The sequence below is a fragment of the Desulfotomaculum sp. OF05-3 genome (genome assembly GCF_003435535.1).
In the GTDB taxonomy this organism is placed as follows: domain Bacteria; phylum Bacillota; class Clostridia; order Lachnospirales; family Lachnospiraceae; genus Pilosibacter; species Pilosibacter fragilis.
This window is the reverse complement of record NZ_QWGO01000009.1, coordinates 1-57,671: the sequence shown is the minus strand read 5'-3', so window position 1 is coordinate 57,671 and position 57,671 is coordinate 1. Positions and strand designations below refer to the sequence as shown.

49 protein-coding genes and 1 riboswitch (1 of these 50 running past the window's edge) are annotated in these 57,671 nt (G+C 50.1%); of the genes, 36 read left to right on the top strand and 13 right to left on the bottom strand.

Annotated elements, in window-relative coordinates; all coding sequences use genetic code 11:
* Positions 1-802, top strand: partial view of a bifunctional 3,4-dihydroxy-2-butanone-4-phosphate synthase/GTP cyclohydrolase II gene (locus DXA87_RS06820; RefSeq protein WP_021904510.1) — the 3' portion only. The gene continues 410 nt to the left of window position 1, outside the view; 802 of the gene's 1,212 nt are visible here — the last part of the coding sequence; its start codon lies off the left edge, out of view; its stop codon occupies positions 800-802.
* A 51-nt stretch (positions 803-853) separates the two neighbouring features.
* On the top strand, positions 854-1,327 hold the full coding sequence (gene ribE / locus DXA87_RS06815) for a 6,7-dimethyl-8-ribityllumazine synthase (protein WP_015553223.1): 474 nt from the start codon (positions 854-856) through the stop codon (positions 1,325-1,327).
* A 266-nt stretch (positions 1,328-1,593) separates the two neighbouring features.
* Here the strand turns inward: ribE and DXA87_RS06810 are convergent, their stop codons facing one another.
* Together DXA87_RS06810 and DXA87_RS06805 are read right to left on the bottom strand one after the other, a co-directional pair.
* Positions 1,594-2,019 carry a MarR family transcriptional regulator gene (locus DXA87_RS06810; protein WP_158553038.1) on the bottom strand — a complete coding sequence of 142 codons (426 nt, stop codon included), beginning with the start codon at positions 2,017-2,019 and terminating at the stop codon, positions 1,594-1,596.
* A 72-nt stretch (positions 2,020-2,091) separates the two neighbouring features.
* Positions 2,092-3,423: an MATE family efflux transporter gene (locus DXA87_RS06805; RefSeq protein WP_117503634.1), complete on the bottom strand. Its 1,332-nt coding sequence runs from the start codon at positions 3,421-3,423 to the stop codon at positions 2,092-2,094.
* A gap of 415 nt (positions 3,424-3,838) precedes the next feature.
* Here DXA87_RS06805 and DXA87_RS06800 point away from each other — a divergent pair, with 415 nt between their 5' ends.
* The 12 genes from DXA87_RS06800 (at position 3,839) to DXA87_RS06745 (ending at position 19,491) form a co-directional block, all read left to right on the top strand.
* Positions 3,839-4,495 carry an HD domain-containing protein gene (locus DXA87_RS06800; protein WP_117503633.1) on the top strand — a complete coding sequence of 219 codons (657 nt, stop codon included), beginning with the start codon at positions 3,839-3,841 and terminating at the stop codon, positions 4,493-4,495.
* Between the two features lie 164 nt (positions 4,496-4,659).
* Complete coding sequence (locus DXA87_RS06795) at positions 4,660-5,304, top strand: chloramphenicol acetyltransferase (RefSeq protein WP_117503632.1); 645 nt, start codon at positions 4,660-4,662, stop codon at positions 5,302-5,304.
* 236 nt (positions 5,305-5,540) lie between these two features.
* The gene (locus DXA87_RS06790) at positions 5,541-6,461 is read left to right on the top strand and encodes a sugar phosphate nucleotidyltransferase (RefSeq protein WP_117503631.1); all 921 of its coding nucleotides are present in this window, start codon (positions 5,541-5,543) and stop codon (positions 6,459-6,461) included.
* A gap of 274 nt (positions 6,462-6,735) precedes the next feature.
* The gene (locus tag DXA87_RS06785; RefSeq protein ID WP_133304035.1) at positions 6,736-7,080 is read left to right on the top strand and encodes a hypothetical protein; all 345 of its coding nucleotides are present in this window, start codon (positions 6,736-6,738) and stop codon (positions 7,078-7,080) included.
* A gap of 20 nt (positions 7,081-7,100) precedes the next feature.
* Positions 7,101-9,578, top strand: coding sequence for a hypothetical protein (locus tag DXA87_RS06780; protein WP_117503630.1), 2,478 nt, complete (start codon positions 7,101-7,103; stop codon positions 9,576-9,578).
* A 121-nt stretch (positions 9,579-9,699) separates the two neighbouring features.
* Positions 9,700-10,992, top strand: coding sequence for a UDP-N-acetylglucosamine 1-carboxyvinyltransferase (locus DXA87_RS06775; RefSeq protein ID WP_117503629.1), 1,293 nt, complete (start codon positions 9,700-9,702; stop codon positions 10,990-10,992).
* A 193-nt stretch (positions 10,993-11,185) separates the two neighbouring features.
* Positions 11,186-11,303: riboswitch (SAM riboswitch) on the top strand.
* A 108-nt stretch (positions 11,304-11,411) separates the two neighbouring features.
* Positions 11,412-12,599 carry a methionine adenosyltransferase gene (gene metK, locus DXA87_RS06770; RefSeq protein ID WP_015553232.1) on the top strand — a complete coding sequence of 396 codons (1,188 nt, stop codon included), beginning with the start codon at positions 11,412-11,414 and terminating at the stop codon, positions 12,597-12,599.
* Positions 12,600-13,049: 450 nt separating this feature from the next.
* Positions 13,050-14,537: a HAMP domain-containing sensor histidine kinase gene (locus tag DXA87_RS06765; protein ID WP_117483743.1), complete on the top strand. Its 1,488-nt coding sequence runs from the start codon at positions 13,050-13,052 to the stop codon at positions 14,535-14,537.
* Between the two features lie 30 nt (positions 14,538-14,567).
* A complete protein-coding gene (locus DXA87_RS06760) occupies positions 14,568-15,257 on the top strand; it encodes a response regulator transcription factor (RefSeq protein WP_015553243.1) in 690 nt (229 codons plus the stop codon).
* A gap of 18 nt (positions 15,258-15,275) precedes the next feature.
* Positions 15,276-16,082, top strand: a complete 807-nt coding sequence (locus DXA87_RS06755; RefSeq protein WP_117469140.1) for an HAD-IIA family hydrolase — start codon at positions 15,276-15,278, stop codon at positions 16,080-16,082.
* A gap of 259 nt (positions 16,083-16,341) precedes the next feature.
* Complete coding sequence (locus tag DXA87_RS06750; RefSeq protein WP_015553245.1) at positions 16,342-17,535, top strand: MFS transporter; 1,194 nt, start codon at positions 16,342-16,344, stop codon at positions 17,533-17,535.
* Positions 17,536-17,808: 273 nt separating this feature from the next.
* Positions 17,809-19,491, top strand: coding sequence for a DEAD/DEAH box helicase (locus DXA87_RS06745; RefSeq protein ID WP_015553246.1), 1,683 nt, complete (start codon positions 17,809-17,811; stop codon positions 19,489-19,491).
* A 93-nt stretch (positions 19,492-19,584) separates the two neighbouring features.
* On the opposite strand, the gene DXA87_RS06740 is transcribed toward DXA87_RS06745, so the two are convergent.
* From DXA87_RS06740 to DXA87_RS06730, 3 genes are read right to left on the bottom strand one after another with little or no spacing between them, the layout of a single operon-like run.
* Complete coding sequence (locus DXA87_RS06740) at positions 19,585-21,525, bottom strand: extracellular solute-binding protein (protein WP_117471624.1); 1,941 nt, start codon at positions 21,523-21,525, stop codon at positions 19,585-19,587.
* Positions 21,525-22,346: an ABC transporter permease gene (locus DXA87_RS06735; protein ID WP_117503628.1), complete on the bottom strand. Its 822-nt coding sequence runs from the start codon at positions 22,344-22,346 to the stop codon at positions 21,525-21,527. Before DXA87_RS06735 ends, DXA87_RS06740 begins: the two co-directional genes overlap by 1 nt.
* Positions 22,339-23,415, bottom strand: coding sequence for an ABC transporter ATP-binding protein (locus DXA87_RS06730; RefSeq protein WP_117469143.1), 1,077 nt, complete (start codon positions 23,413-23,415; stop codon positions 22,339-22,341). Before DXA87_RS06730 ends, DXA87_RS06735 begins: the two co-directional genes overlap by 8 nt.
* Positions 23,416-23,730: 315 nt before the next feature.
* On the opposite strand from DXA87_RS06730, the gene DXA87_RS06725 reads away from it, so the two are divergent.
* The 7 genes from DXA87_RS06725 to DXA87_RS06695 all read left to right on the top strand — a co-directional run bounded on the left by DXA87_RS06725 (position 23,731) and on the right by DXA87_RS06695 (position 31,421).
* Entirely contained in the window at positions 23,731-24,783 is a 1,053-nt protein-coding gene (locus tag DXA87_RS06725) for a beta-propeller fold lactonase family protein (RefSeq protein WP_117469173.1), read from the top strand.
* A 6-nt stretch (positions 24,784-24,789) separates the two neighbouring features.
* The gene (gene aroC, locus DXA87_RS06720) at positions 24,790-25,917 is read left to right on the top strand and encodes a chorismate synthase (RefSeq protein ID WP_117503627.1); all 1,128 of its coding nucleotides are present in this window, start codon (positions 24,790-24,792) and stop codon (positions 25,915-25,917) included.
* Between the two features lie 314 nt (positions 25,918-26,231).
* Complete coding sequence (gene rpiB, locus DXA87_RS06715; RefSeq protein ID WP_015553253.1) at positions 26,232-26,672, top strand: ribose 5-phosphate isomerase B; 441 nt, start codon at positions 26,232-26,234, stop codon at positions 26,670-26,672.
* A 255-nt stretch (positions 26,673-26,927) separates the two neighbouring features.
* A complete protein-coding gene (locus DXA87_RS06710; RefSeq protein WP_117469175.1) occupies positions 26,928-27,848 on the top strand; it encodes a PfkB family carbohydrate kinase in 921 nt (306 codons plus the stop codon).
* A 5-nt stretch (positions 27,849-27,853) separates the two neighbouring features.
* The gene (gene udk / locus DXA87_RS06705; protein WP_117503626.1) at positions 27,854-28,480 is read left to right on the top strand and encodes a uridine kinase; all 627 of its coding nucleotides are present in this window, start codon (positions 27,854-27,856) and stop codon (positions 28,478-28,480) included.
* A 231-nt stretch (positions 28,481-28,711) separates the two neighbouring features.
* Entirely contained in the window at positions 28,712-29,740 is a 1,029-nt protein-coding gene (locus DXA87_RS06700) for a transglutaminase domain-containing protein (protein ID WP_117483748.1), read from the top strand.
* Positions 29,741-30,023: 283 nt separating this feature from the next.
* Positions 30,024-31,421 (top strand): nucleobase:cation symporter-2 family protein, encoded by a 1,398-nt coding sequence (locus tag DXA87_RS06695; protein ID WP_117469178.1) that lies wholly within the window; start codon positions 30,024-30,026, stop codon positions 31,419-31,421.
* A 141-nt stretch (positions 31,422-31,562) separates the two neighbouring features.
* On the opposite strand, the gene DXA87_RS06690 is transcribed toward DXA87_RS06695, so the two are convergent.
* The 5 genes from DXA87_RS06690 to DXA87_RS06670 form a co-directional block, all read right to left on the bottom strand.
* Positions 31,563-32,435 (bottom strand): NTP transferase domain-containing protein, encoded by an 873-nt coding sequence (locus tag DXA87_RS06690; protein WP_158553037.1) that lies wholly within the window; start codon positions 32,433-32,435, stop codon positions 31,563-31,565.
* A gap of 334 nt (positions 32,436-32,769) precedes the next feature.
* Complete coding sequence (locus tag DXA87_RS06685; RefSeq protein ID WP_117469180.1) at positions 32,770-33,132, bottom strand: LysR family transcriptional regulator; 363 nt, start codon at positions 33,130-33,132, stop codon at positions 32,770-32,772.
* Between the two features lie 142 nt (positions 33,133-33,274).
* Entirely contained in the window at positions 33,275-34,078 is an 804-nt protein-coding gene (locus tag DXA87_RS06680; protein ID WP_117503624.1) for an ABC transporter ATP-binding protein, read from the bottom strand.
* A 6-nt stretch (positions 34,079-34,084) separates the two neighbouring features.
* Positions 34,085-35,095: an iron ABC transporter permease gene (locus DXA87_RS06675; protein ID WP_117503623.1), complete on the bottom strand. Its 1,011-nt coding sequence runs from the start codon at positions 35,093-35,095 to the stop codon at positions 34,085-34,087.
* Positions 35,055-36,161: an ABC transporter substrate-binding protein gene (locus DXA87_RS06670; RefSeq protein WP_117469182.1), complete on the bottom strand. Its 1,107-nt coding sequence runs from the start codon at positions 36,159-36,161 to the stop codon at positions 35,055-35,057. The genes DXA87_RS06675 and DXA87_RS06670 overlap by 41 nt, the downstream gene beginning before the upstream one ends.
* Before the next feature lie 194 nt (positions 36,162-36,355).
* Between DXA87_RS06670 and DXA87_RS06665 the strand changes: the two genes are divergently transcribed.
* From DXA87_RS06665 to DXA87_RS06650, 4 genes are all read left to right on the top strand, one after another.
* Positions 36,356-37,144 carry an FAD binding domain-containing protein gene (locus tag DXA87_RS06665; protein ID WP_117469183.1) on the top strand — a complete coding sequence of 263 codons (789 nt, stop codon included), beginning with the start codon at positions 36,356-36,358 and terminating at the stop codon, positions 37,142-37,144.
* Positions 37,145-37,205: 61 nt separating this feature from the next.
* The gene (locus DXA87_RS06660) at positions 37,206-37,688 is read left to right on the top strand and encodes a 2Fe-2S iron-sulfur cluster-binding protein (RefSeq protein WP_015553264.1); all 483 of its coding nucleotides are present in this window, start codon (positions 37,206-37,208) and stop codon (positions 37,686-37,688) included.
* Positions 37,685-39,994, top strand: coding sequence for a molybdopterin cofactor-binding domain-containing protein (locus DXA87_RS06655; protein ID WP_117503622.1), 2,310 nt, complete (start codon positions 37,685-37,687; stop codon positions 39,992-39,994). Before DXA87_RS06660 ends, DXA87_RS06655 begins: the two co-directional genes overlap by 4 nt.
* Before the next feature lie 181 nt (positions 39,995-40,175).
* A complete protein-coding gene (locus DXA87_RS06650) occupies positions 40,176-40,631 on the top strand; it encodes a prepilin-type N-terminal cleavage/methylation domain-containing protein (RefSeq protein WP_199537909.1) in 456 nt (151 codons plus the stop codon).
* Positions 40,632-40,804: 173 nt separating this feature from the next.
* Here DXA87_RS06650 and citX read toward each other — a convergent pair whose 3' ends face one another.
* Both citX and citC read right to left on the bottom strand, forming a co-directional pair.
* Positions 40,805-42,310 carry a citrate lyase holo-[acyl-carrier protein] synthase gene (gene citX / locus DXA87_RS06645; RefSeq protein ID WP_158553036.1) on the bottom strand — a complete coding sequence of 502 codons (1,506 nt, stop codon included), beginning with the start codon at positions 42,308-42,310 and terminating at the stop codon, positions 40,805-40,807.
* A gap of 297 nt (positions 42,311-42,607) precedes the next feature.
* Positions 42,608-43,624 carry a [citrate (pro-3S)-lyase] ligase gene (citC, locus tag DXA87_RS06640; RefSeq protein ID WP_117503620.1) on the bottom strand — a complete coding sequence of 339 codons (1,017 nt, stop codon included), beginning with the start codon at positions 43,622-43,624 and terminating at the stop codon, positions 42,608-42,610.
* A gap of 529 nt (positions 43,625-44,153) precedes the next feature.
* Between citC and DXA87_RS06630 the strand changes: the two genes are divergently transcribed.
* The 7 genes from DXA87_RS06630 to DXA87_RS06600 all read left to right on the top strand — a co-directional run bounded on the left by DXA87_RS06630 (position 44,154) and on the right by DXA87_RS06600 (position 50,618).
* A complete protein-coding gene (locus DXA87_RS06630; RefSeq protein ID WP_242990494.1) occupies positions 44,154-45,215 on the top strand; it encodes a tRNA-dihydrouridine synthase family protein in 1,062 nt (353 codons plus the stop codon).
* A 14-nt stretch (positions 45,216-45,229) separates the two neighbouring features.
* Positions 45,230-45,700, top strand: a complete 471-nt coding sequence (locus DXA87_RS06625; protein ID WP_117469300.1) for a hypothetical protein — start codon at positions 45,230-45,232, stop codon at positions 45,698-45,700.
* Positions 45,701-45,768: 68 nt separating this feature from the next.
* On the top strand, positions 45,769-46,185 hold the full coding sequence (locus DXA87_RS06620) for a PaaI family thioesterase (protein WP_015553277.1): 417 nt from the start codon (positions 45,769-45,771) through the stop codon (positions 46,183-46,185).
* Between the two features lie 168 nt (positions 46,186-46,353).
* A complete protein-coding gene (locus tag DXA87_RS06615) occupies positions 46,354-46,722 on the top strand; it encodes a hypothetical protein (RefSeq protein ID WP_117471638.1) in 369 nt (122 codons plus the stop codon).
* A 229-nt stretch (positions 46,723-46,951) separates the two neighbouring features.
* Entirely contained in the window at positions 46,952-47,761 is an 810-nt protein-coding gene (locus DXA87_RS06610) for a carbon-nitrogen hydrolase family protein (RefSeq protein WP_117469189.1), read from the top strand.
* A gap of 120 nt (positions 47,762-47,881) precedes the next feature.
* Positions 47,882-48,841, top strand: coding sequence for a threonine/serine dehydratase (locus DXA87_RS06605; protein WP_015553313.1), 960 nt, complete (start codon positions 47,882-47,884; stop codon positions 48,839-48,841).
* A 178-nt stretch (positions 48,842-49,019) separates the two neighbouring features.
* The gene (locus DXA87_RS06600) at positions 49,020-50,618 is read left to right on the top strand and encodes an AAA family ATPase (protein WP_117503619.1); all 1,599 of its coding nucleotides are present in this window, start codon (positions 49,020-49,022) and stop codon (positions 50,616-50,618) included.
* 112 nt (positions 50,619-50,730) lie between these two features.
* Here the strand turns inward: DXA87_RS06600 and DXA87_RS06595 are convergent, their stop codons facing one another.
* The gene (locus DXA87_RS06595; RefSeq protein WP_015553315.1) at positions 50,731-51,414 is read right to left on the bottom strand and encodes a helix-turn-helix transcriptional regulator; all 684 of its coding nucleotides are present in this window, start codon (positions 51,412-51,414) and stop codon (positions 50,731-50,733) included.
* A gap of 870 nt (positions 51,415-52,284) precedes the next feature.
* Between DXA87_RS06595 and DXA87_RS06590 the strand changes: the two genes are divergently transcribed.
* The 4 genes from DXA87_RS06590 to DXA87_RS06575 all read left to right on the top strand — a co-directional run bounded on the left by DXA87_RS06590 (position 52,285) and on the right by DXA87_RS06575 (position 57,596).
* Positions 52,285-53,094: a polysaccharide deacetylase family protein gene (locus DXA87_RS06590; RefSeq protein WP_117469190.1), complete on the top strand. Its 810-nt coding sequence runs from the start codon at positions 52,285-52,287 to the stop codon at positions 53,092-53,094.
* Between the two features lie 92 nt (positions 53,095-53,186).
* The gene (locus DXA87_RS06585) at positions 53,187-54,521 is read left to right on the top strand and encodes a replication-associated recombination protein A (protein WP_117469301.1); all 1,335 of its coding nucleotides are present in this window, start codon (positions 53,187-53,189) and stop codon (positions 54,519-54,521) included.
* A 334-nt stretch (positions 54,522-54,855) separates the two neighbouring features.
* On the top strand, positions 54,856-56,679 hold the full coding sequence (gene rho / locus DXA87_RS06580; protein ID WP_015553319.1) for a transcription termination factor Rho: 1,824 nt from the start codon (positions 54,856-54,858) through the stop codon (positions 56,677-56,679).
* A 140-nt stretch (positions 56,680-56,819) separates the two neighbouring features.
* Complete coding sequence (locus DXA87_RS06575) at positions 56,820-57,596, top strand: IclR family transcriptional regulator (protein WP_117469192.1); 777 nt, start codon at positions 56,820-56,822, stop codon at positions 57,594-57,596.
* Positions 57,597-57,671: the final 75 nt, after the last annotated feature.

Below are 57,671 nucleotides of genomic sequence, written 5' to 3'. Positions count from 1 at the left end.
TGTCCTTGTGAGAAACGGCCACACCGAGGCAACTGTGGACCTCATGCGTCTGGCGGGACTTTCCGAGTGCGGCGTGTGCTGTGAGATCATGGAGGAAGACGGAACCATGATGCGGACCACAAACCTGTGGAAGCTGGCGAAGGAGTACGGACTGAAATTCATCACGATCAAGGAGCTGCAGGATTACTGCCGTGTCCATGAAAAACATGTGGTGCAGGAGGCCTGCGCGGACATGCCGACCCAGTATGGACACTTTAAGATCTACGGCTATGTGAACGATATTACCGGCGAGCACCATGTTGCTCTTGTAAAAGGTGATATCGGGGACGGCGAGGATGTGCTCTGCCGCGTGCATTCCGAGTGCCTGACCGGAGATGTGTTCGGTTCCATGCGCTGTGACTGCGGAAAACAGCTCCAGACCGCGATGCGCCAGGTGGAGGCGGAAGGCCGTGGCATCATCCTCTACATGCGCCAGGAAGGCCGCGGCATCGGTCTGATCAACAAACTAAAGACGTATGTGCTTCAGGAGCAGGGCTTTGACACGGTGGAGGCCAATATCAAGCTTGGTTTTGCTCCGGATCTCAGGGAATACTGGATCGGGGCACAGATCTTAAGGGATCTCGGCGTGAAGTCCTTAAGACTTCTCACGAACAATCCGGAGAAGATCTACGGACTTTCCGGCTTCGGACTTGAGATCCATGAGCGCGTGCCGATCGAGATCGATCCGCAGCAGTACGACAGCTTCTATCTGAAGACGAAGCAGGACAAGATGGGACATATCTTTACAAAAATTAAAGTGTGATAGAATGGAAAGTTCATTGCAGAAAACATAAGAAAGAAAAGGAGAATCATCATGAAAGAGATCAAGGTATTAGAAGGAAAAGTTGTAGCACCGGAAGGCATGAAAGTGGGGATCGTAGCTTCCCGTTTTAACGAGATCATCGTAAATAAGCTCTTAGGCGGAGCGGTTGACGGACTTGTCCGCCACGGTGTGGAGGAAGAAAATATCACGGCGGCCTGGGTTCCGGGCGCATTCGAGATCCCGGTTGCGGCATCTGCCATGGCAAAGTCCGGCAAGTATGACGCGATCATCTGTGTCGGCGCTGTGATCCGCGGTGATACCACACACTATGATTATGTGTGCAGTGAAGTTTCCAAGGGAATCGCTCAGGTGGGACTGGCAGAGAAGATGCCGGTACTCTTCGGCGTCCTGACAACAGAGAACATCGAGCAGGCTATCGCCCGTGCCGGAAGCAAAGGCGGAAATAAAGGATATGACTGTGCACTTTCCGCAATCGAGATGGTAAATCTTATGAGACAGTTTTAATTGATCAGTAGGTCTGCGCATTTACTGCGCTGACCGTAAGAAAACTTAGACTAGAAGGAAAAAATCCTATCGGCACAGCCGATTTGGAATGGATTTTTGCGTGTAACTGTGAGGTACTGAACAGTTACAGACAGTTTTGAGTAAGATGATATAGACATAAAAGATCAGCGCTCCTGAGAATATTTTTCAGAGGCGCTGATTTTTGCGTAATAAGGCTTCCTCGGAAGCTCCTATGACACAAAAGGTACATTATGTTTTATCACAGCCTATATGGTTTTCGTCTCCTCCGTGAATTTGACCGCGAAATCCCGGTTCAGTTTTATGAAGATCTGCTGCTCCTCGGCAGACCAGCTCTCGAAAATCGCATTTTCAATGGCGATCAGGCGATGGGCGGTATTTTTCATGAGTTCCTCTCCTTTTTCCGTGAGAAAAACGCAGGTGTTCCGCCCTGTTCCGGGTTTCAGGTACAGATAACCGGCCTGTTCCATCCTGCGTACTGCAGAGTTGATCGTGGATTTTGTGGTGCCGGTCTCTTTGTAAAAAATACTTTGATTGCAGCCGGAGCTGTGTTCGTTGAGGGAGTAGAGAATATCAAGCTCGCTGTCCGTGAGACCGAGCTTTAATGCAGCGTCATGGTAGACACTGTCGACTTGGCTGAGCAGGTTGTAAAATTCTTTAAATGCAGAGTACATGGCAGATCTCCTGAAAATATAAGTGTATGGGGGCAGTGCAGGGCTTTGCATCCGCCGGCCCGGACTGTCAGTCTATGTGTATCCGTACTTCTTTGCCTTCCGGATCAGGAAGAAGAGCGACAGGCATACCGCCATAAATTCCGCCGCGATGATGGAATACCAGATCCCGGAGACACCGAGGAAAAACGGCAGGATGATCACAGCCCCTGTTTCAAAGATCATGGTACGGCAGAAGGAGATCGCAGCGGAGACGCCCCCGTCGTTGAGTGCCGTAAAGAAGGACGATGCGTAGATGCTGAAGCCCATGAACAGGAAAGAGATCGAGTATGAGCGGAATGCATGGACCGTCATGTCTAAGAGGTGCGTGTTATAGCGGACGAAAATTCCCGCAAGAAAGGGGGCACCTGCTTCTGCCGCGATCGTCAGGATGATCTGGAAGGTCAGGATCAGCCGGAAGCTTTTTCCGAGCAGATTCTTTAACTCACTCTTATTTCCCGCACCGCAGTGATAGCCCACGATCGGGGCACTTCCCATAGAGTAGCCGATAAAGAGCGCCGCGAAGATAAAGCTCACATACATGATGACGCCGTATACGGCAACACCGTCGGAACCGGAAAGGCGCATGAGCTGCCAGTTGTAGAGCATGTTTACGATGGACATGGAGATGTTCGTCATAAACTCGGAAGCGCCGTTTGTACAGGACTTCAACAGGGCACTAAAGTCCATATGGGTCCTTCCGAGGCGGAGCCGGCTCCTGTTTGGAAAGATAAAGTAGAGCAGGGGGATCAGTCCGCCGATGGACTGACTGATCGCTGTTGCGGCGGCAGCTCCCACAACGCCGAGACGCAGAACAGCGATAAAATAAGCATCGAGGATCATATTTGTAAGTCCTGACGCGATGGTGATCAGGAGTCCGAGCTGCGGGCGTTCCGCAACAACTAAAAAGCTCTGGAATACATTCTGCAGCATAAAGGGGATCAGAGCCAGCAGGATGATCCGGCCGTAACGGACGCAGTAGGGGAGGAGTATCTCATCAGCGCCTAAGAGTTTTGCCATCGGGGCTAAAAGGATCTCGCCGCCTACCGTAAAGAGGAAGCCCACCGCGATCAGAACGTAGACGAGGAGGGAAAAGATCTCCTTTGCCTTTTTTTCATTCCCGGTTCCGAAGGTCAGAGCCACCAGGGCACTGCCGCCGCTGCCGGTCATAAAGCCGATGGCACCGAGGATCATGAGAAACGGCATAATGATATTGATGGAGGCGAAGGCCTCGGAACCCACAAAGTTCGAGACGAAAACACCGTCCACAACACCGTAGATGGACGTTAAAATCATCATGACGATAGACGGAAACGTGAACCGCAGGAGTTTTTTATAGGTAAAGTGGTCGGAAAGTGAAATATTCATTGTGTACCCTTTCAGTTTTTTTACTGTGTCTGCCCGAGGGAAAATTCATGTTTTTCCTATCGACAGTTTTGCAGCTGTTGATGTACGAAATCGTACGTAGAATCATAGTACGATTTCGTACATATGTCAAGAAGAACTTTGCAGTTGCTGTTCGCGCCTTGCACAAACAGTAACTGATTTTGCCGATGCTTCGCATTCCAAATCGGCAAAATCCACTACTACCACTGTATTGTACGGGATTTTCAGTTTAGAAAATTCCTACTCGTGTACAGCAACACTTTACACAGATTTTACATTCTTTTACCGGAGCGTGATTGTTCGTTTCTTTTTTCTGCTATATGATATAGAAGTGAAAATGAGAGAAAAAAGAAAGAGCAGTCACGAGCTGGGTCGACTGCGGCAGAGGAAAAAGAATATGACATATAAGGAAATCAAGAAAAACGCGGAAGTTTTAGCTTACCTGAAAAAAGGAAACGACAATCTGGGGACTATGGGATTTACAGATCATTCGGACGCGCACTGCGCGATGGTTGCGGAGCGGGCAGCAATGATCTTAAAGAAATTCGGTTACTCAGATCACGATATCGAGCTGGTGAAGATCGCCGGTTTCATGCATGATATGGGAAATGCGATCAACCGGCATGCCCATGCGGAGTATGGTGCCCTTCTGGCATCCCAGATCCTGGAAAAGACGGATCTTCCGATCACAGACCGCGCGATCATCGTCTCCGCGATCGGAAACCATGATGAGTCAACGGGCGGAGCCGTAGATCCGATCTCCGCGGCGCTTATCATCGCCGACAAGACGGATGTACGCAGAAATCGCGTCCGCCAGAAGGAGATGGCCTCCTTTGATATCCACGACCGCGTAAACTATGCGGTTACAGAGGCAAAATTAAAGGTAAATGAGGAAAAGAAAGTGATCACCCTGAACTTAAAGATCGACGAAAACATCTGCTCCATGCTGGAGTACTTCGAGATCTTCTTAAAGCGCATGCTCATGTGCCGCCGTGCGTGTGAAATGCTCGGAGCGAAATTCAAGATGACGGCGAACGGAAGCAAGATCGTGTAAAATAAAATATGGAATATGCATAAGAGACACTCTTGGAACAGACCGTAATTGGCCTGTTTGGAGAGTGTTTTTGTGTATGTGGGAAATAATAGTGGTGGTAGTTGTTTCAACTTGCATGTGTAAATGTCAGATGGTAAAATTAAGAAAAAAGGAGACCCATCCGCATGAAATTTACACCGATCGACCGAACCATCTGGGAGAGAAACTCCCATTATGATTATTATACAAACCTGTTAAAATGCGGCTACAGTGTGACTGTGTCCTTAGATATCACGAAGCTGCACCAGCAGGTAAAAGAAAAAGGACTGAAGTTTTATCCTGCCTTTGTCTACTGTGTCTCAAAACAGATCGCAGTGACAAAAGAATTCCGCATGGGACGGGACAAGGAAGGAAATCCGGGATACTACGATATCCTTCATCCGAATTATACGATCTTCCATGAGGATGACCATACCTTCTCCGATGTCTGGACCGGATACACGGAAGACTTTAAAACCTTCTATAAAAATATGAGAGATGACATGGAGACCTACAAAGACGTAAAAGCCGTAAAGGCAAAACCGGGACAGCCACAGAACTTTTACTGTATCTCCATGGTGCCGTGGTTAAACTTTACTGGTTATTCCGCCTACACAGAGAGCGGAACCCCGATGCTGTTTCCAATTATTACCTGCGGTAAGTTCACAGAGCATGACGGGATACTTACAATGCCATTCTGCGTCAACATCGCCCACGCAGCCGCTGACGGATATCACACATCCATGTTTATCAACGAACTTCAGAAACTGATCGACATGATCGAACTTTAAAGCGCAGCTTTCAAGCTTCCTGCCACACAGAAAAAGCTGTTTTACAGAATCCGGTATTACAAAGAAGAAGTTCGCAGATTATGAATAAAAATTCGAGAATATATAAGTAAAATAACAGTTACGATTTTCTTAAAAAACGCGGGGAAGCACTTGTCTGATTGAAAACCCACGGGGTTTGTGTTATGATGTCTTCAAGTGAGTGTGAGAAGAATCATCAGATAAAGGAGGACTGTTACATGAAAAAGACATCTCTTGTCATCATGGCAGCAGGAATTGGAAGCCGTTTTGGCGGCGGGATCAAGCAGCTTGCCCCGGTTGGACCGAGCGGTGAGATCATTATGGACTATTCGATCCATGACGCCCTGGAAGCAGGATTTGATAAAATTATCTTTATTATAAGAAAAGATTTGGAAAAGGATTTCAAGGAGATCATCGGAAACCGTATCGAGAGGATCGCTCCGGTAGAGTATGCGTACCAGGAAATGGACGATCTCCCGGAGGGATTTTCTGTTCCGGAAGGAAGAAAGAAGCCGTGGGGAACCGGTCAGGCGATCCTTGCGGCGAGAAATTTAATTAAGGAGCCGTTCCTTGTCATCAATGCAGATGACTATTACGGAAAAGAAGGTTTCAGGATCGTCCATGATTACATGGTAAATGAGATGGATGATACGAAGGACACCTTCGATATGTGTATGGCAGGATTTATCCTCTCCAACACCTTAAGCGAAAACGGTCCTGTAACCCGCGGCGTGTGCACTGTGGACAATAATGGATACCTCTCCAAGGTCACAGAGACATATGATGTATATAAGGCCGAGGACGGCATGCACGCGGCAGACCACGACGGGAATCCGGTTATCGTGTCAGAAGATCAGCATGTCTCCATGAACATGTTCGGTCTCCCGGCATCCTTCGTAAAGGAACTGGAAAAGGGATTCCCGGAGTTCCTTTCTAATGTGAAAGAGGGAGATCTGAAGGCGGAGTATCTTCTTCCGGCAGTGATCGACGAGTGCATCCACAGTGGAAAAGGAACTGTCCGTGTGCTTGAGACAAAGGATAAATGGTTTGGAGTTACTTATAAGGAAGACAAACCGGCAGTTGTCGCATCAATCCAGAAGCTGGTAGATGCAGGCGTTTACCCGAAGAAACTGTTCTAAGAGCATTGCGCTGAGAGGATGTACGTTTACAATATTGTCTGCAAACAGATAAGAACAGCCTGATCAGCCGATCATGGTACGATCATAGTAAAGTGAAATGGTAGCTTTCCCGCTCTTTTTGCATATGATAATCCTGTATAGGGATCAGCAAAGGAGCGGGAACGTTTTTATGGAGAAGATTTACCGGGGATATCCCCTGGAAGTAAAAAAGGGTTACGGAATTTTTAACCCAGAAAGGACCTGTTCGTCCGAAGGGCCAAAGAAAGTCCCCTGGATGCTTTACCGTAGAGAGGAGCAGAGCGGAAAAACGGAGCTGACCGGAAATGAATCCCGGTCAGAGATAGATTATCTTCGAGGTCTCTATCCGGCATCGGCAAAGCAGAACCAGATCCTGGCGGAGGAGGCATGCGATCTTCTGGAATACCCTGGAAGTCCCATGTATGACGAATACCCGGACCGGGAATTCTTATACCGGGAGCTTTCAAAAGTGAGACAGCGCCATCCGGAGGAGACCGCAGGTGGTAAAGAAGGACAGGATCTTTTACAGGTACTGTTTATAAATGAGATCTACAGGAGACGGATCTTAAACAGAATGGAAAATCAGAGCAGTGACAGATAGACAGAGCGAGGAACAGTAAGATGAAGACCGGCAAGAAAGTCATGATCCTGCTGCTTATTTTTGTGGCGGCAGTGATCGTTTATTTTATACACCCAGTTGGGAAGAAAGAAGAGCATGGAATCACGGAGTACACGGCGATGGAGAAAGCGAAATTTCCGGTACTCTATGCGACGATGGGAGACCGGGAGATGGCGCCGGTGTTCGGCCAGACGGAGGAGCGCGGTGTGACCGCAGACCGCGGCAGCCTGATCGTACTTCCGGAAGACCGGAAACTCAAGGTACGGTTTGCCGGTACGACAAAGATCCAGGGACTGCGCTATGAGATCCGCAGCCTCGACACAGAAAATCTGATCGAGCGCACCCAGGTCACATCTCTTGATGCAGCCATAAATGGAGACAGCGAAAATGCCGTAAGTGCAGAGCTTCTGATCCAGAATCTTCTTGAGACAGGAAAAGAGTATCTTCTCGGCGTCTGCGCGAGTCTTCCCGACGGATCCGAGGCCTGGTATTACATGCGGATCGTGGAGCAGGACCAGGGCCATGTGAACGAGATGCTGGCACTGGCGGAGGAGTTTTCCTCAAAGACATACAAGTACAGCGATGCCCAGAGCCTGGCCATGTATATGGAGACATCCCCCAGCGCAAACAGTTCGGCACTGGGAACTGTGACGTTAAAAGACACTTTCACCCAGCTCACATGGGGCTCTCTGGGCGTGGAGCGGACCGGTGAGGCATACACGAAATTAAAGGAACTGTCCGGAAATCTCGCCAATGTGGAGATCGCGACCCATGTGACGGCGAAGGATGGCGAGAAGACGGAAACCTACGAGGTGACAGAAAACTTTACAATGAAGTGGGCATCCCAGCGAATCTACATGATGGATTACGAGAGGACCATGACGGAGCTCTTCACAGGAGATTCCGATCTGTTCTCTGGAAAACGGATCATTCTGGGAATCGGAAACGGTGACGGAGTCCATGCCGTAAAGAGTGCTGGGGGCCAGTACACAGCGTTTGTGACAGGCCGGGAGCTGTGGGCATACGACAGTGGCGAGAATGTTGGAGCCAGAGTGTTCGCCTTCGGCGGCGCGGCATCCGATGATATCCGTGACAACGTGCCGGAACATGGCGTCGAGATCCTTTCTGTGGATGAGGACGGCGGAATCGATTTTATCGTCTACGGAAGAATGAACCGCGGAACCCATGAGGGCAGCACGGGAATCGCCTACTATCACTATGCGATGGACCAGAATGCCCTGGAGGAGAAATTTTTTATTCCATCCACGGAACCTTTTGAGGAGCTGAAGGACGATCTCTCCGTCCTCGCACACCGCGGAACGAACGGAATCTTCTATTTCTATATGGACCATGGAATCTACGGGATCGATCTGAAGAGCCTGGAGTATGTGGCGCTTGCTTCCGGTCTCACAAAGAACCAGTTTGCGGTCAGCGCGGATCACTCCCGGGCGGCATGGCAGGAAAATACAGGAATCTGGGATTCCCAGACGATCCAGATCATGGATCTCGACACCGGGGACAAGACCCAGCTCGGCGGACAGGCGGGGTCCGTATCAAGAATTTTCGGCTTTGTCGGAAATGACTGCATCTACGGAACCGGAGACAGCGGGGATTACCTGATGTCCAACGGCCGTGTAATGGGAGTCTATTTAAAGAGCATCGATATCGTGGACAGGGAGATGAAGTCCGTGATGCACTATGAGAAGCCAGGTTCCTGGATCCGCGAGGTGTCTGTGAATGACAGCCGGATCCATATGAAGACTGTGACAAGCAAGGACGGATTCTTCGGGACATATTCCGCGGACACGCTGGTCTGCAACGCGGAGATCCTTCCGGGAAAGGCCGACGATATCGGCTGGTACGCGTCGGATCAGAAAGGACAGGTCCTGTTTGTCCAGCTCGACAGGGATATCGAGACGGCAAAGAAGATCCGCCAGGCATCCCCGAAGCTTGCGGAGAGCAGAGAGACTGTAAAGCCGATCGCGACAGCAGCCTGCAGGGAAACAGAGTTTTACGCCTACGGACGGGGCAGATTCCTCGGACGGTTTGTGGAGTTCTCGGACGCGGCGGAGACGGCGTACAACAGTATGGGATTCGTGACAGCGGGACGTGACCGGATCATCTGGGTGCGCGGAAACAGGGCGAGCGCTTCCTATATCAGGGATATCACATCGGCGTCAAGGCTGATGGAGCGCTACCTCGATTCCTTTGAGATAAACCAGACGATGGAGGATGGAACCTTCCTTCTGGACGCCTCCGGCAGCACGATCATCCAGGTGTTATACTTTGTGGGACAGAACATTCCGGTGTTAGCCTACACTGGAGAGGGAACGTCCATGTACCTGACCGGCTATGACCAGACACATGTCCGTGTGTATCATCCAGAGAGCGGGGCAACAGAAGTGCTGTCCATGGAGACGGCGAACCAGATGCTTGGGGCAGCGGGGTATGATTTCATATGCTGCGTGCCAACCCTATAGGTTTCGTTCCTTAAGAAAAACTTTACATTTTTCCCAGATATGTTATAATCATAACGAAAACAAGCTGGGACGAATGCGGGATAGCTCTGTCCCTTTTTAGATATATAGATAGAGGTGCGTAATGGAACAGTACATCATGAAGGGCGGAAATCCGCTTGTAGGAGAAGTAACTATAAGCGGCGCAAAAAATGCGGCTCTGGGAATTTTAGCGGCGGCGATCATGACCGATGATGACGTTGTGATCGATAATCTCCCGGATGTCAGCGATATCAATGCTCTTTTAGAGGCAATCAGCCATCTTGGAGCGAAGGTTGAGCGTATTGACCGCCATACTGTAAAGATCAATGCGGAAAATATCCACGCGGTGACCGTGGAAGATGAGCATATGAGAAAAATCCGCGCGTCATATTATTTTATCGGCGCGCTTCTTGGAAAATATAAGAGTGCGGAGGTTCCGCTTCCCGGCGGATGTACGATCGGAAGCCGTCCGATCGACCAGCACTTAAAGGGATTCCGTGCACTGGGATCTGATGTGAAGATCGTCCGCGGTGCTGTTGTGGCCCACGCGATCGATCTTGTGGCAAGCCATATCTATCTGGATGTGGTTTCTGTCGGCGCTACCATCAATATCATGATGGCCGCAACGATGGCGGAAGGCGAGACGATCCTTGAGAACGTGGCAAAAGAGCCGCATGTTGTTGATGTCGCAAACTTCTTAAACAGTATGGGCGCAAACATTAAAGGCGCAGGTACGGATGTGATCCGTATCAAAGGTGTAAGACGTCTTCACGGAACAAACTATTCGATCATCCCGGATCAGATCGAGGCCGGAACATTTATGTGTGCCGCAGCGATCACCCGCGGTGATATTACCGTAAAAAATGTGATCCCGAAGCATCTGGAGGCGATCTCCGCAAAGCTCACCGAGATGGGCTGTGAGGTCGTTGAGTTCGACGAGGAGATCCGCGTAGTCGGAAAACCGAGACAGCGTCACATGAACTTTAAGACACTCCCGTATCCGGGCTTCCCGACCGATATGCAGCCTCAGATGACGGTGGCACTTGCCCTGGCAGATGGAACAAGCGTGGTGACGGAGAGCATCTTCGAGAATCGCTTCAAATATGTGGATGAGCTTTCCCGCATGGGAGCAAACATCAAAGTGGAAGGCAGCGTTGCCATCGTCGACGGTGTCGGAAACTTCACAGGTGCCCAGGTCGTAGCACCGGACCTCCGCGCAGGCGCAGCCCTTGTCCTTGCGGGACTGGCCGCTGACGGCTACACCACTGTCGATGAGATTGGCTATGTAGAGCGCGGATACGAGAACTTCGAGGAAAAACTCCGCTCCCTCGGCGCAGTGATCGAGCGTGTGGATTCCGAGAAGGAAGCACAGAAATTCAGACTGAGAGTCGGCTGATAAGAATTCGAACCACCAAGCTTCTTGTTTTCATGAATATGAAAACAAGAAGATGTAATGGCTGAACTGTAACGGATTTTCGAGTTTTTTTGTGATTGCCGCTTGACATTCCCGTATGAATCGTATAAGATACCATCCGTAGGTCATTTTTCAGGTGGCTTACGGAACAATAAATTTAAAAAGTTCGCAATATCCCTTATTCAGAGTGATGGAGGTACATAGGACCGGTGAAGTCACGGCAACCCCTGTTAATCGCGTTTGCGAGAGGGCAGGAAGGTGCCAACCTGAGCGAGTAAATCGAGCAATAAGAGGATTTGACCAGTGTAAAGTCGTCAAGTCCGCTTAGCATTGAGCGGACTTTTGTTTTGCCGTAACTGCGGGTGCAGGTGCGGCCTGCCTATAACTTGAAAGGAGTTACAATGGAAAAGAGATTATTTACTTCCGAGTCCGTAACTGAAGGACATCCGGACAAAATGTGCGACGCGATCTCCGACGCGATCCTCGACGCGTTAATGGAACAGGATCCGATGAGCCGTGTTGCATGTGAGACATGCACAACAACAGGTCTTGTTATGGTAATGGGCGAGATCACAACAAAGGCATATGTGGATATCCAGAAGATCGTCCGCGAGACCGTCCGTGAGATCGGCTATGACCGTGCAAAATATGGTTTCGACTGTGATACCTGCGGTGTTCTCACTGCAATCGACGAGCAGTCCAGCGATATCGCTATGGGTGTTGACAAGGCGCTTGAAGCGAAAGAGAACAACATGACAGACGATGAGCTGGATGCGATCGGTGCTGGTGATCAGGGTATGATGTTCGGTTTCGCTACAAACGAGACCCCGGAGTACATGCCGTATCCGATCGCTCTTGCGCATAAGCTTGCAAGACGTCTCACCGAGGTCAGAAAGAACGGAACTCTTCCGTACCTGAGACCGGACGGAAAGACCCAGGTTACAGTTGAGTACGATGAGAACGGAAAGCCGTTCCGCCTTGACGCAGTCGTTCTTTCCACACAGCATGATGAGAATGTGACTCAGGAGCAGATCCATGAGGACATCAAGAAATATGTATTTGATGAGATCCTTCCGCAGGAGATGGTAGACGCAGATACAAAGTTCTTCATCAACCCGACCGGACGCTTCGTGATCGGTGGACCGCATGGAGACAGCGGACTGACCGGAAGAAAGATCATCGTTGACACCTACGGCGGGTATGCCCGTCACGGCGGCGGAGCTTTCTCGGGAAAGGACTGCACAAAGGTAGACCGTTCCGCAGCATACGCAGCGCGTTACGTTGCAAAGAACATCGTAGCGGCAGGCCTTGCTGACCAGTGCGAGATCCAGCTCTCCTACGCGATTGGTGTGGCTCATCCGACCTCCATCATGGTTGAGACAGAGGGAACCGGAAAGGTATCCGACGAGAAGTTAGTCGAGATCATCCGTGAGAACTTCGATCTCCGCCCGGCAGGGATCATCAAGATGCTTGATCTCCGCCGTCCGATCTACAAGCAGACCGCAGCATACGGTCACTTCGGAAGAACAGATATCGATCTTCCGTGGGAGAAGCTTGACAAGGTTGAGGATTTAAAGAAGTATCTGTAATAGAGAAAAAGAATAGAACGATCATGAATGTTCAGGGACAGAAATGATCGAAAAGCTGCGGCGCAGTTTCCGGAAAGGTCAGGAAACTGCGCCGCTTTTTTATGTAACAGGAAATTCCGAGGAATTCCCTGTTACATAAAAAGGCACTGACGTGCCCAAAATGCGCACTCGCGCGAAGATGTAGACTGTCGCAAGCGACCGCGCGAGGCGCGAGAATGTGCCAAGGCACATTCTTTTTTAGAATACTTTTATAAATTACCCACAAGAGTTGTGTTATACTTATCATATGCTGTTGGGGTCAAAGGATCCTTTGCCCCATCGGATACCGGATCGCTTTGCACTGGCCGGTGCGGGGCACAGACGTAGGAGCACGTAGTGCGGAGCAATCAGAAAGCCGGTATGTCCTCTCAGACTGGCGGACAAAAATAAGAAGGGAGCGCGCAGCCGCTCATGAAAATACGTACAAAATTACTTATCACATTTCTGACGATCACGGTGGTACCGATCTTTTTGATCTATATCTCGATTTTAGGACTCAGTTCCTATCAGAACCGGGTGTTCCGGGAGACCTACGACGTTGGCCAGGTGGATCTCTCTGCCGGCGCGTCGATCCGGGTATTCAGCCACCTGACTGAGAGCATTCAGAAGGAGATCGAAGAAAAGATCGCGAAGGATCCGGAGATTTTCACGGACCAGTCGTATCTGGGCGACTTGAACGCCCGGATGACTGAAAAACACTCCTTTCTGATGGTGACGAAGGATGGAAAACTGATCTATATAGGAAACGACGAGACAGCATCGAGCCTGGAGAGAGAGATATCGGACTATGCGGAGATCAATGACTCTGATTCCTGGGGCAATTATCTGGATAAAAATACGGAACATCTGATCAAACAGAGAGAATTTGAACTGGCAGATGGGAGCCGGATCGCGGTCTACCTTGTGACAAACGTTGTGGATGTGATCCCGGAGGTAAAATCCATGATCACAGAGATGTTCTTCAGCAGTGTGCTGATCCTTTTTATCACTGGCGGTATGTTGACAGCCTGGGTCTACCGGTCGATCTTATGGCCGATCGGAAAGCTTCAGGAGGCAACGAAACAGATCCGCGACGGAAATCTGGACTTCACTCTCGATGTGGAGGACGATGATGAAATCGGGCAGCTCTGCCAGAACTTCGAGGAAATGAGGATCCGTCTGAAAGAATCGACGGAAGAAAAGATCCAGTATGATAAGGAGAGCAAGGAGCTGATCAGCAACATCTCCCACGATTTAAAGACCCCGATCACAGCCATCAAGGGCTACGCGGAAGGTCTTATGGAAGGTGTTGCGTCCTCGCCGGAGAAGCGGGATAAATATATCCGGACGATCTACAACAAGGCGAACGATATGGACCGTCTGATCAACGAGCTGACATTCTACTCAAAGATCGACACAAATAAGATCCCGTATACCTTCTCGAAGATCAATGTGGCAAACTACTTCCGCGACTGTGTGGAGGAAGTAGGACTGGAACTCGAGGCGAGAGGAATCGAGCTTGGCTATTTTAACTTTGTAGATGAGGACGTGATGGTGATCGCCGACGCGGAGCAGATGAAGCGCGTCATCAACAACATCATCGGAAATTCCTTAAAATACATGGATAAAAAGAATGGGATCATCAATATCCGGATCCTGGATGTGGGTGACTTTGTCCAGGTGGAGATCGAGGACAACGGAAAGGGCATCGGACAGAAAGAGCTTCCGTATATTTTCGACCGCTTCTACCGGACGGATTCCTCGAGAAATTCCAGCAAGGGCGGCAGCGGCATCGGTCTTTCCATCGTAAAGAAGATCATCGAGGACCATGGCGGAAAGATCTGGGTCACCAGCAAGTTGGGAATCGGAACAGAGATCCACTTTGTGCTCAGAAAGATCGCGGGGGACACGCAGCAGTAAAATATAATACCCATAACAGGAGGAACTTATATGAGCAAAATTCTGATCGTAGAAGATGAGGAGAGTATTGCAGAACTCGAAAAGGATTATCTGGAACTGTCCGGTTTCGAGGTTGAGATAGAAAATGACGGAGAAGCCGGTTTAAAGCGGGCGATTTCGGAGGAGTTCGACCTCTTTATCCTGGATCTTATGCTGCCGGGAGTGGACGGATTTGAGATCTGTAAGAAGATCCGAGAGACGAAAAACACACCGGTGATCATGATCTCCGCAAAGAAAGACGATATCGATAAGATCCGCGGCCTTGGTCTCGGTGCTGACGACTATATTACAAAGCCGTTCAGCCCGAGCGAGATGGTGGCGAGAGTCAAGGCCCACCTGTCCCGCTACGAGAGACTCATCGGAAGCGGAACCCCGGTGAACGATATCATCGAGATCCGCGGTTTAAAAATCGATAAGACAGCCCGCCGCGTCTATGTAAACGGCGAGGAGAAGAACTTTACGACAAAAGAATTTGACCTTTTGGCGTTCTTAGCCCAGAACCCGAACCACGTCTTCACGAAGGAAGAGCTGTTTTCCAAGATCTGGGACATGGAATCCATCGGTGATATTGCGACCGTTACAGTCCACATCAAGAAGATCCGCGAGAAGATCGAGATGAATACCGCGAAACCCCAGTATATCGAGACGATCTGGGGTGTCGGATACCGGTTCAAGGTATAAGGCAGGGAGAAAGGGAAGATGGACAGAAAAAAACTTTTGGAGGAGACAGAGCTTTTCGTCCTGGACATGGACGGAACCTTCTATCTGGACACGCAGATCCTGGACGGATCCCTGGAATTTTTAAGACAGGTGGAACGTCTCGGAAAGCGGTATGTATTTTTTACAAATAATTCCTCGAAATCTCCGAGGACCTATATTGATAAGCTGGCGAAAATGGACTGCCATATCCGCCGGGATCAGATCATTACATCCGGCGATGTGATGATCGAATATCTGAAAATGTATTATCCGGGAAAAAGGGTTTACTTAGTTGGAACCCCGGACCTGGAGGAAAATTTCCGGGAGAACGGCATTCTCCTCACAAAGGATATGCCGGATGTTGTGGTCATCGGATTTGATATGACTCTGACCTACGAGAAGTTAGAGAGGGCCTGTACCTACATCCGGAGCGGGGCAGTATTCCTGGCAACACATCTGGATATCAACTGTCCGACGCGGGATGGATTTATCCCGGATTGTGGTGCTATGTGTGCGGCAATCTCACTGTCTACGGGAAGGCAGCCGAAGTATGTGGGAAAACCATTTAAGGAAACTGTGGATATGGTGCTGACACTCACGGGAAGCGAGCGGGAGAAGATATCCTTTGTGGGAGACCGTCTCTATACTGATGTGAAGACCGGCGTGGCAAATGGAGCCCACGGGATTCTGGTGCTCTCCGGGGAGACGAAGGCCGGTGATCTGGAGAACGCTGACACGGTGCCGGATGCTGTGTTTACAGGATTAAAAGAGATGGCGGAAATTATGGCAGAGATGCCGGGAAAATAGAAACCGAAAGCTAAGAGTAATAGGCACATCCTGATGTTTGGGGTGTGCCTTTGCTGCGGGGAGAAAAATCCTGATAAAGTGTTACAGAGAACATACGGTTGTTTGCGCTTGACATTCAGCGGATATAAGTTTAAACTTGAATTATGTGAATTTTCTGCAAAAATAAAGCAAAATGCGAAAAAAACGAAACAGTTTCAGTGGGACGTGAAGAATGACAGAAGTCTGGAACTGAAAATTAAGACAAAGGAAGACAACGCTTATGAAGTACAAATTGAGATTTGCTGCCTTTTTCACTGCCATGATCGTATTTAACCTGGCAGCCAACTTTGCCCACCCGGTCACACCGACGGTAATTCAGGAGCTGCAGCTCCACGACTACATGTTTGGAGTGGCGTTAGCAGTTATGCTGATCACAAACTTCCTGTTATCTCCGTTCTGGGGTAAGATCAATAACTATATTTCTTCAAGGCTTTCCTTATTGATCTGTTGTCTGGGATACGGTGTGGCCCAGGTATGGTTTGCCTACGCTACGACGGAACTCATGATCATTCTCGCGAGAATGTTCGCGGGACTCTTCACCGGCGGTATCTTTGTAAGCTTTCTGACCTATATCGTAAACAAGTCAGACCCGGAAGACCAGGGGAAATACCTGACATACAGTGCAACGATCAAGAGCGTGGCCAGCGCTTTCGGCTACATGATAGGCGGATTTTTAGGCGAGTTTTCCGTGCGTCTGGCGTTCTTAGTCCAGGCGGGAACCCTGATCGCGGTGGCAATTGCTTTCTTCCTTATCTGTGAACCGGACAGCACGGCGAATTTAAAGGATATTCCGGCAAAGCAGCTCATGAAGGAAGCGAACCCATTCCAGGCGTTCATCGACAGCAGGAATTTCATGTGCATGGCTTTCGTGTTCCTGTTTGCGATCAACATCTTTATCAACTTCGGAAATACCGGTTTCGACCAGGCTTTTAACTACTACTTAAAGGCACAGCTGGGCCTGACTTCCTCCTACAACGGAATCATCAAGGCGGGCGTCGGTTTCGTATCCTTTATCGCGAACATGAGCCTCTGTATCTGGATCATCAAGAAGACGAACGTCAAAAAGTCTATGGTGGTTCTCACAGCGTTCTGTGCGCTGGCTTCCATCGGAACATTGATATCCGTGAAGATCGGAATCTTCATCCTGTTCAGTATCCTTGTTTACGCTGGCTATTCCGTCAGCGTCCCGGTTCTCCAGAACATGGTGGCAGACCAGGCATCGCCGGAGCAGAAGAACCTCGTCATGGGATTCTTCAACGCGACCCAGTCATTGGGAAGTATTGCGGGTTCCCTGACAGCGGGATTTATCTACTCTGTGAATGCGAAGCTTCCGTTTGCCTGCACCTTCGTGATCTACTCGGTGGGCGTTGCGGCGGCGTTTGGATATCTGTGCTACCACAAAAAAGAGGCTTGATACTGGTTTAAATTAACATACACCCCGGAAGGGCGTGGTACTTAAAAAAGTACCTGCCCTTCCGTTTTTTTAGACATCGTCGCTTGACTTTTTCCTCCCTATGTTATAAGATATTTTACATTTGCACCCTGTATGGCTTGAAATATTAACGAGCCGTCAGTATTGTATATAGAATTCTGTGACCGGTATAGAGATCTGGGAGTCCGTAGGAGTCGTCGAATGAATGTATCCTGGCATGGAATTGTTATGCAGACAACATAGAAAGGATATTGAATGGAAACAATCAGATTTGACGAACTTAATTTAGACCCGCGGATCCTCCGCGCAGTTACAGATATGGGATTTGAGGCGGCGTCCCCGATCCAGGCCCAGGCGATCCCGGTTGAGATGGAAGGCCATGACATGATCGGCCAGGCGCAGACCGGAACCGGTAAGACCGCAGCTTTTGGAATTCCGCTTCTCATGAAGATGGACCCGGAAAACAGAAAGACACAGGCAATGATCCTCTGCCCGACGAGAGAACTTGCGATCCAGGTAGCGGAAGAGCTTCGCCGCCTTGCGAAATACATGTCCGGGATCAAGATCCTCCCGGTCTACGGCGGACAGGAGATCGTAAAACAGATCCGCTCCTTAAAGGGCGGTGTCCAGATCATCGTTGGAACCCCGGGACGTGTGATGGATCATATGAGAAGAAAGACGATCCGCACCGACGCGATCCACACGGTGGTTCTCGATGAGGCGGACGAGATGCTGAACATGGGATTCCTCGAGGACATGGAGACGATCCTAGGTGAGCTTCCTGAGGAGCGCCAGACCGTAATGTTCTCCGCGACAATGCCTCACGCGATCGCCCAGATTGCCCAGAAGTTCCAGAAGGACCCGAAGATGGTTCAGGTCGTAAAGAAGGAACTGACGGTTCCGAAGGTGACCCAGTATTATTATGAAGTAAAACCGAGAAATAAAGTGGAAGTTATGTGCCGTCTGCTGGATCTCTATTCCCCGAAGCTCTCCGTTGCGTTCTGTAACACGAAAAAGCAGGTGGATGAGCTGGTGCAGGCACTCCAGGGCCGCGGATACTTTGCGGAAGGTCTTCACGGAGACTTAAAGCAGGAGCAGCGTGACCGTGTAATGGGAAGCTTCCGAAATGGCGCTACCGAGATCCTTGTTGCGACGGACGTTGCGGCGAGAGGTATCGACGTTGACGATGTGGAAGCCGTATTTAACTACGATATTCCGCAGGATGACGAGTACTATGTACACCGTATCGGACGTACCGGACGTGCCGGAAGAGAAGGACGCGCATTCAGCCTTGCGGTGGGAAGCGAGGTCTACAAGCTCCGCGACATCCAGAGATTCTGCAAGACAAAAATCGTTCCGCAGCCGATCCCGTCCTTAGATGATGTGACTGCGATCAAGGCAGAGAAGATCTTAGATGATGTTCAGCAGCATATCGGTGACGACAGCAATTTAGAGCGCATGACAGATATTATCGAGAAGCGTCTTCTTGCTGAGGATTACACTTCCTTAGAGCTTGCGGCAGCGTTCCTGAAGATGGCCATGGGCGACGATTACGAGGACATCGCGGATGAGGGAAGACCGCTCCGTGACCTTGACGATCTCGACCGACGCGGCGGAAGAAATGACCGCGGAAGAAACGGACGCAGACGCCAGAGAGGCGATGACGAGGAGTACATGGACAGAAAGAACGCCAGAGGCGGCATGACAAGACTGTTCATCAACCTCGGAAAGAACCAGAACGTGAAGCCGGGCGATATCTTAGGAGCCATCGCCGGTGAATCCGGAATTCCGGGCCGTCTCGTTGGAAGTATCGATATGTATGACAAATATACCTTCGTGGAAGTTCCGAAGGAGCAGGCCGATATCGTTATGGACGCAATGAACCATGTGAAGATCAAAGGTAAGAGCGTGCATGTGGAGAAGGCGAACCGGAGATAAGGGCAGTATTGATGTAAAATGTGGAACTATAGAAATCAAAAACGGGAACCCGGCAGAGTTTGTTTCTGCCGGATTCCCGTTTCCTTTCCTATATTACTGTGATTTAACTTCCTTCCAGAGTGCATTATAGAGATCATCCGCCTCGGTTCCAAGATAACTGTAGACCTCAGAATTCTCCAGCTCATCTGTATCCGGGAATACAGATTTATTTTCCTGATATTCCGGATCCAGGATCTCGAACGCTGCCTTGTTCGGGGTTGCGTAGGTGATGTACTCGAAGTTCTTCACCGCGATATCCGGGCGGCAGAGGAAGTTGATCCACTTCTCCGCGTTCTCCTTATTCTTCGCGTTGTCCGGGATGACCCAGGAATCGATCCACAAGTTTGTCCCCTCTTTAGGAAGAACGTACTCAAGATCATAATCGAGATCCAGTGTCTCCGCCTCTTCCTGGAGGTATAACAGCTCACCGGAGTAGATAACACCTACCGCCGCCTCGCCGTTTAACATCTTATCGCGGACCTGGTCCACAACATATGCCTGTACTAACGGCTTCTGCGCCAGGAGAAGCTTCTTCGCCTCCTCCAGCTCTCCTACGTCTGTGGTGTTCATGGAATATCCAAGTTCCTTTAATGCAACCATAAACGCGTCGCGGACGCTGTCCTGCATCAGGATCTCGCCCTTTAATCTTTCATCCCAGAGATCCGACCACTTTGTCGGCGCAGGGACTCCAAGCTCTTCCAGCTTCTGGACATTGTAGATAATTCCGACCGTTCCCCATGTATACGGGACAGAATAGCGGTTCTCCGGATCAAACGCCTTTGATTTTTCAAGGTAGACCGGATCGATATTCGCAATATTCGGTACATTCTCAAAGTTGATCTCGGCGAGAAGTCCGTTCTCCACCATCTTCTGGATCATGTAATCCGACGGACATACCGCGTCGTAGCTGACTGCTCCTGCCTCGATGACCGGATACATCTCCTCGTTTGTCTCAAAGAGGTCATACGTCACATGAATTCCGGTCTCTGCCTCAAACTCATCGATAACACTCTCATCAATATACTCCCCCCAGTTGTAAACATAGAGTTCGTTGGAGTGGGATGACGTAAAGTGAAGATAGCTTGTATAGCAGACGCTTCCCACGATCAGGAAGGACGCCAGCACGATGGCTGTCTTTCCGTTCCACAACGGCTTCTTTTCCTTATCCGGTACCGCGTTCGGACCGAAGCTTCCGGCTCCCGCCTTCGCCTGCGGTTTTGCCGGGGCAAAGTTCGTGATGAGAAGCAGCGCGAGGATCGTCACGAAGATCACGGTGGACAGGGCGTACATGGACGGCTTGATGCCGCGGCGCACCTCACTGTAGATCAGGGTGGAAAGTGTATTGATCCCGGCGCCCCTCGTAAAGTGGGTGATGATAAAGTCGTCGAGAGACATCGTAAACGCCATCAAAAAGCCCGATAACACACCAGGCATAATATCCGGGAACACTACCTTGAAAAATGCCTGTAACGGACCGGCGCCCAGGTCCATGGCCGCCTCGTAGGTGTTCCGGCTCGTCTGCTTAAGCTTCGGCATGACGCTCAGCATCACATAGGGCACGTTGAAGGTGATATGGGCGAACAGGATCGTCTTGAAGCCCAGGGAGATCCCGAAGGCGATGAACATCAGCATCAGGGAGATCCCTGTCACGATATCGGAGTTTAGCATCGGGATATTGTTGAGTCCCATGCAGATCGTCCGCGGAAGCTTCTTCATCGCGGAGAGACCGATGGCCGCCGCTGTTCCGAGGATCGTTGCGATAAGCGCCGACAGGAACGCGATCAGTAACGTATTATAGAGGGCATCCATGATCGTGGCGCTCTCAAACATCTGTGTGTACCATTTTAAGGTGAATCCGCCCCACTGGGATCTCGATTTCGAGCTGTTGAAGGACAGGACCATCATGACGAGGATCGGCGCGTACAGAAAGACCAGTACCAGCACCAGATAGAAATCCTCAATAAATTTCTTAAATCTTTCTCTTGCGGTTTTCATCAGAATGCAGATCCCTCCCCATCCTTATCGTATTTTGCGATCATGGTCATGCTGAGAAGGATGAATACCATGAGCACGATGGAAAGTCCGGCGCCGAGGTTCCAGTTGCTTCCCTTTGTAAATTCCTGCTCGATGACGTTTCCGATGAGCAGGATCTTGCTGCCGCCCAGGAGGTTCGAGATCACGAAGGTGGTGAGCGCGGGCACGAATACCATCGTGATTCCGCTGACGATTCCAGGAACGCTTAGTGGAAGCAGGATCTTTGTGAGCGTCTGGTAATTGTCCGCCCCCAGGTCCCTGGCCGCGTTGATCACGTTGTCATCGATCTTCGCAAGGGTATTGTAGATCGGCAGTACCATAAACGGCAGGAAGTTGTAGACCATGCCGAGGATGATGGCCGCCGGTGTGTTGATGATCGCAATGTTCGGCAGATGCAGGATCGTGAGGAAGGTGTTGATCACGCCGTTCTTCTCGAGGAGTGTCTGCCATGCCATGGTTCTTAAGAGAAAGTTCATCCACATCGGGAGAATGAAGATGAATACCACGAAGCTGCCTTTTCCGATATGGCGTTTTCTTAAGATCAGCGCCAGCGGATACGCCAGAAGGAGGCAGATCACGGTGCTGACTCCCGCGAGCGCCAGGGAGAGCCAGAGAGCCTTCAGATGCTCAGAGGAACTGATGGCCAGGATGTTTGCCAGGGTGAATGCCCCGCTGCGGTCCGTCAATCCATAGCAGAATACCATGAGCAGAGGGATCACCGTAAATCCTGTCATCCATATCATATAAGGATAAGCCAGAAATCTGGATGCTTTTCTATTCATTGACTCCAACGGCCTCCTCGTCCTCGGACTCCGGCTTGTTCATGATTTGGATATCGAAGGGATCCACATGAATGCCGACCTTCTGTCCGACCGGGAACATGTCCGTGCTGTGGACCAGCCACTCGTAGCCGTCCGGGGTCGTAACCTCCATCTCGTAGTGGACGCCCTTGAAGATCAGGTGCGTGACAACGCCTTGAAGCGTGCCGTCCTCCGGCTTCACAAGGTCGATGTCCTCCGGTCGGATCACAACGTCCACGGGTTTATTGTTTCCGAATCCCTTATCCACGCAGGCAAACTTCGCGCCGAAGATTTCAACAAGCTCGTCGTGGATCATCGTACCGCCCACGATATTGCTCTCGCCGATAAAGTCCGCGACGAAGGCGTTCTCCGGCTCGTTGTAGATCTGCTCCGGGGTTCCCATCTGCTGGATATAGCCCTGATTCATGACGATGATGGTGTCAGACATGGTCAGTGCCTCTTCCTGGTCATGGGTGACGTATATAAAGGTGATTCCCAGCTCATTCTTCAGCCGGATCAGCTCGTACTGCATGTCCTGGCGGAGCTTTAAGTCGAGGGCTCCGAGCGGCTCATCGAGAAGAAGAAGCTTCGGTTCGTTTACGATGGCGCGGGCAATGGCGATCCGCTGCTGCTGGCCGCCGCTCAGGGAATCCACGCTGCGGTTCTCGAAACCGTCCAGGTTTACGAGCTTCAGCGCATACTTGATCTTATCGTCAATATAGCTCTTTGATTTGCCTTTGATCTTCAGACCGAACGCGATGTTCTCCGCAATGCTCATGTGGGTGAATAGGGCGTACTTCTGGAAAACTGTATTTAACTGGCGTTTATTCGGCGGTGTGTTTGTGATATCTTCGCCGTCAAAGATCACCTGGCCTTTGTCAGGTTTTTCGAATCCACCGATGATCCTTAAAGTTGTGGTCTTTCCACAGCCGCTCGGACCGAGCAGTGTCACAAAGGAATTTTCCTTTACAGAAAGGCTCAGATCATCAAGGATCAGATCGCCGTCATAGCTCTTCCAAATATGGGACAAATCAATGAGCGGATGCTCCATTCTTTTTTCCTCCTGAATGTAAAAATATTCAAACGTCCTGCTGTCTTTCGACGCAGAACAGCACAAAAAATGACTGTGCGACAAGAATTTCATCTTGTATATTTACTCATGATTTCCATGTTCTGTCAATAGATTTCCGACCCCGTTTCGAAATAAAATCTGAGGTATGTTTTTTCTTTCATACGATTCCCGGAGTTTTTCAGATTTCGATTAACAAACGTGGCAGATTATGATAAAATGAGCATATCTATGAAATTCCGAAACGCTGCCGGACGAGGCATTTTCGGAGAATTGAAAGTAAAGGGGAAATTACCTATGACTGGAAAATACATGGCCTATGTGGGGTCTTATTCCTACACGGGAAAGGCAAAGGGAATCACTGTATATGATGTGGATGTTGAGGCTGGAAAATTCATCTACCGCTGCGAAGTGGAGGTCGATAATTCTTCCTATCTGAAAGCGTCCCAGAACGGACAGATCCTCTACTCCATCGCCGATGAGGGTGTTGTGGCGTTCCGCGTTCTTTCGAACGGAAGCCTTGCCCGCTTAAACAGCGCAAATATCAGGGGCATGCGCGGATGCCATCTCTCAACAAGCAAAGCCGACGACTATATCTTTATCTCCGGTTTCCATGACGGAAAGATCACGGTCCTCAACCTGAATAAGGACGGCGCCGTGGGCCAGATCGCCGACGGCGTTTTCCACAAGGGTCTCGGATCCGTTGCGGAGCGCAGCTTCCGCCCGCATGTGAGCTGCAGCCGCCTGACTCCGGACGAGCGTTTCTTAATGGTGGCGGACCTTGGAATCGACCAGATCAAGGTCTACCGTTTCGACCACAAGGACGGAAAGATCACTCTCGTGGACACGATCCGCTGCGAGCTGGAATCCGCTCCGAAATACTTTATGTTCAGCTCCGACGGACGTTTCTTCTATGTTCTCTATGAGCTGAAAAATATGATCGAGGTTTATTCTTATAAGGAGGGTGAGCGCGTTCCGATCGTGGAGAAGATCCAGACGATTCCTTCTACAGGAAGCAAGCCGAACCAGCTGACCGCAGCCTGCGCGATGCACCTCTCCCCGGATGAGAAGCACTTATTCTGCAGCAACGCCGGAGACAATACGGTATCCATGTACGACCGCGATGATGAGACCGGCATGCTGACAATGCGCTTCTGTCTCCCGATCAGCGGTGATTACCCGAAGGACATCGCGATCTTCCCGGACGGAAAGCATCTGGCATCCATCAACCACGAGGGAAGTATTTCCTTCTTTAAGATCGACTATGAAAAAGGTCTTCTCGTCATGAGCGACCGCAGCATTACGGTCAATGAGCCAAACTGCTGTGAAATTGTAAAGATTGGAGATTAACATAACATGGCAGCAGGTTCTACCATCGGCACAATATTTAAAGTAACGACCTGGGGAGAATCCCACGGGAAGGCCATCGGAGTTGTCGTCGACGGCTGCCCGGCGGGTCTTCCACTGGACGAATCCGATATCCAGAAGCTCTTAGACCGCAGAAAACCTGGCCAGAGCCGCTTTACGACCCAGAGAAAAGAGGGCGATGAGGTCGAGATCCTCTCCGGTGTCTTCGAGGGAAAGACTACAGGAACACCGATCTCCATGATCGTCCGGAACACGGACCAGAGATCCAGGGATTACTCCAATATCGCTTCCTGTTTCCGCCCGGGTCATGCGGATTATACCTTTGAGGAAAAATACGGGTTCCGCGACTACCGCGGCGGCGGACGTTCCTCCGCCCGGGAGACCATCGGCCGCGTCGCAGCAGGTGCCATCGCAGAGAAGTTCTTAAAACAGTTGAATATCTCCGTGACCGCATACGCGAAGTCTATCGGACCGGTGGAAGTCTCCCCGGAGCGGATGGATCTCGCTGAGATCCAGAATAACCGCTTCTGTCTTCCGGATGCGGAGGCAGCAAAGGCAGCAGAGGATTATCTTGACCAGAAGATCGCGGAATGCGACTCCGTCGGCGGTGTCGTCGAGTGCGTGATCTCCGGTCTTCCGGCAGGCCTCGGCGAGCCGGTATTTGAGAAGCTGGACGCGAACCTCGCAAAGGCAATCCTCTCCATCGGTGCCGTCAAGGGCTTTGAGATCGGTGACGGTTTTGCCGCAACAAAGGCATGCGGATCTGAGAATAACGATGAGTTCCGAATGGACGGGGACAAGATCGTAAAGGAGACGAACCATGCTGGCGGCGTTCTCGGAGGAATCAGCGACGGGAGCGATGTGGTATTCCGGGCGGCCTTCAAACCGACCCCGTCTATCGCAAAGTCCCAGGAGACCGTCACAAAGGACGGCGCGAATATCGATCTCGTGATCCACGGGCGCCACGACCCGGTGGTTGTTCCGAGAGCTGTCGTTGTGGTGGAATCCATGGCCGCTATCACCGCTATGGACATGCTCTTAGTGTCCATGACATCCAGACTCGACCTGATCCAGATATTCTTTCAGGTTGAGAATGCGGATGACGGCGATAATTAAATATTCGCATGAAGCCGGACAGTTTTCTGGACGGATTCAAAATATTATGATACCAGGGTCAAAAGGTCAGAAGTTCGACGCAAGCTTGCTTGCAGGAGAATTTTTGACCTTGGGACCCGCCAAAAACATGAATAAGTAGCCATTTTTCGCAGAAAAATGAGCGAATTATGAATGTTTTTGATGATTGCGGGAGTACGAAGTACGGAGCAATCCGGTATCATAGGGGTCAAAATACCTTTTGACCCCAACATCATATTATAAAACTGGCAAAATAATTTCCGGTTACACTATCACAATCATAGGAGAAGAAAGAAATGAAAATCGCAATCGCAAATGACCATTCTGCAGTAGAGCTGAAGAACATCATCAAAGAGCATCTTGAGAGCAAAGGCTACGAAGTATTAAACCTCGGCACCGACTCCACAGAGAGCTGTGACTATCCGGTATATGGTGAGAAAGTCGGCCGTGCTGTCGCTGACGGAGAGGCAGACCTCGGAATCGCTATCTGCGGAACAGGCGTTGGTATCTCCCTGGCAGCAAACAAGGTAAAAGGCATCCGCGCATGCGTCTGCAGCGAGCCGTACACAGCAAAGCTTTCCAGAATGCACAACAACTCCAACATCCTCGCGTTTGGGGCACGCGTCGTTGGAAGCGAACTGGCAAAGATGATCGTTGACGAGTGGCTTGGCGCAAGCTTCGAGGGCGGACGTCATCAGAGACGTGTTGATATGATCATGGATATTGAGAACAAGTAACTGAATCGTAACTGTGAGGGTACTGAACAGTTACACGGAATCTTATTTTATATAGAAGAAAGATCCTGTCTGGAAGCAGCAATGCCTCCGGTCAGGATCTTTTTTGGATATGACCTCAAGAGAGAAGATCATGACAGAACTGACTCTTGCCACGCATTTTAACATGTGTTAAGATTACACCACAAAGGATCATATCCCAAATGACCCAACAGGATAAAGGTCAGAGATAAAGGACATAGATAAAGGAGAATTACGATGGGAATTGTAGTAATCGGAGATGTGTTTATAGATATTAAGGGGTATTCCCTGTCCCCTTATATTCCGCAGGGAAGAAATGCCGGAACTGTGATCCAGATCCACGGCGGCGTTGCGAGAAACGTGGCGGAGAACATCGCAAATATCGAGCTGAAACCGACATTTATCAGTGCGGTGGATGACAACGCCATGGGAGACGATGTGATCCAGAAGCTGAAACGCCATAAAGTCGAAACGAAGTATATGAAGAAGGTCAAGGACGGCATGGGAACCTGGCTGGCCGTCTTTGATCATGAGGGAGACGTGGTGGCATCCATCTCAAAGAGACCGGACCACAAGCCCATCGAGCAGATCTTAGATGAGCATGGGGACGAGATCTTTAAGGATGCGGACAGCATTGCGATCGAGATCGATACAGACAAGGAGATCGTGAAAAAGACCTTCATGTATGCGGAAAAGTATCACAAAGAGGTCTATGCGCTTGTATCCAATATGACGATCGCTGTGGAGAGAAGAGATTTTATCCGCAGAACTGCATGTTTTGTGTGCAATCAGCAGGAGGCGGGAATCCTGTTCTCGGAAGACTATGACCATATGACTCCGGCAGAGTTAGCGGCAATTCTTCCGGACCGGATCCGTTCCGCCAAGATCTCCCGCATGGTGGTCACCATGGGAGGAGACGGATCTGTCTTTGTTGATTCGGACGGGCACACCGGAATTTATCCGGGACGTAAGGTAGATATCGTGGACACGACGGGAGCCGGGGATGCGTTCTTTTCCGGCGTCTGCATCGGACTTACCTACGGCAAGACGCTGCAGGAGGCATGCAGAATCGGCACAAGACTTGCGGCAACGGTGATCTGCACGACAGAGAATATCTGTCCGAGATTCATGCCGGAAGAATTTGGACTTACGAGGTAATCGATATGGAACCTATTATTATCGGAATTGCCGGGGGGGCTGGCTCAGGAAAATCGACATTTACGAACAGGCTCAGGCAGTACTTCGGGGATGATGTTGTCGTGATCTACCACGACAACTATTACCGCAGACAGGACGGGATCCCGTTTGAGCAGCGTGTGAAGGTCAACTATGACCATCCGGATTCCCTGGAGACAGATCTTTTGGTGGAGCACCTAAAGGAGCTGAAAGCCGGAAAGACCATCGAGTGTCCGGTCTACGACTACAGCCAGCACAACCGATCCAGCGAGATCATCAAGATCGAGCCGAGACCGATCATCCTCGTTGAGGGCATCCTGCTTCTCGCCGACGAGCGGATCCGCAGCCTCCTGGACATCAAAGTCTATGTGGAAGCCGACGCTGACGAGCGGATCCTCCGCCGCATCGTCCGCGACGTAGAGGAGCGCGGCCGCGACCTGAAAGGAATCATCACTCAGTACTTAACAACCGTAAAACCCATGCACTACATGTATGTAGAGCCCACGAGGGCTCTCGCCGATATCGTTATCAACAGCGGAAAGAACGATGTTGCGTTCGATCTGTTTGTTTCGAAGATCGGGCAGCTGCTGGAGAGTGCGGGGAATAAAATATGAATATGTGAAGACCGCCTGTTGTCAGTGTTGTGCTGGTGATGGGCGGTCTTCTTTCGCTTTGCGCGGACGCACGAGCCAATTCTGCGTTGACGCACTGGCGCACAAAAATATTAAACCTTACAACGATTGTACAGTTAATGTTTTTCCGCAGAATTTAACTGGAAAAGCATTTACAAATACGTTATACTGAGTCGGGTAAATTTTTAGAGATTTGAAAGGATCACAACTATCATGGAACCATTTTATTATAATCACATGGACAAAGAGCGACAGGCTGTTTACCGTGCCATGCAGCAGGGACTGTTAAGCCTTGCTGACTCTTTCCAGATCCCCCGGATCGACGGTCACGCCTTAAGCGATATTTTTTTTGAGCTCCGCCTTGACCACCCGGAGATTTTCTGGGTGTCCAGCTTTAAATACCGGTATTTCGCGGATTCCCCGAATCTGATCTTCATCCCGGAATACCTTTTTGAGAAGAGCAAAATCAAAGACCACCAGAAAGCCATGAATGCCCGGGTGGAAAAGCTCGCAAGACCGGCGGCAAAGCTCCCGGAGCTGGAAAAGGAAAAGTATATCCACGATTTTATCTGTGAGAATATCCACTACGATAAACTGAAAAAGCCCTATTCCCATGAAATTATCGGACCGTTGGGTCATGGTGTCGGCGTCTGCGAGGGGATCGCAAAGTCGGTCAAGATCCTCTGCGACGCGCTTGGAATCTGGTGTATGATCGCCTTATGCGGAAACAATCCGGAAAAAGGGATCAAGTACCGCCATACATGGAATATCGTGAAGATCGGTAAGACTTGCTATCACCTGGATGCCACCTTCGACAACAGCCTTGGAAAATGCGTTGAGACCGGCGGTGAGATCCGCTACGACTACTTCAATCTGGACGATAAGGCGGTCTTCCGCGACCATGAGCCGTTGATCGCCCCCGCCCCGGCCTGTACGGACGGTGATCACTTTTACTATAAAGAGAAAAAACTTTCCTTCACAAAGACGGAGGAAGTTTACAAGCGCTCCCTGCAGACTGCAAAGAAGAATAAAACACTTACATTCCACTGGCGCGGCGGCTACCTGACCCGTGAGGTTCTGAAAGAACTCATTGAACTTATCGAAAAAGCCGGAGCCGAGCAGAACAAGACCGCTCATATCCAGCTCAACTGGCCTCAGGCAGTTCTGCGGATCCATTATACGGATGAAAGATCCCAGGCTGTCGTCACCATGGAAGAAGCCAATGAGGGGGAAGAGTCCTGATCTCGTTACTCCACATAGATAAGGATTTCCGAACTGAAAAGCCTGCATGCTGCAGCGGAGGCATCCGGCACTGACGATCCAGAACGAAAAAAGAACATATAAATTTTCGACAGCATATTTACATGCTGTCTTTTTTTGCTTATAATGACGGTACAAAAAATAATCACTGTTAATAAGTGAACCTGTCGATGGCAATCGTGCCGGAATTCAGATGGGACAGTGGAAAATTACGGCTGTACATACACAGGCAGCTGAAAAAATTTACATCAGGGGAGAAAAACGTATGGGAAAAGAAAAGATAACGGATCAGGCGATGTATGATTTCTATGGAAAAATGCCGTTGAAACGTGCGATTCCACTTGGACTCCAGCATGTATTGGCGATGTTTGTCGGAAACCTGACCCCGCTTCTTATTATCTGCGGCGCATGCGGAATCAGTGGAAGCGAGGAGTTCGCCCATCTTCAGGTCTGTCTTTTACAGAACGCGATGTTTGTAGCGGGAGTTGTGACTCTGGTCCAGCTCTATGCGATCGGTCCGATCGGAGGTAAAGTTCCGATCATCATGGGAACCAGCTCCGGTTTTATCGGAGTTTTCAAGAGTGTGGCGGACACTATGGGCGGCGGACTCGCCACCTATGGCGCGATCATGGGAGCGTCAATTCTCGGCGGTCTTTTTGAGAGTGTTCTCGGATTCTTTATCAAGCCGCTGCGTAAATTTTTCCCGGCAGTTGTAACGGGAACGGTTGTATTGTCCATCGGACTGTCCCTGATCTCCGTAGGGATCAATTCTTTCGGCGGCGGAAGCGGCGCGAAGGACTTTGGCTCTATGGAGAACCTTCTCCTGGCGATCTTTGTCCTTGTGGTGATCCTTACTGTGAAACACTGGACCAACGGAATGGCAAGCAACTCCGCAATTCTCATCGGAATCATTGCGGGATATATTGCGGCATTTGTTATGAGCCTGGTTCTTCCGACAACGGGAATCACGGCAGACGGAGCCGAGTACACGAAAGCATGGGTACTGAACTGGGATAAAGTCGCCCAGGCAAGCTGGATCAGCATTCCGGAATTTCTTCCGGTGAAGCCGGTGTTTGATGCCCGTGCCATCGCGCCGATCCTCATCATGTTTATCGTAACGGCTGTTGAGACGGTCGGAGATATCTCCGGTGTTATTGAAGGCGGAATGAACCGTGAGGCGACAGACAAGGAGCTTTCCGGCGGCGTGATCTGCGACGGTATCGGATCTTCTTTCGCGGCACTGTTTGGAATTCTTCCGAATACCTCCTTCAGCCAGAACGTCGGACTGGTTACGATGACAAAAGTAGTGAACCGTACCGCTCTCGCGACAGGCGCAGTATTCCTGATCCTCTGCGGTCTTGTTCCGAAGCTGGGCGCCATCGTTTCTATTATGCCGCAGGCTGTTCTCGGCGGCGCAGCCGTTATGATGTTCTCATCCATCGTGATCAGCGGAATCCAGCTGGTCACAAAGGAGAAGATGACAGCGAAGAACCTGACTATCGTTTCTGTAGCGCTTGGAGTTGGTTATGGAATGGGAGCGAACACGGCAATCTTAGCTCAGACCCCGCAGGCGATCCAGCTGATCTTCGGCGGCTCCGGAATTGTTCCGGCGGCTATGGTTGCGATTTTGTTGAATATTGTGCTTCCAAATGATAAAAAATGATGGGATTTGCGCTGAACGATTATAAAATACTTGAAATCGTTAAAATGACCCGATCAAGTACGTTGAAAATTTTTTGATAAGAAATCTGTGCGCAGGGTTAATAAAAAAGCGGAATTTATCCGGGCGATACCGAGGTGTCGCTTATCGGTTAAATTCCGCTTTTTTTAGTTGCTCCAGTTCTGCCGGGGTGTCCGCGTCAGCGAGTTCCAGAGGATCACCTGCGGGGAAATACCGGACAACGTCGGGATATTTTTTCAGCAGAACATTGCCGCCGTGATTGTCCGGGAGTGTGAGAAGCTCCTCAAAATATCGGTTCCCGAAAAGAATTGGGTTTCCAGGAATTATAGAATCATCCTCAGCGATAGCTGCCAGGCGGAAAATCGGAGAGGCAGTTTGATAATACTGCGAAAATGTTATTACCATAGCTTCAAGTGTCTCTTTTGTTAACAGCGGCTGATCCCCCAGCGCAAACATACACCCCGCAAGTTCCGGATATTCCTTCAATAAGGCAGACAGTCCAAGAAGGACCGTGTGATTTCTGTAGGGCATTGCATGCAGAAGGACCGGAATCTTTCGCTCTCGACAAAATGCTTCAACTTCCCTGGATCTCGTCACAACGATCCGGGCAGCAAAAAGTGCACCGTCGGTGGCGGATAAGATCCGGTAGATCATTGGCTTTCCATTGAAATCTGCCATAAGTTTATTGGAACCAAATCTTTTTCCAAGCCCGGACGCCATGATCACGCATCCGATGGGCAGAAGCGGATGATCCAGGTCGTAAAGGAACACGTCGTTCCGTGCCCGCAGTGCATCGAGAAACGGTGTGGATTGGCTGCGGAGAACAGCGATGACCTGTTTCTGGTCAAAAAGACGGAAAACAGCATCGCAGAATTCCGGGCAGGAGCTTTCCAGATAGCCGAGTTCGTCGATTACCGCCCATTGGGAAGCGGACTCAATGGAGCGGGTTATAGAAGTGATGCCGAGCCCAAGGAAGCCATCCATAGCCGGTGTCATTTGGTTGCCGGATCGTTGAGCATCAGGATGCGCAGAATCAGCAGTACAAGCTTTTTGTACAAAACTATCTGCAGGGAAATTTGGAACAGCGAAGGACTTAGGTGGATGGTAGGATCCGATTCTCGCAGTTTCACCAGTAAGATTATCTGTCAATTCCACACGGTCGCGCGGAAACGCCTGCGTTGTAAATCCTGGAAATGGTCCTAAATCAGAAAAGTACGGCAGTGCCAGAATTTCTCTCAGCAGCGTGCTCTTCCCGATTCCCCGGCTGCCAGTTATGACCAAATGCCGTTTTTTATGAATACCTGCAGCTGCCGCTGTTTCAGACACAAATTTATTCCCCGTCTTCTCCCCCATCTGCATATTTAGAAAAGATCTGAGTATAGAGTTCGCGGCTGCTCTGAATACAGGCGTCACGGTAGGTTTCATAGTCATGTAAAAACTCCTTTGCTTTCGGCGTCAGGACACTTCCTCCGCCGCCTTTTCCGCCGATCCGGCGGGCCGTGAGCGGAAAACCGAGATTCTTTTCGGCTCGCCTCATGATGGCAAGTGCCTTCGTATACGCCATCCCCATAGACATCGCCGCCGCCCGCAGCGAACCGGTCTCCTCGATCAGATGGAGCAGACGGCAGGGACCTTCACCAAAGAATCGGAGGTGGTCATCGTCGCAGAGAAAAACTCGGATGTCGGATATCATGGAGAACACCTTCTTTCAAGAATTATTATGATCATAATATGTGACTGTGAGGATACTGAACAGTTACCATAATATCATAAATGCCAATCTGGAAACAGTAAAATTATTCAGCACTGCGGGAGAAAGATCCGCAGCAGAATAATTACAGAAGGGGAAGCAGGATGAGCCGCTTATGGTTCGAGATTTCCGGATCCGCAACAGCAACAAGTCTTACCGCCCCATAAATTTCAGAAAACGCCTTTTCCATATCCTGGACAGAGTCAGTTTTTGGCTGCAGCGTGCAGATCAGGCGGCCATCTTTTAAAAGCATCAGCGTGTCACAGCAGGCAAGCGCCAGAACCGGGTCATGAAGGCAGATCAGACCAGCTTTTCCAGGACGCCCATGCACTAATTCCATGATCATCCGCACCATCCGGTACTTATTTCCGAGATCCAGCGAACTGTCCGGCTCGTCGAAGAGCAGCAGCTTCGTGCCTTCCACCAGCGTCCGGGCCAGGATCACAAGCTGCTTTTCTCCACCGCTGAGCGTCAGGTAATCCCGGTCTGCGAGACCAGCCATCCCGACCTGTTCCAGAGCCCGGAGTGCCGCCGCTCTCATATCCGCGGACGGCTGGCTGAGTAGCTTTAATTTTGGATAAAATCCCATCAGTACCACATCTATGGCACTCATGGAGATCGAGATCCCGCTCTGCTGCGGAATATAGCTGACCCGCCGTGCCAGTTCCTTTGAACGCAGTCCGGCGAGCTCAGCACCTTCAAGAAAAACATGCCCGTCATGGGGCAATTCCCCGCAGATGGCCCGGAGAAGTGTGGTCTTTCCACCTCCGTTTGGCCCCAGAAGTCCGATCACACGTCCTGGTGTGTCAACAGAAAAGGAGACATGATCCAGGATCTGCCGTCCGCCGAGACAGAGGGAGATATCCTGAACAGAAAAAAAATCAGCCATTTTGACTCAGCTCCTCCTTTTCGAGAGAATCAGATAGATCAAAAACGGTGCACCGAGAAGCGATGTGAAGATACTCACAGGCAATTCCACCGCAGTCAGGGACTTCGCCAATACGTCCGCAGTGAGCAGCAGGACACTTCCGATGATCCCGCTCAAAAGACAGGATGACCGCCTGTTGTGCCCGGTGAGAAGTCTCGCCGTGTGCGGGGCGAGAAGACCGATAAAACTGATAAGCCCCGTGACGCTGACTGCGGCAGCCACCGTGAGTGTCGCGAGGAAAAGCACGAAAAACCTGGTCTTCTGGACAGAGACACCCAGCATTCGTGCCTCGTCCTCCTGCACCGACAGCGCCAGTATATGGCGGTGGAGCAGGAAAATAACGGCGGAGCTAAACAGAATGATCACAACAGGGAACGGGATCTTCGAGGCAGTGACGCCCGCAAGACTTCCCATGATCCAGTATTCGATGGAAGCCAGCTGTTTTTCCGGGTCAGCCATGAGCTTCAGCACCATGAGAAATGTCTGCGCCAGGGAGTGGACCGCGATCCCCGCGAGAACAATGGAAGAGTGTTCCTTTACTGGGGAAAGGGCGGTGAGTCCAAGGGACAGACAAACTGCGAGAAGTCCGCCGACAAACGCGAAGACCGTGGTGGACGGCGATGCAGCGGAGGTAAAAAGGATTGCGAAGGCGGCACCTGCGCTGGCACCGGAAGAGACGCCGATGATATCGGGGGACGCCAGCGGGTTCCGGAAGACCGTCTGGTAGACGAACCCGGCCACACCGAGGCCAAAGCCGCCGACGAGTCCCATGAGGGCGCGGGGCAGGCGGAGTATGGTAAAAGTGCGGACCGCCATTGGTTCCCCTGCGCAAAGATCCGCCAGGGAGATCGGGTACTTTCCGGTAGTCAGTGCTGAAACAAAGGCGATGACAAGAAATGTCATCGCCAGAGTTAAAATTGCCATTGTCCGGTTGGAATCAGTTTGCGCTTTCCGGAGTGAAGCCATAGAATGTTTCATAGAAATTCTTTTCTGTAGTCTTGAAATCGTCTTCAGTTACAACGTCCGGGTGAAGAATGGAAGCGACATAGTAGCTGCCTAAAAAGCTTGCCGGTACCGGGGAATCGAGAGCTTCGATGTCGCTCGGGATCTGGGCAATGTGTCCTTCTTTTACAGCTGTGCAGTCAGCGAGAGCGGAATCGTTCAGAACAGAGTCAACATCGTAGTCAGCGTCAGCAGCGAGTACGATGTAGTCTGGGTTCCAGGAGAGAATCTGCTCGTAGGAAGTATCTGCCCAGTATGTATCAGTGATGTCGGAAGCCGCGTTCACGCCGCCGGCGTTCTCGATCAGGGTGGACTGATACATCTCCGGACCAGCGGTCTGTAACAGAGCGCTGTTGCCTGCAAGGTATACGGACGGAGTCTCAACGCCGTCGAGGGATTTCTTTAAGCTCTCAAGAGCGTCGGAGATCCAGTACTCCAGCTCCTGGCCTTTCTCAACTACGTCTGCGGCTGTGGAGATCATGTCGATGGTCTCGAATAACTTTGTCTGGTCTTCCGGATTTACAGCGATTACGGTGAGACCAAGCTCTTCCATAGCCGGGATGGAATCTTTTAACTTTGTCGGAACGATCACAAGGTCCGGCTTTAATGCGGCACAGCCCTCAAGGTCAAACTCTTTCGCTGTTCCGACAGACGGGAGTTCTGTGAGTTCCGGAGCGCTTAATTTGTAGATGTTTCTCTTGTCGGCCTTTGCCTCAACGCCGACTAACTGGTCATCGAGACCAAGGGCGATCATCAGGCTTGTGGAGATATAGTAGCCGCTGACGAAGGATTCCGGCTGTTTCTCGATCGTAACCTCACGGCCAAGATGGTCAGTGATGGTGACTGGATAGGTGACAGTCATTTCGTCGCCGGCCGCCGCAGATGTCTCAGCTGCGGATTCGGATGCGGCTTCTGTGGTAACTTCAGCAGCTGTCTCAGCCGCGGTCGTCGTGGATGCAGTGCTGTTTCCACATGCAGTTGTGCTCACGGATAATGCGAGAGCTAAGAGCAGGGCGGAAAGCTTCTTGAGATTTTTTTTCATGATCTTTTGTCCTCTTTCAATATTTTTGTGTTGAAATTTCGTTATGTTTTTTTAACTACAACGGAATTATAACAGAAAGTATGTTAAAATTAAAGTATATTTTACAACTGTTCGATAGGGATTACACGCTTGTCTGCGCAGGCTGTGAAAATGCTGGACAGATATGAAGTTTTTGTAGCGACAAGGAGCAAAGAATGAGAGTTATCAGGGAATATAAACGTGCGGAAAGCCTGGAAGAGGCATGGCAGTTAAATCAGAAGAAGAGCAACCGCGTGCTCGGCGGTATGGTCTGGCTGAAAATGGGAAAGATGCAGATCGGTACGGCGATCGACCTCTCCGGTCTCGGACTTGACACCATCGAGGAGACGGGGGAGGAATTCCGGATCGGCTGCATGGTGACACTGAGAGACCTGGAGCTTGATCCGGGACTCAATTCATACACGGACGGCGCGGCGAGGGAGTCCGTGCGCCATATCGTCGGGGTCCAGTTCCGGAATCTCGCGACAGTGGGTGGAAGTATTTATGGAAGATACGGATTTTCCGATGTGCTGACGATGTTTTTGACCATGGACAGCTATGTGGAGCTTTATAAAGGCGGGATCATTCCGTTAAAGGAGTATGCGAAGATGCCGTATGACAGGGACATCCTGGTGCGGCTCATCGTGAAGAAAGAAAAGGCAGCGTTCGATTACCAGTCTGTCCGCAACAGCCAGACAGACTTTCCGGTACTGACCTGCGCGGCGGCAAAGACGGAGGCAGGATACCGGTTTTCCATCGGGGCGAGACCTGGAAAGGCAGTACTTTTTGAACTTGCAGACGCGGATATTCAAGCCGCAGATGTGGAAAACATGGCAGAAAATGCGGCGAAATGTGTAAAAGAACAGGTCGAGACCGGCTCCAACACGAGAGGAAGCGCGGAGTACCGGAAACACCTGGCGGGAGTTCTGGTAAGGAGAGCTGTCTGTAAGCTGGCGGGAAAATAAGGAAGAATTCCAGCCGGATCAATCAGATGAAAGTGAAAAAAATTTATAGAGGAATTATATCATGAACATTACCATGACATTAAACGGAAAGAAGATCTCCGCCGACATCGACGCGGACATGCTTTTGATCGATTTTGTGCGGGATCACGGATGCTACAGCGTGAAGCGCGGCTGTGAGACATCAAACTGCGGTCTTTGTACGGTATTTTTAGATGAGAAGCCGGTATTATCCTGTTCGGTGCTTGCGGCAAGAGCGGACGGAAGAACGGTGACGACCCTGGAGGGACTTCAGGAGGAGGCGAAGGAGTTTGGGGCATTTATTGCGGATCAGGGCGCGGAGCAGTGCGGCTTCTGCAATCCGGGCTTTATCATGAACGCACTGGCGTTGTTCCGGGAAAACGAGTACCCGGAAGAGGAAGAGATCAGGGAATATCTTGCCGGCAACCTGTGCCGCTGCTCAGGCTATGAGGGACAGCTCCGCGGGATCCAGGCGTTCCTTGCATGGAAAAAGGAGAAAAGCGGAAAGGAGTCGGAGAAGTCATGAAATATGTAAATCAACCGGTACGGAAAAAGGACGCGATGCAGCTCGTAACGGGACAGCCGGTCTATGTGGATGATATCGCACCGAAGGACTGCCTGATCGTGAAGCTTCTGCGATCTCCTTACGCAAATGCGATGGTGACATCCGTAAACAAGGCTGCCGCAATGAAGGTGGACGGCATCGAGGCAATCTATACATGGGAGGATATCCCACAGGACGGAAGAAGATATACTCAGGCAGGTCAGACCTACCCGGAGCCGAGCCCGTATGATCGCCTGCTGATCGACCGCCATGTACGGTTTGTCGGAGATGTGGTGGCGATCGTTGCCGGTCGTGATGAAAAATGTGTGGACAAGGCATTAAAGCTTATCAAGGTCCAGTATGAGGTTCTGGAACCGCTTCTTGATTTCCGAAAAGCAAAGGACAATCCGATCCTGGTGCATCCGGAAGAGAACTGGGAGAGCCTGGTTCCGGTCGGGGCGGACAACCGGAGAAATCTGTGCGCCCATGACGAGACCGGCTCCGGAGATATCGAGGAGGTCTTAAAGAACAGCGAGATCGTAATCGACCGGGTCTATCATACGAAGGCGTGTCAGCAGACCATGATGGAGACGTTCCGTACCTTCTGTACCATCGACACCTACGGACGTTTAAACGTAGTGAGCTCTACCCAGATCGTCTTCCACTGCCGCCGGATCATCTCCAATGCGCTCCATATTCCGAAGACCATGATCCGCGTCAGCAAGCCGAGGATCGGAGGCGGCTTCGGTGCAAAGCAGACCTCTGTCAGTGAGGTATATCCGGCATATGTGACATGGATGACGAAAAAGCCGTCAAAGATTATTTTCAGCCGTGAGGAGAGCATGATTGCCTCCACCCCGCGTCATGAGATGGAGATCCATGTGCGGGTCGGTGCAGATAAAAACGGCATTGTGAACGGAATCGATATGTATACGCTGTCCAATACAGGCGCGTATGGAGAGCATGGACCGACCACCGTAGGACTTTCCGGTCACAAATCGATCCCTCTTTACGGAAAGGCAAAAGCATTCCGCTTTGTGAGCGATGTTGTCTATACCAACCACATGTCCGCAGGTGCGTACCGGGGATACGGAGCGACTCAGGGATTGTTTGCTGTGGAGTCGGCGGTGAACGAGCTGGCGGCGAAGCTCCACATGGATCCCTTTGAGATCCGCGAGAAGAATATCGTAAGAGAGGGCGATGTGATGCCTGCGTATTATGGTCAGGTCAATACAAGCTGTGCGTTGGACCGCTGTCTTACCCGCGTGAAGGAGATGATCGGCTGGGAGGAGAAGTATCCGGTCCGCGATATGGGCAACGGAAAGGTCCGTGCTGTCGGAATGGGAATGGCGATGCAGGGCTCCGGAATTACCTCCGTCGATGTGGGAAGTGCGACGATTAAGGTCAATGATGACGGATTTTACACGCTTTCCATCGGCGCTGCCGATATGGGAACGGGCTGCGATACGATCCTTGCACAGATCGCGGCAGAGGTGCTGGAGTGTTCAGTGGAGGAGATCATTGTTCTTGGTGCAGACACGGATTCCTCTCCGTATGATTCCGGATCCTATGCGTCCAGTACGACATATGTAACCGGAAAAGCCGTAGAACAGTGTGCATTAAAGATACGGGAACAGATCTGCAAGCTTGGTGCCGGACTTTTAAAGTGTCCGGAGAATGAGGTCGTATTTGACGGAAAATCCGTTCGCAGGGAAGGAGCGGGACAAGATTTTGCCGGACAGGTATCACTTACCGATATTGCGACGGCTTCCATGTGCGGAAATGAGATCGCTTTAGAAGCGACCGTGACGAATTCGTCTCCGCTTTCTCCGCCGCCGTTCATGGTGGGCGCTGCGGAGGTCGAGGTAGATCTTGAGACCGGTGAGGCGAAGGTCATCAACTATGCGGCTGCCGTGGATTGCGGAACACCGGTGAACCCGAACCTGGCAAGAGTTCAGGCAGAGGGCGGTATCCTTCAGGGAATCGGCATGGCACTCACGGAAAATATCACCTATAATGCACAGGGAAAACTTGCGGAGAACTCCCTGATGCAGTATAAGATCCCGACCCGTATCGATATCGGACATATCTGTGTAGAGTTTGAGAGCAGCTACGAGGATGCGGGACCGTTTGGCGCGAAATCCATCGGTGAAGTCGTGATCAATACACCGCTTCCGGCTGTGTCGGATGCGATCTTTAACGCCACAGGAACCAGGTTCTACGAACTCCCGATCACACCGGAAAAGATCGCCATGGCAGTGGCAGAACGGGAGAAAGAACAGGCCTGATCTGGTGACATAATTTGGACAATAGAACGCCATGTGACCATATGTTATAAACAAAGAGTACAATTGTCTGTAACTTTACAGTTACAAGTACCCAATGTAACAAATAACCAGCCGGGGAATAACAGAATAACGGAAAATGTCATCGGGTACCCCGGTTCAACGAAGAAAGCTGGGGGTGTGTATGGCGAAAAGAAAGCAGAAAATGAAGAGACTGGATCATGGAGGATACTCGTTAGTAGAGCTGATGGTGGTAATTGTCATCATGGTGATCCTGGCTTCTGTGAGCATTGGAGTTTATAATGGTTACGTAAATCGCGCGAGGAGCGCAGTGTTCTATGAAAAGGGACATCGGATCGCGGAAGCGTTTAAAATTTGTGAAGCAGAACATGGTCTTTCCGGAGAATTCGATAAGCGTGAGATGGCAGAAGAGATCGGAAATATAATGAAAAAGCCGAATGATCCGGACAGCCCGCTCTATCTGTATGTGGGAGAAGACACGGATGACTGTACTGATTTCACCCTTTCCTTCAAGAATACCGGAGATGGAAAAATGGAGATCAATGGATTTACCTACACTGCAGATACGTATGAGATCAGATGGACTGAGGACGACGGCGTGAAGGTAACGATGGAGTAAGAAAAAGGTCAGCAGCTCTTTAGATAAGCAGAGCTGCTGGCCTTTTCGGCAGTCAGGTATTTAGAAGAAGCTGCCAACGGTGGAAGCTGCCGGTCTCACATACTCAGAAGAAATTACTGGCAGGGTGGAAAGAAGCGGTCCCCACGCGGCATGAGCAGCGCCTTTGGACCATCTTAAATATCCGCAATCATACCGGCAGATTCCAGAAAATAGAACATCAGGCTGACGGCGAGAAGGTCTGCGCAGCCGCCGGGACTTAAGTTGTCTGTGATGTACTGATGGTCCAGGGAGTTCAGGGTCTCTTTAAAATTTTCTTTTGTGACAGTGGAGAGCAGGCGCTTTGCCTGCTCTTTGCTTTTTTTCGCAAGCTCCGGCCCTCCCCGGTGAACCATATTGGTGTCGTCAACTTCAGAGATCAGGGTGAGAAGAGCCATGGCGGCGGCGTCATTTAAAGAGAAACCAGAGAAAAGCCATTTTTTCAGGGATGGCAGACCGATCTGGACTGCGGATGGGAAACCGGCAGCCGCCTCACCGCGGGCACCCTGGATACCGTAGGCGGTAAAGATGCGTTCCCCGTTCGTAGAAAGTGATACGAAATGTGTTCTGACGTCGGGGGCAGAAGCGCTTTGCGGATCGGACTGCATCTTGTCAGGTGTATGTCCGGAAATATGTTGGATTTCGGAATCGGGAAGCGGAGTCTGCACGTTCGGAAGTCGATGCAGATCTGCGAGAGAGCACTCCCCTAACTTCCTGCATTCCTGAAGCACATCCTCCAACGGCGGCGGAAGCTCCTGACCCGCGTGAACTTTTCCAAGCGCCCCGCAGAGGATCGCCGAGGCAAAGACAAGTCCCTTGTGGGTGTTGATCCCGCCCGTGGCGGAAAACATGGCGGTCTCAGCCCGCTGCCCGGCATAGCGAAGCCGTTCAAAGAGCTGCCTGTCCGACTCACTGCTGTGATCCCATCCCAGGCAGAAGAATTCCCGGAACCACGGGATCAGGGAGGCGCTGCTGTCAAGGAATGTAAAAAAGTCCATATCTTTGTGGGAGCCGGAGTTGTTCCGGTCCACCAGTCCCGGCTTCGGGGTGGTTGAAACCTCGTAGAGCAGTCCCCGTACCGCCGCGGAAGCCGCCTGATCAGCCGCCCGGTCCCGGAAGAATTCATGGAAGAGCTTTGCCGTCTGCCATTGGATCAGCTCCATGGAATGGGACTTTTTTTGTGCGCAGACATGGGCATCTTCCCCGCAGACAAGACAGGTTCTGGGGAGAAGTCCGAGATCATGCCGCTTTACGGAAATTCCATCGGGACCGCAGACGTCAAGGTTGAAGAGACGGCCCAAAGGGTGGCTTTCCTCGACGGAGACGAGAAATTTTTTGACCTGTATGGCCTGGGACTTTAAAAGAAAGAACGCGCAGTCACCGGTATTTTTCTCATAAACCTCCGTTTTCAGAACAGAGAAACGGGAGAGGCGGTCAGACAGTTCCCGTACTTCCTCCTGGAATGCCGCCCGGGCGAAGGGAAACGTCTTGACTGTCCCGGCAATATTTAAGGAAAACTCCACAAGACAGATCTCCCCGCCGGTAGTAAGAAGTTCCCATTTTTTCAGGACGCGCCGGTCTCTGGCGGCGCGAAGTTCCACGGAAGTCACCGGTGAGCCGGTAATTACATTATTCAGGTTCATAAAAAAACACTCCATTTGGAATTTAATTCGAACTTCCTAAATGCAGAAAATGCTGTGCAAAGACTTTTTGAACGCAGATAAGCATTCCCCCGCTTCAAGCGCGCGGAGCACTAAGCGGTGAGTGGGATGCTTATGTCAGTGGGAGTTGAAAGCTCCCACTGACAGATCGCGAAGCGACTGCGTTCATGAGCAAGTAGCGAAGCGGATTGCGAATGTCCGCTTTACTTTCGCACAGCATTTCAGCTATCATGCATCTGAAAAAACGTCAGAGAACAGGATTGGCAGGAGAATTCGCAGTTACTTAAAGCTTTCCTTTAAATACTTCGCCGTACACTCCGGCACCAGCGACAGAACTTCGTCGGTCACGCCCTGCTCATCCAACAATTTCCGAACTCTGGAAGCACTGATGACCTCCGGCTTTCCATCCGGTCCCTCTGTGGTGATCCGGTCGATCTTGATGAAGGAGATGCCGTATTTTGGGAGAATGCGGATCATTGCCTCGTTGTAGCGTCTTGTTACCGGATCAAAAGGCTCTTCTCCGGCGAAACGTTTTGTAATATGAAGGACCGGAGCGATCCTCGACGCGAACAGTGTGATGTCGAGCTCACTCTGGATCTTCGCCGCGTCCTCGCAGTCCTTTAAGAAGTAGGTCGGGAATGTAGCGTTGGAGATCATATATGGACCGGATGGATGTACGATGACATTTGGAAGATGATCGGTTCCTTCACGGACAAGGCGGAGCCGGTCTGCAAACGGGAAACAGGAACGGTTCTCCTCAACCACGAAGATATGGAGCAGGGAACATGATTTTGCCGCGTAAGTGATCAGCGCGAGATGACCTTTCGTGAAGGGATTGCAGTTCATGACGATACAGCCCACGTTCTCATCGGTATCTGTCCCGGCGAGAAATTTCTTATAATAGTTGTCCAGTCCGGATTTCTTATTCTCCAGCATCAGGACAGCTTCTGTCTCTGCCAGAGGATAAAATCCGCAGGATGTGAAAAGCACTTTGTTCTTCGGTCTGGTGATCACAAAAAGATCGTAATGCCCTGCCTCAAACCGGTTTTCGACAAGTCTGGACACGAGACTTCCGAGAGCATTCTGACCTCTGAGACTCTCATCTACCGCAAAACATTTTAAAAGATTTCCTGCGCAGCATCCGCATCCTGTGAGATTCTCATCTGAATCAAACACGCCGAACGCCGCCTCGATATCGTCCTCATAATTTAAATGATGCTTTGCGAGAAACTCCACAAGCATCTGTCTGTCATGGGAAAAACCAAGGGATAATTCATGAATACTGAGTTCTGTCATATAAAAGCACCTCCAAATGAGATAAACAGCAATGATGTCGTAATGGGACTATGAATATAGTATAGATGAAAAAAGGATAGTTTTCCAGAGAAAAGGCAGAGAAAAAAAGGGAAAATTGTAACAGGAAATTCACGGTTTGTCATTGGACTATACCAGATGTCATGACGGCTTTCGTTTCGAATTCTGCGGCACTTCGCACGCTTTAACAGTTTTATCAGTTCTGAGGTTTTCATATAGATTTCTTCTTTGATTATGACAGGTGCAGATGTGTTAGTCAATGAAAAATAGAGACGTATTTATACGTGCAGAAAAATGAAATAGATTGTGTTAATAACTGCAGAAAAATGGTTAAGTGGACGAGCAGGTCCGAATGAGTCAGAGCAAAAGAAATAAGAATTGCTGTCAGATATCCATACCTTAGCATGTTATAGAAGATTTTATAATTTGCCCTGGCGTTCCAAATGTGGTACGATAAGAAAAACAGTTCAGGAAGAACTGTGAGTTTACGAAAAGATACGAGGAACATGACATGCTGCATCTATATTTCGCCCCATTAGAGGGAATCACAACATATCCATACAGGAATCTGCACCACAAGTATTTCGGTGGTGTGGACAAATATTTTACGCCGTTTCTGGCACCGGGACCGGAGCAGGGGATGAGCGTGAAGGAGATGCGGGATGTGCTGCCGGAGAATAATGCGGGGGTACCGGTGGTGCCGCAGATTTTGACGAACCGGGCGGGAGATTTCCTTCTGGCATCAAAGAAATTGGCAGAGATGGGATACCGGGAGATCAACCTGAATCTTGGATGTCCCTCAGGGACGGTCACAGCGAAGAAAAAAGGTTCCGGTTTTTTACTTTACCCGGATGATCTGGATCGTTTTTTTGATGAAGTGTTCTCGGATGCGTCGGTGAGAAACGGGGAGTTCCAGATCTCTGTTAAAACCAGGATCGGAAAGAATGAAGTGGAAGAGTGGCCGGAGATCATGGCAATCTACAACCGGTATCCGATCAGCGAACTGACGGTGCATCCGCGGATCCAGAAGGAGTTTTATAAAGGTGTTCCGCATCTTGATGTATTTGCGGATATTTTAAAGGAAAGCCGGAATCCTATCGTGTACAACGGAGATCTGTTCACGGCAGAGCATATGAAAAAGTTTCGGGAGAAATTCCCGACGGTGGAAAACGTGATGATCGGGAGGGGACTCATCAGAAATCCGGCACTGGCAGAGTTGATAAAAATAGAAGAAGCCGGTGTGGAAAATGCCCAGGTCTGTGCAGGAACAGAAAACGGAAACAAAGAGACATCACCGGAGCAGGCGGAAAAGACAGTACCGGAGTCCAGAAACACGGGAGACAATCTCATGCCCCGGATCCGTGCCTTCCACGATGAGATCTTTGAATATTACCGCGAGACCATGTCCGGCGACAGAAATCTTCTTTTCCGTATGAAAGACCTCTGGAGCTATATGTTAGAGGAGGTTCCGGACAGTGAAAAATTAGCCAAAAAGATCCGCAAATCCCAGCATGTGCCGGAATATCTGGCGGCGGTGGATGAGGCGTTTGCGGGATGGGAGCGGACGTTTTAAGAAAGGAGAAAACGATGCAGCTGCTGATCAAACAAAGAGTTTTTTCATGGACCGATACATATGACGTGTATGATGAGAAGGAAGAACCGAAATATTTTGTAAAAGCGGAATTTTTTGCACTGGGGCATCAGATCCACGTATACGACAAGAGCGGACGGGAAGTCGGCATGGTGAAACAACGCCTCCTTACCCTGCTTCCGGCATTCGATATCGAGATCGATGGAAAAGAATTCGGAAGTGTGCAGAAAGAGTTTACCTTCTTTAAGCCGCGGTATGAACTGGATTACAACGGATGGCGGTGTGAGGGCGATTTTCTGGCCTGGGACTACGATGTGTATGAGGAGTGCTGTGCGGTGGTTCATATTTCAAAGAAGCCGTTCCATTGGGGCGATACCTATGTGATTGACATTCTGGATCCTAAGGACGAAATTATGGCACTGATGCTGGCGATCGCCATCGATGCTGCAAACTGCACGAATAAATGATCATCGTCACAGACAGAAGATCATGTGGAAAATCAGAAGGACAGAAGTAGAAATATGGAGGAAATGATATGGAGAATCCCGGAAAAGAAACGTATGTAGAACAGATGGAGCGTGTGAATCAAACAAACCCATTTATGCTTCACAACAGGATCCGTGCGGTCGCATTATCGGAAGACCGGGCCGAGGTCCGGGCTGAGATCACAGAGGATTCCCTGAATGCCATGCAGACCGTCCACGGCGGCCTGATGTTCGTGATGGCGGAGGTTGCCGCGGGACTTGTAACGAGGAATGACGGAAGAAAATATGTGACTCTGGACAGCTCTTTCCGTTTCCTTCGCGGCAGCAGCGCAAAAAACATTCAGGGGCTGGCGAAGATCACAAAGCGCGGAAAGACCGTCTGCTTTACAAAAGCCGAGGTCGTGGAGACCGATACGGGGAAGCTCCTGGCAGAAGGAGAATTTACGTTTTATTGTATGGGTGAGTAGGGATAAAAACAAAAATCCGGCAATAACACGTGTTTTCGAAACCTATCTCGGCGAGCCCTACGGGGAAAAGTCACACAATCAACAGTTCATATCAGATCCGCTTTTTTAGGATTGTTGAAAAAATACAATTTTAGGGGGGTGATTTTTATCACGGAAAAGGCGGTGTATATGATCCAGAATATGAATCAGACATTAAACCAACCGTTTGGTGATGGGGCACATATTCTATATGTGAACGGAGAGTACCGTGACGATTCCGCCATTGGAAAGCTGATGCATGATTTCAACTGCGCAGATGCAGATGACATGCATTACGGATTGCTGGCAGAAAGAACAAGGTATCTCAAGGAAAATTCGAAGGGAGTGAACGAGATGTACCGGACAATGGATGAGGTGGAAAAAGAGTGTTATGAGGAAGGACGAGAGACGCAGGCTGAATTGACGGCCATAAATCTTCGAAAACTAGGATTGCCGCTGGAGCAGATAGCCCATGCTGTTGGATTCCATGTGGAAAAGGTTGAAAAGTGGGTTAAGTAGGAAAAGAAAGATGGTGTGGGGATAAAGATAATCGGTCGATCGTAAAGAGCTGATAATGGGGGAAAGAACTGTGTACGATAAGAAAGAGACGGGGATGCCTGTCTCTTTCTGTATTCTGTCGGAATCTAAAAAATGGCTTTTTAGGGCCAAATAAAACACTGAATCTGTATATAGAAAAAGTGTGTGATATGTAGTATGATAAGGGAAATAAATTCTGTGGGAGAAAGACATGGAAAGCTTATTTGTTATGGCACAGGTCGCACCAACTGAATATCCAAAAGATAATCTCGAGAAAGCTGACAGCTTAGTAAAGGAAGCAGCAGAAAAATATCATCCGGGTATGATTATTTTTCCAGAAACTTTTATGAGCCGTTTTCCGGCTGGTACAGACATTGCAACAGCAAATGCGGTTGCGGAACCGCTGGACGGAGAATTTGTGCAGGGAATGAAAAAATTAGCCGCAGATCATGATGTATGGCTCACATTCGGAATGAAGGAGACCATTGAGGATCCGGCTGATCATCGCTGTTACAATACAGTTGTTATGGTGAATAACAAGGGAGAAATCGTACAGACTTACAGAAAAACGCATTTATATGATGCGTTCGGATACAAGGAATCCAATGAGTATAAAGCTGGAGACAAGTTCTTTGAGCCAGTAGATACTCCGTTTGGAAAGCTCGGTTTATTTGTCTGCTACGAAGTTCGATTCCCGGAGGTAGCACGCTACCAGAAGGCCAAAGGAGCTGAGATCGTCATCATGCCGACTGCATGGTTCAAAGGCGATTTAAAGAGTCATCAGTTCCGTACACTGATTACCTCCAGAGCACTGGAAAACACATTTTTCGTACTTGCGTGTGATCAGTGCGGAGGCACAGCGATGGGTGAGAGTGTAGCAGTCGATCCGATGGGAGTTGCCTTTGCAGCTGGAAATGAAAGAGAAGAACTGATTCCGGTATATGTGGATACGGATCGGATCAAGGAAGTGGAGAGCAAACTTCCATCCTTTAAAGACAGAAGACCTGCCCTTTATATTTAGCTCAATCTCATATGTTTAAATACCCCTTTTTTGGAGCCAGAGAAATCTGGCTCTCTTTTGTTTTACATCTGGGGTTTCGGATGGTACAATCAAAGCATCAACGCAGAGGAGGAAAAACATATGTCTCTTACCTTGGAAAAAATTTTTGAAGCGAAAAACAGGATCGCCCCGTACACGACGAGAACACCGCTCATCCGTCTGGAAAAGCTGGACGAGTACCTTGGCTGTCAGGTGTATCTGAAGGCGGAGTGCATGCAGATCACCGGCGCATTTAAGCTCCGCGGAGCGGTCAACAAGATCAGGATGCTGACACCGGAGCAGTTAAGCTGCGGGATCGTCGCGGCATCTTCGGGAAACCACGGAAAGGCAGTGGCGTATACTGCAAAGAAGCTTGGTGCAAAGGCGACGATCGTGATGCCGTATACGGCACCGGCTATTAAAGTAAATGCGATCAAAGAGCTGGGAGCGGAGGTCGTTCAGTGTGAGACATCTGAGCGGTTTGACGTTGCGGAGCGGATCTGCAGGGAGAAAAATGCGACCATGGTTCCGCCGTACAACGACGAGGAGATTATGGCCGGACAGGGAACCGCGGGAATTGAGATTCTGGAACAGTGTCCGGAGATCGATACGATCATCGTTCCGGTCAGCGGCGGCGGACTCATCGGCGGTGTCTCAACGGCGGTAAAGGGTATGGATAACAGTGTTAAGGTCTACGGAGCAGAGCCGGCAGCGCTTCCGAGATACAGCGCAAGTCTGGCGGCCGGAAAGCCGGTGAAGGTTGAACAGAAGAAGTCTATCGCGGACGCTCTTGTGTCCCAGATGCCGGGAGACCAGTGCTATCCGTATGTGGCGGCGAACGTGGACGGATTTTTTGATGTGGAGGATGAGTATCTGTTAAAAGCATGGAAGCTGCTCCTGACAGAGGGAAAGATCTTCTGCGAGCCGTCCTCCGCCATCACCGTCGGTGCGGTCTTACAGGGACTTGCGAAGGTGAAAAAGGATGAGAAGGTCTGCTTCCTGATCTCAGGTGGAAGCGCGGGGCTGGATCAGCTGAAGGTGCTGGAGGATGTGACGATCTGACAGAAAATTGAACCTGCCGGTCTGGCAGACGTTCGGCTGATCATCGGTAGCTCGTGATCAGGACACTCTGTTATCGGAAGGGGTTTCATAAGGCATAAAGACGGACGGTTCTTGTGATCTCAATCAGAATCAGGTATAATAAGAGTAATATAAATATATCTCGCAGGGAGGGAGTCACATGGGAAGCTATCTGAATCCGGGAAGCAAAGGATTTCAGGAAAGTTTAAACTCGGAAATTTATATGGATAAAACAGGACTGATCGAGAAGACAAATGCGGTTCTGAATACCCGGCAGAAGTTCCTGTGTGTTAGTCGGCCAAGGCGTTTTGGAAAGTCAATGGCAGCAGATATGCTGGCTGCGTATTATGACCGGGGAGAGGATTCCTCCAGCTTGTTTGCGTCTCTAAAAATCAGCGGGGCAGCTTCTTACCATGTTCATCTGAACCAATATGATGTCATCAAAGTCAATATGCAGGAGTTTCTCAGCATGACCCACGGCATGGATGATATGCTGGCCATGCTGCAGAAATACCTGGTGTTTGATCTTGTGGAACATTTTGGAGATATTCGGTTCCGGGATGAAAATAATCTGATTCAGGTGATGAAAGATATCTATGCGAAAACAAAGCGTTCTTTTGTGATTCTGATCGATGAGTGGGACTGCCTTTTCCGGGAGTATCAGCAGGATCAGAATGCGCAGAAAAAATATCTGGATTTTCTTCGCGCGTGGCTTAAGGACAAGGATTATGTTGCTCTGGCTTATATGACAGGAATTCTGCCTATAAAAAAATATGGATCCCATTCGGCACTTAACATGTTTACTGAGTATTCCATGACAGATCCTGGTGATATGGCAGAATATTTTGGATTTACAGAGCAGGAAGTATCGGACCTGTGTAAAAAGTATCAAATGAGTTTCGATGAGGCAAAACAGTGGTATGATGGATATGATCTGATTGCTCATCATCAATCGGGTGACAGATATTACTCCATGTACAGTCCAAAGTCTGTTGTTGAAGCCATGCTGCGGCACAAATTCGGTACTTATTGGAATCAGACAGAAACATATGAAGCTCTGAAGATTTATATCCAAATGGATATGGATGGTCTGCAGGATTCAGTGGTGAGAATGCTTGCAGGTGAGTCGGTATCAATCAATATTGGAACATTCAGCAATGATATGACCACATTTGCGACAAAAGATGATATTCTGACATTACTGGTTCATCTTGGATATTTAACCTATGACAGTATCAGAGAAACTGCAGCGATACCAAACAAAGAGGTTTCACAGGAGTATGTAAATGCGATCAGTACAATGAACTGGCATGGAGTTGCAGATTCCGTGGAGTCATCCAGAAAATTATTAGAGGCATTGTGGGCAATGGATGCGGATACTGTCGCCTCCGGAATTGATAAAGCGCATGAGGAAATGTCTATTCTTCAATATAATGACGAGAATTCGCTCAGTTGCACGGTCAATCTTGCATTCTATTTTGCACGGGAATACTATACGATGATCCGCGAATTACCTTCAGGAAAAGGTTTTGCTGATATATGTATGATTCCGCGCAAGACGCATCTGGATAAACCGGCGGTGGTGATTGAACTGAAGTGGGATAAAAGCGTAGCCGGTGCGCTGAACCAGATCAAAGAAAAGAATTATGGAAGTGCTTTAAAAGATTATCAGGGAAATCTGCTATTGGTTGGAATTAATTATGACAGAGTGACTAAGAAACATGAATGTGTTATTGAGGTGGCACAGAAACAGCTCTAATAGAATGGGCTTTTTGTTCGCAGCTATGCAGGTACTGAACAGTTGCGAGAAATGTAAACCGGAGTACAAGTATATCAAGATGCCTGTACTCCGGTTTTTTATGAGAAGCGAGCTATTCTTCGCTGCTGTTATCCCCGCGTCCGCTCCGTGCTTCCTCAAGGTAGTTGTAGAGCGTATATTTTGATACCTGAAGCGTCTCGCAGAGAAGAACGCTGGTTTTGGAAATTTTGAAGACACCCTTCTGGTCGAGGTAGTCCAATGCGCGGATCTTTTCCTCCTTGTTCATCAGTCCCATCGGTTTTCCGACCAGAAGCTCCGCCTGTTTCATGTAGTACTTAAGAATGTCATCCACATTTTTTGTGGCCAGGGCATCGATATCATTTGTCGGCGCGTGATGGGTCATCGGGTACTGAACAAAAGCACCCAGCGCACGCTGCGCATTCAGGAGATCCGAGACGTCCAGATTCACACAGACAGAGCCAACGATCTTTCCGTTTTCGTCCGGGATCAGTGTGGTGAAAGATTTATAGAAACGGTCTTTCGGCCCATTGGAGAAGGTCTGGATGCTGTCTTTCATCGGCTCGATGTCTTTTCCGAGCTGTGTGATCATTCCGCCCTTCGGTGAACCGCCAACCGCACGGCCACTGACCGCCGGGTTTAAGGCGTAAACGATGGTGTGATCATATCCTTTCCGGTAATCGTGGATCAGGATCTCGCTGTTTTCGCCTAAAAATTTCTGGAGTCCCTCGAGAAAACGGATCAGAAAGTCAAAGTCAAGATACTGGGAAATTTCCATAAATGTACCCCCATAAGATAAGCGTCAAAAACGGACATCTCCCCCGGGGTGTTCGCCGTATATACGCTATGTGAAAAAAATAACAAAACAGAGGTATAAAGAAATGCCTCTGCAGGCTTCGATGTAAGTTCAGAATAGCATATGACAAACTGTTTGTCAACAAAATAACATTAATGCAAACAAAAAGTTTGAAATAACTATTGACATTCCATATAGTATGGCATATAATGAAGACACCAAACAAAAAGGAAGGAAAACAAACTTTCAGTTATAAATACCCATCCTTTTCCGGACCAGGGATCCACTCACAGGGATCCCGAGTCCACCCACTTGAGACAGATGTATTTCACTCCTTGTTATAGAAAACATGCAATGATAGCGGTACTGAACAGTTACGAGATCATGCAGCTATGAAGACGCCGGATCGTTGCAGAATCACATCGTGGTGGATGTGATAGAGACCGGTTTTCTGGCAGATTGGATGCCTGCCAGGAAAATGGAAGGCCGGGAGGCCCGCTGTCTCGCCACGGCGAAAAAATTCATGTTCCCGGTGTGGATTTCCCTGAAAAGGGAAATATTATGGTACATATTGAGCAGGCAGAGCCCCTGAAGCAGCTTATCCCCAATACAGCTGTTTCAGGGGCTTTGTCTTTTTGAGGGAGAAAACAGAGCGGTAAAGTGTGGGGCGGCCGCATATATTGTATCGATGTAACTGTTCAGTAGGTCTGCGCATTTACTGCGCTGACCGTAAGAAAACTTAGAATAGAAGGCAAAAATCCTATCGGCACAGCCGATTTGGAATGGATTTTTGCGCGTAACTGTGAGTACCGAACAGTTACGTATCGGTAATACATGCAGCTGGAGGAGCGTATGAAATTCAAACAGAAAGTTTTTATTTTTATTGTGATCCTGATCGTGGATATGATCCTGGCTTGGGGGGCAGTGCGGATGTGGAAGGGAAGAGGGGAAATATTTGATACGCACGAGGGAAAACCGGTCGATACGGGAAGAATCCCTGTGCCGGGCGAAGGGATGACCACTGAGGTTTCGGGACATGATCACAGCGGAGCCGGACGATCGGAAAAGGCTGTATCAGATCTGTACGGCCAGCAGGAAGACATCGCAAAAAAGTATACGGCACTCACCTTTGATGACGGCCCGAATCCCAAATACACAAAGCCGCTCTTAGACGGCCTCAGGGAACGCGGAATCCGCGTGACCTTTTTCCTCGTGGGCGAATGCATCGACGGAAATGAAGATCTCGTAAAGCAGATGGCAAAGGACGGACATCTCATTGGTGTTCACTGCCTGACCCACAAAGACCTCACAAAAGAGAAGCTTTCCGACGCAGTGAAAGAACTCTGTGACACACGGGAGAAGATCCGGGCAGTAACCGGGGACTGGCCGGAGTATGTCCGTCCGCCATATGGGAGCTGGAATGCGAAGCTGGAGGAGGCTGTGGACATGATTCCCGTATTCTGGGATGTGGACTCCATCGACTGGCGGTTGAAAAATACGGAGAAAGTCACCGCAAAAGTGGTGAAAGATACGGAGGACGGGGACATTATCCTGATGCATGACGAGTTCAAAACCTCTGTGGAAGCGGCGTTCCGGATCATTGACAACCTGACAGCGAAAGGGTATACTTTTGTTACAGTAGACGAACTGATGGTCGATTAAGACCTGCAAAAAGAGCGGTAATGGATGCAGCGCGCAGATGGTGATATTTCATGCGGAAACGGAGCGCTGCAAAACGCAGAAAGGCAGCAGCCATGGATTTATTTGACTATATGAGAGCGAACACGATGGAAAAGGAGTCGCCGTTAGCATCCAGGATGCGTCCGACGACTCTGGACGAGGTGGTCGGGCAGAAACATATTATCGGGAAGGACAAGCTCCTCTACCGCGCGATCAAGGCGGATAAGCTTGGATCCGTGATCTTTTACGGTCCGCCGGGAACGGGAAAGACGACTCTGGCGAAAGTGATCGCGAACACGACAAGTGCCCGGTTCGAGCAGATCAATGCGACTGTAGCCGGGAAAAAAGATATGGAAGAGATTGTAAAGAACGCCAAGGATTCCATCGGTATGTACGGGCAGAAGACGATCCTCTTCGTGGACGAGATCCATCGCTTTAATAAGTCCCAGCAGGACTATCTGCTTCCGTTTGTTGAGGATGGAACGATCACCCTGATCGGCGCGACAACGGAGAATCCGTACTTTGAGGTGAACAACGCCCTGCTGTCAAGATCCAGGATCTTTGAGTTAAAACCGCTGGAAAAGCAGGATATCCGGGAACTTGTGATGCGGGCGGTTTATGATACGGAAAAAGGAATGGGAACCTACGGCGCCGATATTACCGACGAGGCGGCGGATTTCCTGGCGGATGTGGCGAACGGCGACGCGAGAGCGGCGTTGAACGCAGTGGAGCTGGGAATCCTGACGACAGATAAATCCGATGACGGAAAGATCCATATCACGATCGATGTGGCGGCGGAATGTATCCAGAAACGGGTGGTGCGCTATGACCATGACGGGGACAACCACTACGATACGATCTCCGCGTTCATTAAGAGCATGCGTGGTTCTGACCCGGACGCTGCGGTCTACTACCTGGCGCGGATGCTGTATGCCGGCGAGGACGTGAAATTTATTGCCCGACGGATCATGATCTGTGCGTCGGAGGACGTGGGGAACGCGGACCCGAACGCCCTGGTGGTGGCGGTGAGCGCGGCCCAGGCCGTTGAGCGGATCGGCATGCCGGAGAGCCAGATCATCCTCTCCCAGGCGGCAGCTTATGTCGCCACCGCGCCGAAGAGCAACGCGGCATACATGGGGATCGCAAAAGCGATGAAGACCGTGGCGGATACGCGGACCATGCCGGTACCTGCCCATCTTCAGGACAGGCACTACAAGGGCGCTGAAAAGCTTGGACATGGTCTCGGCTACAAGTATGCCCACGACTACCCGAACCACTATGTCACCCAGCAGTACCTGCCGGACGGAATGGAGGGAATGCGGTTCTATGAGCCGTCGGAGAACGGGTATGAGAAGAAGATCCGGGAGCATATGGAGTTTATCAAGAGAGAAGCCGGGGAGACAGAATAAGGAATTTTGTGAAATAATTCGCTGAGCTGCCTGAGCGCTGTATACGCGGTAAGACAATTAAGCTGTAGATGCTGCAGACAATAAAGAAAGAGGGAACTGTGCAGATGCTTCGTATTCCAAATCTGTAAAATTCCCTCTTTCTTTTTTATAATGTGTGCGTTATAATGAGATATACTGATCCTCCGATACTGCGTAATTGCGGTGATCCCATCGGAGAAGAGTTTCAAATCTAATGGTTCAAAAGCAGCCGGGCCGGGGACGGAGAGGCTGTTACAATCTTTTATGATTCCCAACGAGACGATAAAACCGGAATAAGAATGAAGGAGTATCCATTATGCGTGAAAAATTAGCGACATTACCGCTGACTCAGTTAAAAGAGCTGGCAAAGAGCCAGGGAATCAAGAATATCAGCGGCTTACGAAAAGCAGAATTAATTGACCGTCTCTGCGAGACAGCGGAGAGCGCCGACAGCCAAAAGGCAGCGGCGGGAAACAGTGAAAATAGAGAAAGTACAGCAGTGCCGGCACAGGGGACAGCTGTAGAGGCAGCAGCTTCTGGAAACGGTTTTGGAAGCGCGAGAACGGAAAGCGCGGCACCGGAGAGGGCGTCTGCGGCATCAGAGCGTGCAGACCGTCAGGAACATACAGGACGTCAGGAGAGAACCGAACGCTATGAGAGATCTGATCGTCAGGACCGCGGCGAGCGCCAGATGAGAAATGACCGCCAGGGCGGATACCAGAGCCGCCAGAATAACTACAGAGAACGCCAGAATAATTACCAGGACCGTCAGGGCAGCTATCAGGACCGTCAGAGCGGCAGTTATCAGGACAGACAGAACAGCCAGTCCGCAGGCCAGGATGCACAGACACAGGGCACTTCCTATCAGGACCGCCAGAGCCAGAACAGTGTCCAGGACGCCCAGGGCATCCAGGAGAGCACAAGAACCTATCAGGCAGGTTACCAGACAAGAAACCAGGGAACCCAGAGCTACACTGCGGACCCGAAGAACGACCTCCAGGACCTTGACAGCGGCATCGAGGCAAACGGAATCCTGGAAGTTATGCCGGATGGCTTCGGATTTATCCGCTGCGAGAACTTCCTCCCGGGCGACAACGACGTCTATGTAGCTCCGTCCCAGATCCGCCGCTTCAATATGAAGACCGGTGATATCATCCGCGGAAGCCGCAGAGTGAAATCCGCAACAGAGAAATTTGCGGCACTCCTCTATGTGAAGACGATCAACGGCTACCCGACAAGTGTCGTGGAACGCCGCCCGAACTTTGAGGACCTGACCCCGATCTTCCCGAACCAGAGATTGAATCTGGAAGTCAGAGGCGGAAAAAATACGACGGCCATGAGAGTCATGGATCTTCTCGCCCCCATCGGTAAAGGACAGCGTGGTCTTATCGTGTCCCCGCCGAAGGCAGGTAAGACGACCCTGTTAAAACAGGTGGCAAAAGCCGTGACGACAAACTATCCAGACATGCATATGATCATCCTCCTGATTGACGAGCGTCCGGAGGAAGTCACAGATATCAAGGAATCTGTTGTGGGACCGAACGTGGAAGTCATCTATTCCACCTTCGACGAGCTCCCGGAGCGCCACAAACGCGTTTCTGAGATGGTGATCGAGCGCGCGCGACGTCTTGTAGAGCATGGACGCGACGTGATGATCCTTCTGGATAGTATTACGAGACTGGCGAGAGCCTACAACCTCGTTGTTCCGCCTAGCGGACGCACACTTTCCGGCGGTCTTGATCCGGCGGCTCTCCACATGCCGAAGCGATTCTTCGGTGCAGCGAGAAACATGAGAGAGGGCGGAAGCTTAACGATCCTCGCAACAGCCCTCGTCGATACCGGAAGCCGTATGGATGACGTGATCTACGAGGAATTTAAGGGTACCGGCAACATGGAACTTGTACTCGACAGAAAACTTTCCGAGAAGAGGATCTTCCCGGCCATCGATATCTTAAAGTCCGGCACAAGACGCGACGACCTCCTGCTTACGAGCGAGGAAGCGGAAGCTGTGGATATCGTCCGCAAGGCGACAAACTCCATGAAGGCAGAAGAATCTGTGGAGAAGATCCTGGATATGTTTGCCCGCACAAGGACGAACAGAGAGTTCGTGGAAATGACGAAGAAGACACGGTTTATATGATCGGCAGTGGACTGCACGGCAATCCGCAGATTTGCCAAACAGGCATAAATTAAGAAATTGCGCAGGAAGCTGCAGTTATATCTGCGCGAATACCCGGCTGGCAGGAATGATCTGCCGGATTAGATAGGAGAACAAGCAGAATGGAAGAAACAGGAAAAAATCCGATCCAGGTTGCGGAGCGCCTGTTCCAGGTGATCGAGCGTCTGGCGGAAAATGGTCCTATGGGGATCATGGATCTGAGCGCTGAGCTTGGATTTCATAAGAGCACGACGCACCGCCTCGTGACATCGCTCCAGTACATGGGCTATATCCGTCAGGATGAGGAATCCTTAAAATATGCGCTGTCCTTAAAATTTCTGGAAATCGGAAGTAAGATCCTGGAACAGACGAATATGGCGTCCCTGATCCATCCGTCTCTGAAGAAGCTCTCGGAGCAGACGGGAGAGACGGTACATCTGGTCCGCAGAGAGGGAACGGAGGCCGTGTATATCGATAAAGTGGAGTCCACAGTCAGCTCGATCCGCATGGTGTCGAGAGTTGGGAGCCGGATCCCGTTATACTGCTCCGGTGTCGGCAAAGCGCTGCTTGCGGAATTGCCGGATCCTGAGATCGAAGATATCTGGAACAGTTCTGAGATCACCTCCCTGACACCGTATACAGTGACGAGTCTGTCAGATCTCATGGATCGGATCCGCGGGGTTCGGGAAGCCGGATATGCGATGGATGATGAGGAGAACGAGGAAGGTGTACGCTGTATTGCGGTCAGCATCCCGGACTACCACAAGGAACCGGTCTATGCCCTCAGCATCTCCGCCCCTGTAAGCCGCATGACTGATGCCCGGATCGCGGAGCTTTCCACAGATGTGCTGACGTTTAAGAAGGATCTGGAGAAGACACTGGGATTTTCCAGAAGCTGAGAAAAATGGTGCAGGCAGCATATAGTTACTGGACACAGGCAGGAATTTTCTGAACTGAAAATTCCGTACAATACA

Excerpts from the sequence above, each read along its gene's own strand:
- ribE (WP_015553223.1), top strand. The coding sequence starts at position 854 with ATGAAAGAGATCAAGGTATTAGAAGGAAAAGTTGTAGCACCGGAAGGC.
- DXA87_RS06810 (WP_158553038.1), bottom strand. The coding sequence starts at position 2,019 with ATGTACTCTGCATTTAAAGAATTTTACAACCTGCTCAGCCAAGTCGAC.
- DXA87_RS06805 (WP_117503634.1), bottom strand. The coding sequence starts at position 3,423 with ATGAATATTTCACTTTCCGACCACTTTACCTATAAAAAACTCCTGCGG.
- DXA87_RS06800 (WP_117503633.1), top strand. The coding sequence starts at position 3,839 with ATGACATATAAGGAAATCAAGAAAAACGCGGAAGTTTTAGCTTACCTG.
- DXA87_RS06795 (WP_117503632.1), top strand. The coding sequence starts at position 4,660 with ATGAAATTTACACCGATCGACCGAACCATCTGGGAGAGAAACTCCCAT.
- DXA87_RS06790 (WP_117503631.1), top strand. The coding sequence starts at position 5,541 with ATGAAAAAGACATCTCTTGTCATCATGGCAGCAGGAATTGGAAGCCGT.
- DXA87_RS06785 (WP_133304035.1), top strand. The coding sequence starts at position 6,736 with ATGCTTTACCGTAGAGAGGAGCAGAGCGGAAAAACGGAGCTGACCGGA.
- DXA87_RS06780 (WP_117503630.1), top strand. The coding sequence starts at position 7,101 with ATGAAGACCGGCAAGAAAGTCATGATCCTGCTGCTTATTTTTGTGGCG.
- DXA87_RS06775 (WP_117503629.1), top strand. The coding sequence starts at position 9,700 with ATGGAACAGTACATCATGAAGGGCGGAAATCCGCTTGTAGGAGAAGTA.
- metK (WP_015553232.1), top strand. The coding sequence starts at position 11,412 with ATGGAAAAGAGATTATTTACTTCCGAGTCCGTAACTGAAGGACATCCG.
- DXA87_RS06765 (WP_117483743.1), top strand. The coding sequence starts at position 13,050 with ATGAAAATACGTACAAAATTACTTATCACATTTCTGACGATCACGGTG.
- DXA87_RS06760 (WP_015553243.1), top strand. The coding sequence starts at position 14,568 with ATGAGCAAAATTCTGATCGTAGAAGATGAGGAGAGTATTGCAGAACTC.
- DXA87_RS06755 (WP_117469140.1), top strand. The coding sequence starts at position 15,276 with ATGGACAGAAAAAAACTTTTGGAGGAGACAGAGCTTTTCGTCCTGGAC.
- DXA87_RS06750 (WP_015553245.1), top strand. The coding sequence starts at position 16,342 with ATGAAGTACAAATTGAGATTTGCTGCCTTTTTCACTGCCATGATCGTA.
- DXA87_RS06745 (WP_015553246.1), top strand. The coding sequence starts at position 17,809 with ATGGAAACAATCAGATTTGACGAACTTAATTTAGACCCGCGGATCCTC.
- DXA87_RS06740 (WP_117471624.1), bottom strand. The coding sequence starts at position 21,525 with ATGAAAACCGCAAGAGAAAGATTTAAGAAATTTATTGAGGATTTCTAT.
- DXA87_RS06735 (WP_117503628.1), bottom strand. The coding sequence starts at position 22,346 with ATGAATAGAAAAGCATCCAGATTTCTGGCTTATCCTTATATGATATGG.
- DXA87_RS06730 (WP_117469143.1), bottom strand. The coding sequence starts at position 23,415 with ATGGAGCATCCGCTCATTGATTTGTCCCATATTTGGAAGAGCTATGAC.
- DXA87_RS06725 (WP_117469173.1), top strand. The coding sequence starts at position 23,731 with ATGACTGGAAAATACATGGCCTATGTGGGGTCTTATTCCTACACGGGA.
- aroC (WP_117503627.1), top strand. The coding sequence starts at position 24,790 with ATGGCAGCAGGTTCTACCATCGGCACAATATTTAAAGTAACGACCTGG.
- rpiB (WP_015553253.1), top strand. The coding sequence starts at position 26,232 with ATGAAAATCGCAATCGCAAATGACCATTCTGCAGTAGAGCTGAAGAAC.
- DXA87_RS06710 (WP_117469175.1), top strand. The coding sequence starts at position 26,928 with ATGGGAATTGTAGTAATCGGAGATGTGTTTATAGATATTAAGGGGTAT.
- udk (WP_117503626.1), top strand. The coding sequence starts at position 27,854 with ATGGAACCTATTATTATCGGAATTGCCGGGGGGGCTGGCTCAGGAAAA.
- DXA87_RS06700 (WP_117483748.1), top strand. The coding sequence starts at position 28,712 with ATGGAACCATTTTATTATAATCACATGGACAAAGAGCGACAGGCTGTT.
- DXA87_RS06695 (WP_117469178.1), top strand. The coding sequence starts at position 30,024 with ATGGGAAAAGAAAAGATAACGGATCAGGCGATGTATGATTTCTATGGA.
- DXA87_RS06690 (WP_158553037.1), bottom strand. The coding sequence starts at position 32,435 with ATGACACCGGCTATGGATGGCTTCCTTGGGCTCGGCATCACTTCTATA.
- DXA87_RS06685 (WP_117469180.1), bottom strand. The coding sequence starts at position 33,132 with ATGATATCCGACATCCGAGTTTTTCTCTGCGACGATGACCACCTCCGA.
- DXA87_RS06680 (WP_117503624.1), bottom strand. The coding sequence starts at position 34,078 with ATGGCTGATTTTTTTTCTGTTCAGGATATCTCCCTCTGTCTCGGCGGA.
- DXA87_RS06675 (WP_117503623.1), bottom strand. The coding sequence starts at position 35,095 with ATGAAACATTCTATGGCTTCACTCCGGAAAGCGCAAACTGATTCCAAC.
- DXA87_RS06670 (WP_117469182.1), bottom strand. The coding sequence starts at position 36,161 with ATGAAAAAAAATCTCAAGAAGCTTTCCGCCCTGCTCTTAGCTCTCGCA.
- DXA87_RS06665 (WP_117469183.1), top strand. The coding sequence starts at position 36,356 with ATGAGAGTTATCAGGGAATATAAACGTGCGGAAAGCCTGGAAGAGGCA.
- DXA87_RS06660 (WP_015553264.1), top strand. The coding sequence starts at position 37,206 with ATGAACATTACCATGACATTAAACGGAAAGAAGATCTCCGCCGACATC.
- DXA87_RS06655 (WP_117503622.1), top strand. The coding sequence starts at position 37,685 with ATGAAATATGTAAATCAACCGGTACGGAAAAAGGACGCGATGCAGCTC.
- DXA87_RS06650 (WP_199537909.1), top strand. The coding sequence starts at position 40,176 with ATGGCGAAAAGAAAGCAGAAAATGAAGAGACTGGATCATGGAGGATAC.
- citX (WP_158553036.1), bottom strand. The coding sequence starts at position 42,310 with ATGAACCTGAATAATGTAATTACCGGCTCACCGGTGACTTCCGTGGAA.
- citC (WP_117503620.1), bottom strand. The coding sequence starts at position 43,624 with ATGACAGAACTCAGTATTCATGAATTATCCCTTGGTTTTTCCCATGAC.
- DXA87_RS06630 (WP_242990494.1), top strand. The coding sequence starts at position 44,154 with ATGCTGCATCTATATTTCGCCCCATTAGAGGGAATCACAACATATCCA.
- DXA87_RS06625 (WP_117469300.1), top strand. The coding sequence starts at position 45,230 with ATGCAGCTGCTGATCAAACAAAGAGTTTTTTCATGGACCGATACATAT.
- DXA87_RS06620 (WP_015553277.1), top strand. The coding sequence starts at position 45,769 with ATGGAGAATCCCGGAAAAGAAACGTATGTAGAACAGATGGAGCGTGTG.
- DXA87_RS06615 (WP_117471638.1), top strand. The coding sequence starts at position 46,354 with ATGATCCAGAATATGAATCAGACATTAAACCAACCGTTTGGTGATGGG.
- DXA87_RS06610 (WP_117469189.1), top strand. The coding sequence starts at position 46,952 with ATGGAAAGCTTATTTGTTATGGCACAGGTCGCACCAACTGAATATCCA.
- DXA87_RS06605 (WP_015553313.1), top strand. The coding sequence starts at position 47,882 with ATGTCTCTTACCTTGGAAAAAATTTTTGAAGCGAAAAACAGGATCGCC.
- DXA87_RS06600 (WP_117503619.1), top strand. The coding sequence starts at position 49,020 with ATGGGAAGCTATCTGAATCCGGGAAGCAAAGGATTTCAGGAAAGTTTA.
- DXA87_RS06595 (WP_015553315.1), bottom strand. The coding sequence starts at position 51,414 with ATGGAAATTTCCCAGTATCTTGACTTTGACTTTCTGATCCGTTTTCTC.
- DXA87_RS06590 (WP_117469190.1), top strand. The coding sequence starts at position 52,285 with ATGAAATTCAAACAGAAAGTTTTTATTTTTATTGTGATCCTGATCGTG.
- DXA87_RS06585 (WP_117469301.1), top strand. The coding sequence starts at position 53,187 with ATGGATTTATTTGACTATATGAGAGCGAACACGATGGAAAAGGAGTCG.
- rho (WP_015553319.1), top strand. The coding sequence starts at position 54,856 with ATGCGTGAAAAATTAGCGACATTACCGCTGACTCAGTTAAAAGAGCTG.
- DXA87_RS06575 (WP_117469192.1), top strand. The coding sequence starts at position 56,820 with ATGGAAGAAACAGGAAAAAATCCGATCCAGGTTGCGGAGCGCCTGTTC.